The sequence below is a fragment of the Kitasatospora sp. NPDC048545 genome (genome assembly GCF_040651155.1).
In the GTDB taxonomy this organism is placed as follows: Bacteria; Actinomycetota; Actinomycetes; order Streptomycetales; family Streptomycetaceae; genus Kitasatospora.
In genome coordinates this window covers 1-57671 of the sequence record NZ_JBEZIQ010000006.1, presented here as the reverse complement: position 1 = coordinate 57671, position 57671 = coordinate 1, and the positions used below count along the sequence as shown (strand labels likewise).

Below are 57671 nucleotides of genomic sequence, written 5' to 3'. Positions count from 1 at the left end.
GCGGTCATCAGCTCCCCCCAGCTGCTGGAGCTCGCACCGCAGTTCGCCCAGGCGCTGGGGATCGAGGTCGAGGACCGCTGACCGGATCCCCCTCCGTCCCTCCCCGGCGTTTCCGTCCCGCGTTCAGCCCGGCGTCGCTCGGTGACCGCAGGACGAACAGTCCACCAAACCTGCTGCGCGCATCTGGTGGCCCGCTCCGCACCGGTGGAGACTTCTCCGCGATCGAGTGAGCCCCGACTTGTGTACACAACATCGCCAGCGAAGGGACGGGCCGGGCTGATGGCCGAGCTGAGTCGTAGGAAGTTCGTCACGCTGTCCGGGGCGGCCGCGGCCGGTCTCGCGGTGGCCGGCACCGGTGCCGCGGGCGCCGCCCCGGGCGCTCCCGCGGTGGCCTCCACCACCACGCTCCGGCAGACCGGCACCATCAACGACGTGCAGCACGTGGTGATCCTCATGCAGGAGAACCGCAGCTTCGACCACTACTTCGGGATGCTGCGCGGAGTGCGCGGCTTCGCCGACCGCAGCGCGATCCAGATCGCCGGCGGCTACAGCGTCTTCAACCAGCCCAACGGCCTGTTCAGCCGCCAGTACCCGTGGCAGTTCAGCCAGACCAAGCCGGCCGGCGGCGCCGACCCGGAGCGCCTCGCCCAGTGCAACGGCGACCTCAGCCACGGCTGGGGCGACCAGCACAGCGCGTGGAACAGCGGCAAGATGGACAACTGGGTCTCCGCCAAGGGCAACGTGCGCACGCTCGGCTTCCTCACCCGCCAGGACATCCCGTTCCACTACGCGCTGGCCGAGAACTGGACCATCTGCGACGCCTACCACTGCTCGGTGCTGAGCGCGACCGGCCCCAACCGCACCTACCACTGGTCCGGTCAGATCGACCCGTCCGGCGCCGCCGGCGGCCCGGCCTACGACGGCGGCGACGAGAAGGGCCTGCGCTGGCAGACCTTCGCCGAGGCCCTGGAGAACGCCGGGGTCAGCTGGAAGGTCTACCAGAACGCCGCCGACAACTACGGCGACAACGCCCTCGCCTACTTCAACCAGTTCTCCGGCGCTGCGGCGGGCAGCCCGCTGGCCGTCAAGGGCATGGGCTCGGTGCCCAAGGTCACCGGGAGGACCCCGGACGACATCGCCGCCGCGATCAAGGCCGACGTGCTGGCCGGCACCCTCCCGCAGGTCTCCTGGATCGTCCCCGACCAGGCCTCCTCCGAGCACCCGTACGCCACCCCGGCCGACGGCGCGCACTTCGTCCACATGGTGATCGACGCGCTCAACGCGGACCCGAACGTCTTCGACTCGTCCGTCCTGTTCATCAACTACGACGAGAACGACGGCTTCTTCGACCACGTGCCGCCGCCGGTCGCCCCGGCCGGCACTCCGGGCGAGTTCTACAACGGCACCAACATCGGCCTCGGCTTCCGCGTCCCGATGATCGCGGTCTCGCCCTGGACCCGCGGCGGCTGGGTCAACTCCGAGACCTTCGACCACACCTCGGTGCTGCGCTTCCTGGAGGTCTGGACGGCCGCCCTCGGCAGGCCCGCCACCAGCCCGAACATCAGCGACTGGCGCCGGCGCGTCTGCGGCGACCTCACCAGCGTGTTCGACTTCGCCAACCCGGTGTACGGCCTGCCGGCGCTGCCCGACACCTCGCAGACCATCGGCCTGTCCGCCTGCGGCCCGCTGCCCAACCCGGCCCCGGTGAACAACCAGCTGCCGCTGCAGGAGTCCGGCACCCGCCCGGCCCGCGCCCTGCCGTACCAGCCGAACGCCAACCTGGACCACCTGGAGTTCGGTTCGGGTGGGGTGATGAAGGTCTGGATCGCCATGGCCAACGGCGGCTCCAAGTCCTCGCACTTCGCCGCCTACGCCAACGCCTACCGCAGTGGTGGCCCCTGGCAGTACACCGTCGACCCGGGCGGCAGCACCAGCGACTTCTTCAACTGCGGCACCGGCTTCGGCGGCGGCCCGTACGACCTCGGCGTCGTCGGCCCCAACCGCTTCCTGCGCCGCTTCAAGGGCGACGCGACGAAGGCGGGCAAGAACGCCGCCGTCACCGCCTCGTACGCGGTGGAGGCCGGCACCGGCAAGCTGGCCCTCTGGTTCAAGCTGGCCAACAACGGCAGCACCCCGATGACCTTCACCATCGCCCCGAACAACTACCGGACCGACGGCCCCTGGACCTACCAGGTCCCGGCCGGCGGCAGCGTCAGCGACTACTTCAACGCGGTCGCCTACACCAACGGCTGGTACGACTTCACCGTCACGGTGGACGCCGACAGCAGCTGGTCGCAGCGGTTCACCGGCCACCTGGAGACCGGCACGCCCAGCGTCAGCGGCTGACGGTCGCCCCCACCGCGTGAGCCACGAGGGCCCCACCACCCGGCGGCGGGTAGTGGGGCCCCCGCGTCACTTGCGCCAGAAGAGGTGGTGCGTGACGCCGCTCGGGCTGGGCACGACCTCCCGGTGGAACCGGTCGAGCAACTCGTCGGGGGACTTCCAGAGCCGCAGCCCGGACCCGAGCTCCACCGGGGAGACCACCACGTGCAGGGTGTCGACGAGGTCGGCGTCGAGGAACTGCCGGATCGTGGTGACACCGCCGCCGAGTCGGACGTCCCTGCCCTGCGCCGCTGCCCGCGCCCGGTCCAGGACGGCGGCCGGGTCGCCGTCGACGAAGTGGAACGTGGTGTCGGAGAGCGTGATCGACGGACGCCCGTGGTGGGTCATGACGAGCACCGGAGTGCGGAACGGAGGCTCCGCGCCCCACCAGCCGCGCCACTCGTGGTCCTGCCAGGGTCCGCGCTGCGGCCCGAACTTGTTGCGGCCCATGATCTCGGCACCGATGTTGCGGGCGAAGTCCCGGGTGAAGTAGTCGTCGAGGCCCCGGCTGCCCCCGGGATCCGTCCGCATCGGCCAGCTCGCGGTGGCCCCGGCCCACGCGAACAGCCGCTCGGGGCCGTCGAGGCCGAACGGCCGCTCCAGGCTCTGGTGCTCACCGGCACCGATCCCGTCGGCCGAGACGTTGAAGTTCATCACTCTGAGCAGTTGGTCCACGGATTTCCTCGCCGGGTCTCGTCACGTCAGCGTGCGGCGGGGCGCCGCACGCGAGGACGTCGGAGCCGACCCGGCCGGATCGACATCGGCGGCGGGTCGTTTTTCTCCGGGACTGCGCGCGGGGGCCGGCGGGCGGGCCGTCAGGCGAACGGGCCCCGGGGGAACCAGGGGTCGTGGACCTCCCGGGGGCCGTACGGGGTCAGCAGGGTGAGGGTGTGCACCCCCGCCGCGTACTCGGCAAGCTGCACCGAGCCGTGCCGGGTCTCCAGTTCGGCCTGGACCGGGACCGGGAGCTTGGTGAGCGCCCGCCGCAACTGCAGCGCGTCGCGTCGGCTGACCGGCTGCGGCGAGCGCAGCACCAGCCGCAGCGGGCTGAGCGGCCCGGTCACCGGCACCCCGCTGCCCAGCTCGTACCCGAGGGCGCCGATCGGGCCCCAGGGCATCCGGTGGTCGGCCACCAGCCGACTGACCTCCGGCAGCAGGGCCAGCGCCGGGATCCCGGTGAGCCGTTCGGGGGCCAGCCGCCGGCGCCGCTCGGCCAGCTGCTCGGGCCGCAGCGTCCGGGCCACCGCCGCCCAGGGCGCCAGCGCGTCCAGCCGCTGCCCGGGGCGGGGGCCTCGCACGGTCACCGGGAACCAGAGTTCGGGCGCGGCCTCCGGGTCCCGGGTGCAGCGCTGCGGGTGCGGCAGGTCCGCCGGGCTGCCGACCACCGCCGGCGCCCGGCCGACCGTCACCCAGGGGTGCACCCGCAGCACGGCGCGCGCCCAGTCCGGCAGGTCGCCGCCCGCGAGCGGGCGCAGCGAACTGGGGCACTGCATCAGCAGCAGGTCGTGGGCGCCGGGCAGCCGCCCGTCCAGCGCGGCCAGCGGGCCGACCCGGCGGCGCGGTCCGTCGTGCGGGTCCTCGGTGGTGCGCCGGGCGTGGCTTGCGGGATGGACGACGGTCACAGCGGGCTCCAACGGTGGCGTCAGTTCGGCCGACGACTCCACCCTGCGCCCGCCGGGCACCGCCCGGCTACGGCCGTTGGGCGCGTCCACCAGGGACCAAGGGCTCAACCGGGCTCGAGGTGCGTCGGCCCGGTCACGGTGTGAGAGTGGGGGCAGCCCGGTATTCCGACATTCCCCTCCGGAGGAGGAGTCATGGGCATCTTCGACAGGTTGTTCCACCGGCCGCCGCACCACGAGGCCACCGGCGAGGACGCCGCCCAGCGGGCCGCGCTCGCCCACGACGAGGCCGTCGACGCGTTCGGTGACGACGTCGAGCGGAGCAGGGGCGCGCAGGAGCGGATGGACCAGGAGCGGCTCTCCCAGGAGGAGGCCGACCGGCGCGCCGCCGAGAACATGACGGCCGAGGGCGACCCCTGGGATTGACCCCTGGGGCCGAGGTCTGGGGCCGAGGTCTGGGGCCGAGGTCTGGGGCCGAGGTCTGGGGCCGAGGTCTGGGGCCGAGACCTGGGGCCGAGGTCTGGGGCCGAGACCTGGGGCTGAGGCCGCCCCGACCGGCGGGGCCGACACCGGCCCCGCCGGTCACCACTGCGCCGGTCACCGGTTCAGCCACCCCTGCCGGTAACTGCTCCCACAATGCCGCCGGTCACCGCGCCCGCGGTGGCAGCGGCGGGCGCCGCAGGTCCGGCCGGGGCGTGGACTCCGGCGGGGGTGCCGCGGCGGGCGCGTCCTCCAGCAGCTCCAGGGCGAGCTGGACGGCGGTGACCAGCTCGGGGTGGCGCCCCCGGGCCCAGTCGCCCGGGGTGCGCAGCACGTGTACGTCCGGTTCGACGCCCCGGTTCTCCACCGACCAGCCGAGGCCGCCGCCGAACCAGGAGGCGTTCTTCGGGACCGAGATCTGGGTGCCGTCACCGAGGGTGTGCCGCCCCGACATCCCGACCACCCCGCCCCACGTGCGGTTGCCGATCACCGGGCCGAGCCCGAGCAGCTTGATCGCCGCGATGATGACGTCGCCGTCCGAGCTGGTCGCCTCGTCCGCGAGGGCGACCAGCGGGCCGCGCAGCGCGTGCCGCGGCCAGCGGACCGGCTGGCGGTCCCGGGTGAAGTCCCAGGCCAGGACGTGCCGGGTGAGCTTCTCCAGCACCAGTTCGGAGACGTTGCCGCCGGCGTTTCCGCGGACGTCCAGGACCAGTGCGGGCTTGTCCAGTTCGCGTCGCAGGTCCCGGTTGAACTGCGCCCAGCCGGAGCCGCCGAGGTCCGGGATGTGCAGGTAACCGCACCGTCCGTCGCTGAACTCCCGGACGAGGGAACGGCGTCTGGTCACCCAGTCCTGGTAGCGGACGGGCCGTTCGTCGGTCAGCGGGGTGACCGTGATCCGCCGTACCGGGCCGTCCTCGCCGGTGCGCAGGGCCAGTTCCACGGTGGTGCCGCCGGTACCGGCGAGCAGCGGCAGCGGTCCGCGCACCGGGTCCACCGGCCGGCCCGCGATCGACAGCAGTTCGTCGCCCTCCCGGACGCCCTGGGCGGCCAGCGGGGCGCGGGCGCGCGGATCGGAGGACTCGCCGGGCAGCACCCGGCCGACCAGCCAGCGCCCCTCGGGGGAGCGGTGGGCGCTGGCGCCGAGCAGGCCGAGCGGCTGCTGGGCGAGCGAGGGCCCCTCGGCGCGCCGGGAGGTGGTGACGTAGGCGTGCGAGGTGCCCAGTTCGCCGAGGAGTTCGCGCAGCAGGTCGGCGAAGTCGTCGGGTGAGCAGACGCGTTCCAGCAGCGGTTCGTACTGGGCGACCAGGGCGGGCCAGTCCAGGCCGGACATCCGCTCGTCCCAGAACTGGTCGCGGACGATCCGGGCGGCCTCGTGGTAGGCCTGACGCCACTCGGCGTCCGGGTGCACGGTGTGGGTGATCCGGCGCAGGTCGACGCCGGTGCCGGCGGAGGGCGCGGAGACCGGGATCACCCGGAGCGTCCCGGCCGAGTAGACGACGACGGAGCCGCCGTCCCCGGAGACCGCGTAGCCGTCGAGCTTGTCCACCAGCGTGCTGCGGGTGCCCCGGGCGAGGTCGAAGTGCTCCAGTGAGGGGCGGCCCGAGGTGTCCTCCGGGCTGGCGAAGGTCTGCCCGAGGGTGCCGGAGATCGGCCAGCGCAGCCAGACCAGGCCGCCGCGCACCGCGTCGGTGGCCGAGTACTTGGAGGCGATCACCGGGAACTGCAGCAGCCGGTCGCCGATGCCCTCGGGTTCGACCCGGACGGTGCCGTCGCCGCCGCCGTCCCCGCGCGGGGCGCTGTCCTCGGCCTGCGCGGCGAACGGCGAGGGCGTGTCGGCGGTGAGCGGCACGAGGTACGGGCGGCAGCCGAGCGGGAAGGAGAGGTCGCCGGTGTGGACGTCGTGGACCGGGTCGAAGCCGCGCCAGGACAGGAAGGCCAGGTAGCGGCCGTCCCGGGTGAACACCGGCTGCTCGTCCTCGAACCGGCCGTCGGTGACCTCGGTGATCGGGGCGGGCGCCGCGGTGCGGGTGAGCCTGATCCGGCGCAGCGAGCGCCCGGCGACCGGCTGGGACCAGGCGATCCACCGCGAGTCGGGGGAGAACCGGGCGCTGGAGACCGGTCCGTACTCGGAGGAGGCCAGTTCGCGTACGGCGCCGTCGTCGGTGGCGACCAGCAGTAGCCGCCCGTCCGAGGAGGAGGCGGCGAGGCGGGTGCCGTCGGGGGAGACGGTGAGCTCCAGGACCCGGCCGAGCCGGCCGGCGGCGAGCACCCGGTGTCGGTGCCGGTCCCCGCCGCCGGAGCCCGGGGTCGCCTCGTGCCCGGGCAGCGGCATCACCTCGATCGCGTCGGCGCCCTCCGCATCGGTGATCCAGGCCGCCTCGCCGGTGTGCCCGAGCACGACCGGCAGCCGGGTCCGCACCCCGGGGGTGTCGGCCAGCGCGCGGGCCGGGCCGTCCTTGTGGGTGAGCCAGTACTGGCTGCCGCGCACGGTGATCACCCCGGCCCGGCCGGTCCGGTCGCAGGCGAGGTCCTTGACCTGGGACGCGGCGCCGACCTGGTAGGGGCGGCGGCCGGCCCGGGCGCCGCCGAGCGGGACGTCCAGCCGGTGCGGGGCGGGGGCGTCCAGGCCGTCCAGCAGCCACAGGTCGCCGGCGTGCTGGTAGACGATCCGGGTACCGTCGGTGGCGGCCTCGCGGGCGTAGTAGGTGGCGTGGTCGGTGTGCCGGCGTAGGTCGGTGCCGTCGGGGCGGCAGGAGTAGAGGTTGCCGATGCCCTCGTGGTCGGAGAGGAAGGCGACCCGTCCGCCGACCGGCATGGGGGAGGCGAGGTGCCCGGTGTGGTCGGGGAGGATCCGCTCGCCGTCCGCCCAGAGCCGGCCGACGGCGCCGCCCCGGTAGCGCTTCCAGGCGGCCGGTTCGTGCGGGGCGGCGCCAGTGAGCAGGACGGTCCGTTCGCGGCTCATCTGGGCGTCGCCGACCGGGCCCCAGGGCATCCGGCGGCCGGGGGAGCCGTCGGCGGGCAGGGCGTGCGCCCAGGTGTAGTGGCCGAAGGGCTCGTGGAAGGAGGTGACGGCGAGCACCTCGCCGTCCGGCAGCCAGCCACGCACCCGGGTGTCCTGGCTGCCCCAGAAGCTGAGCCGGCGGGCCTCGCCGCCGTCGACGGGGGCGGTCCACACCTCGGGGGTGAGGCTGAGCCAGCCGGTCCAGGCGAGGGTGGTGCCGTCGGGGGAGAAGCGGGGGTGGCTGACCCGGGTGCGGTCGCAGGTGACCCGCCAGGCCCGGCCGGTGACGGCGCCGGCGGTGTCCAGCGGGGCGATCCAGACGTCGTCCTCGGCGGTGAAGGTGAGCAGGCCGTGGTGCAGGTGGGGGTAGCGGAGGTAGCCGGGCGGGGTCACCCCTCCATCCTTCGACGGGGTGTCACACCCGGCAACCGGAGAAGGCCGGAACCGGTCTGGACCATTGACACCGTACGGCCGGATCCACTTCAGTGGTCTAGTCCAACTAGGGGTGCCAGGCCGGGCCGTTCCCCCCACTGGCGCGTGCTCCGGCGTGCCCTCGGACGTCCCCCACGACCGCGCCACCGCAGGAGCGCCCCCATGCGCAGATCCATGCCCCCACGCTCACCCGCCCGCCCCCGGGCCCGTCGCGCCGCGCTCGCCTCCGGCACCGCCTCCGCCGTCGCCGCGGCCACCCTGGCCGGCGTCACCCTGGGCCTGGCCCCCGCCGCCTCGGCCGGCGAGTTCCTGGTCAACGGAGGCTTCGAGTCCGGCTCGCTCGGCCCCTGGAGCTGCGGCGGCGGCACCGGCAGCGTCGTCACCGCCCCGGTGCACGGCGGCAGCCGCGCGCTCGCCGGCGCGGCCACGGCCGGCGACACCGCCCAGTGCGGCCAGACCGTCACCGTCGCCCCCGACACCACCTACACGCTCAGTGCGTACGTCAACGGCTCCTACGTCTACCTGGGCGTCGACGGCGGCGGCCCCAGCACCTGGACCCCCGGCACCGGCGGCTCGTACCAGAAGCTCAGCGTCAGCTTCACCACCGGCGCCACCCAGACCAGCGCCACCGTCTACACCCACGGCTGGTACGGCCAGGGCACCTACTACGCGGACGACGTCTCGCTGGACGGCCCGGGCGCGCCCAGCCCGACGCCGACGCCCACGCCGACGCAGACCCCCACCGGGACCGCCTCGCCGACCGCGACCCCGACCCCGACCGGCACACCGACCGGCACCCCCACCGCGACCCCGACCGGCACGCCCACGGGAACGCCCACCGGCACCCCGACCACCCCGCCCACCGGCAGCCACGCCCTGGTCGGCTACCTGCACGCCAGCTTCGCCAACGGTGCCGGCTACACCCGGATGGCCGACGTCCCGAACTCCTGGGACTTCATCGACCTGTCCTTCGGCGAGCCCACCTCCGTCACCTCCGGCGACATCCGCTTCAACCGCTGCCCGGCCACCGAGTGCCCGACCGTCGAGTCCGACGCCGACTTCAAGGCCGCGGTGGCGGCCAAGCGGGCCCAGGGCAAGAAGGTGCTGATCTCGATCGGCGGCCAGAACGGCCAGGTCCAGCTGACCACCGCCGCCGCCCGGGACACCTTCGTCAGCTCGGTCTCGGCGATCATCGACAGGTGGGGCCTGGACGGCCTGGACATCGACTTCGAGGGTCACTCGCTCTCCCTCGACACCGGCGACACCGACTTCAGGAACCCGACCACCCCGGTCGTCGTCAACCTGATCACCGCGCTGAAGACCCTCAAGGCCAAGTACGGCCCGGGCTTCGTGCTGACCATGGCACCGGAGACCTTCTTCGTCCAACTCGGCTACCAGTACTACGGATCCGGCCCCTGGGGCGGCCAGGACCCGCGGGCCGGGGCCTACCTGCCGGTCATCCACGCCCTGCGCGACGACCTCACCCTGCTGCACGTCCAGGACTACAACTCCGGCTCCGTCATGGGCCTGGACAACCAGTACCACTCGATGGGTGGCGCCGACTTCCACGTCGCGATGACCGACATGCTGCTCAAGGGCTTCCCGGTGGCGGGCAACGCGAACAACGTGTTCCCGGCGCTGCCGGCCTCCAAGGTCGCCATCGGCATGCCGGCCACCACAAACGCGGGCAACGGCTACGTCGCCCCGGCCGAAGTGGACAAGGCTCTGGACTGCCTCACCAGGCTCACCAACTGCGGGACGTACGTGCCGCGTTCGGGCGCCCAGCCGAACCTGCGCGGGCTGATGACCTGGTCGGTGAACTGGGACCGGTTCGGCGGCCAGGAGTTCTCCCGGAACTTCGACGGCTACTTCGGCCGCTGACCGACGCCAACGGGACCGTGCTCGGACCCGACGCGCTTGAACCTGACACCGGTGTGAGGTCCAAGCATGGTCCCCATGGCGACCACACGACTCCCGACCCCGGTACCCCGCAAGCCCTTCCCGCTCCCCTCCCTGCTTGCCCTGGCCACCGCCGTCTTCGTCACCGCGCTCACCGAGAACCTGCCCGCCGGGGTGCTACCCGGAATGGGCGAGTCCCTCGGCGTCAGCGAGTCGGCCGCCGGGCAGACCGTCACCGTCTACGCGATCGGCTCCGCCGCCACCGCGATCCCGCTCGCCGCGGCCACCGCCGGTTGGGGCCGCAAGCGACTGCTGCTCACCGCGATGGGCGGCTTCGCCGTGGCCAACACGGTGACCGCGGTGTCCGGCAGCTACCCGCTCACCCTCGCCGCCCGCTTCCTCGCGGGCGTCGCGGCCGGCCTCGCCTGGGCGCTGCTGGCCGGGTACGCCCGCCGGCTGGTGCCGGTCGAGCAGCAGGGCCGGGCGATGGCGGTCGCCATGGCGGGCGTGCCGGTGGCGCTGTCGCTCGGAGTGCCGGTCGGCACCTTCCTCGGCCGGATGTCCGCCTGGTGGGTGCCCTTCCTGGTCATGACGGCACTGGCGGTCGGCGTGGTCGGCTGGATCACGGCGCTGCTGCCCGAGGAGCCGGGCCGGCCCGACGGCGAGCGCGTGCCGGTCCGGCACGCGCTCGCCGTGCCCGGCGTGGTGCCGGTGCTCACGGTGACCGTGCTCTACGTGCTCGCCCACACCATCCTGTTCACCTACATCGCGCCCTTCCTCGACCGGGCCGGCCTCGGCGGCGCCACCGGCACCGTCCTGCTGGTCTTCGGCCTGGCCTCGATGGCGAGCATCTGGCTGACCGGCGCCCACATCCACCGCCGGCTGCGGCGGTTGACGATCGGCGGCGCACTGCTGGTCGCGGCGACGGCGGGCGTCCTCGCGCTGTGGTCGGACAGTGCGCCGCCGGTGTACGCGGCGGCGCTGCTCTGGGGCCTGGGCTGGGGCGGCGTCCCGACCCTGCTGCAGACCGCCCTCGGTGACGCGGGCGGCGAGCGGGCGGACGCCGCCCAGGCCGTGCTGGTGACCCTGTGGAACGTCGCGATGGCGGCCGGCGGGGTCGTCGGCGGACTCGTCCTGGACGGCCTCGGCACCGGCGCCCTGCCCTGGACGGTCCTCGCCCTGATGCTCCCCGTCCTCGCCGTGCTCGCCGCCGCCCGCCGCCACGCCTTCCCGCCGGCCCGGGGCTGAGGACGACCCCCTGGCGCAGCAGCAGGCAGTTCGACAGCGGTTCGGTCACCAGTCCGGGCGGGGGAGCGCACCGACCGCATGGGAAATGCCGGAAGGCCCCTCGCTCTCGCGAAGGGCCTTCCGGCTGTCTGTGCGCCGCCAGGGACTCGAACCCCGGACCCGCTGATTAAGAGTCAGCTGCTCTAACCAACTGAGCTAGCGGCGCCTGCTGACGTGGAGAACATTACCTGGTCAGCGGCCGAAACACACAATCGGCCCGGCGGGGGCCAGGGGCCCCGGGACGCCGTGCCCGGGGCCTCACATGGTCAGCACCACCTTGCCCCGGACGTGTCCGGTGCCGACCAGGCGATGGGCCTCCCCGGCCCGCTCCATCGGGAGGGCCTCGGCGATCTCCAGCCGCAGCCCGCCCGCCTCCCAGAGCCGGACCAGCTCGGTCAGCCGGGCGGCGGTGCGCTGCGTGCGCAGCAGCCGCACGCCCAGCCGTCCGGCGCCCTCGAAGTCGACGACGGTGCCGATCCGGTCCCGGTCGGCGACCAGCTCGACCGAGGCCTCCAGGGCGCCCCGGCCGGCGGCGTCGAAGGCGGCCGTCACCCCCTGTGGCGCCGCCACCCGGACCCGCTCGACCAGCCCCTCCCCGTACGCGACCGGGACCGCGCCCAGCTCGCGCAGGTACGCGTGGTTGCGCTCGCTCGCGGTGCCGACCACCGTGGCGCCCCGGGCCCGGGCGAGCTGGACGGCCACCGTGCCGACCCCGCCGGAGGCGCCGTGCACCAGCACGGTGTCGCCGGGGCCGACGCCGAGCAGGGTGAGCGCGGTGTGCGCGGTCTGGCCGGAGGCGGAGAGCGAGCCGGCCTGTTCCCAGGGCATCCCGGCGGGCTTGGCCACCAGCTGGGCGGCGTCCACCGTGACCAGTTCGGCGTGGCTGTCCAGCAGCCGGAAGCCCAGCACCTCGTCGCCGGCCCTCCAGCCGCCGCTGTCCGGCCCGACCCGGTCCACCACCCCGGCGAACTCGTTGCCGAGGACGAACGGCGGTTCGACCGTCAGTCCCGGCGGCCGGAACCCCTCCCGGATCGCCAGGTCGACCGGCTGCACCCCGGCCGCGTACACCCGCACCCGCACCTCGCCCGGGCCCGGCTGCGGATCGGGCACCTCGGTGACCCGCAGGACCTCCGGCCCGCCGGACCGCGTCACGGTGACCGCCTTCATGTCTGCTCCCACCCGTTCGACCGGCCGACGGCTCCCGTCGACCGGTACCGATCCTCGGCCCTGAAGTGCGCTTGAGGTCAAGGGGCCGTTCAGCGCGTCTTCACTGATGGGTGCATTGTCAGATTTATCCTGGGCGGCGCTCAGCCGTACGTCCGTCCGTCGAGAGGAATCTCCCCGTGGGCCAGCTGCCCCTGTTCTTCCTGGTGCTGCTCGCCTCCGTGGTCACCATGCCGCTCGGCCGCAGGACGGGCGTGCCGCAACCGGTCCTGATGACTCTGCTCGGCATCGTCATGGCGATCGTCCCTCAGATCCCGGACGTCACCATCGAGCCCGAGCTGATCCTCCCGCTGGTCCTGCCGCCGCTGATCTTCGCCGTCGCCCGGCGCTCCTCGGTGCGCTACTTCAAGGCCAACGCCCGCTCGATCCTGCTGCTGGCCATCGCCCTGGTGGTGGTCACCACCGTCGCGGTGGCCGGCACGGTGCACTGGCTGCTGCCCGCCCTGCCGCTCGCCGCCGCGATCGCGGTCGGCGCGCTGGTCTCCCCGCCCGACCCGGTCGCCGCCGTCGCGGTGGCCGGCAGCGTCGGCCTGCCCCGTCGGCTGGTGTCGATCCTGGAGAGCGAGGGCCTGTTCAACGACGTCACCGCGATCGTCATCTACTCGCTGGCCATCGAGGCCATGGTCAGTGGCGACTTCTCGGTCGGCGGCGCGGTGCTGCGCTTCGTCCTGTCCGCGGTGCTGGCCGTGGTCGTCGGCGTCGTCCTCGGCTGGGTCAACACCAAGCTCGCCGAACGCCTGGACGACCCGACCCAGCAGGTCGCGCTCAACCTGCTGGTGCCCTTCGCCGCCTACACCATCGCCGAGGAGATCCACGGCTCCGGCGTGCTCGCCGTCGTGGTCTGCGCGCTCTACCTCGCCGAGCGGGCCTCCGACGCCGACGCCGACGCCGTCGCCTACCGGCTGGTCGGCAACGCCTTCTGGGAGGTGGTCGAGATCCTGATCACCGGCGTCGCCTTCGGCCTGATCGGCCTGGAGCTGGCCACCGTGCTCAAGGAGGCCGGCCGCGGCTGGACCGGCTTCATCGGCGACGCCGCCGTGGTGATCGCCGTCGTGGTGGTGGTCCGGCTGCTCTGGCTGCTGCCGGCCGGCTGGGTGTCCCGGAAGCTGCGCAGCGGCGACGACGAGGACACCCCGTTCAGCTGGAAGGAGAGCGTGGTCCTCTGGTGGTCCGGCATGCGCGGCGTGGCCACCGTCGCGCTGGCGCTCGCCATCCCGCTCACCCTGCACTCCGGCGCGGACTTCCCCGAGCGCGGCCGACTGGTCTTCATCGCCTTCAGCGTGGTGCTCTTCACGCTCCTGGTACAGGGCCTGACCCTGCCCTGGGTGGCCAAGCGGCTCCGGCTGGACATCGACCAGGACAAGCACGAGCAGGCCGTCCGTCGGCTCTGGTGGCGGGCCGCCAAGGCCGGGCTCACGCGGCTCGGCGAGCTGGAGGAGCAGGACCGGCTGCCGGCCGAGGTCGCCGACCGCCTGCGGGACCGTCAGCACGACCGGCTGGCCCGGCTCTGCCCGGAGAACTACGCCGAGGAGGAGGCCGCCGAGGCCAAGCTGCGGCTGTCCCAGTGGCGGGCCGCCCGGGACGTCGAGCAGGAGATGATCGCCGCCTCCCGCCGCGAGATGCTCGTCGCCCGCAGCGAGCTCGGCGCCGACCCGGAACTGGTCGACCAGGTGCTGCGCGGGCTCGACCTGCGCTCGGAACGGAAGTGACGTCCTGTCCGCCGGTGGGCCGAATGTGCGCGACCGCCCCCGGGGTTGCATAGGCTGAACCCGGGCAGGCCGTCAACGGAGTCGGCGCACCACCAGTACCCGCACGACCTCGCACCGAGACCCTCACCCTCGGGGGCTCACGCCTGGCCCTGCCGGTTTCTGCACCCAGATGAATCGAGGACCCACCGATGTCGGAGACCCGCGCCGACTCCCGCACCCCGCTGGACCGCACCCCGCAGTGGGCCGCCCTGGCCAAGCACCGGACCGAACTGGGCGACACCCACCTGCGCGAGCTGTTCGCCGCCGACCCCGAGCGCGGCCGACGCCTCACCCTGCGGGTCGGCGACCTGCACGTGGACTACGCCAAGCACCTGGTGACCGACGAGACGCTGGAGCTGCTGCGCGCACTCGCCGCCGCCACCGGCGTCGCCGAGCTGCGGGACGCGATGTTCCGCGGCGAGAAGATCAACACCACCGAGCGCCGCGCGGTCCTGCACACCGCGCTGCGCGCCCCGCGCGGCGCCGTGGTCGAGGTCGACGGCGAGAACGTGGTGCCCGGCGTGCACGCCGTCCTCGACAAGATGGCCGCCTTCGCCGACAGGGTCCGCAGCGGCGCGTGGAAGGGCCACACCGGCAAGCCGATCCGGGCCGTCGTCAACATCGGCATCGGCGGCTCCGACCTCGGCCCCGCGATGGCCTACGAGGTGCTCCGCTCGTACACCGAGCGCGACCTCGTCGTCCGCTTCGTCTCCAACGTCGACGGCGCCGACCTGCACGAGGCGGTCCGCGACCTCGACCCGGCCGAGACGCTGTTCATCGTCGCCTCCAAGACCTTCACCACCATCGAGACCATCACCAACGCGGTCTCCGCCCGCGACTGGCTGCTCGACGGTCTGGGCGCCGGCACCGAGGCGGTCGCCAAGCACTTCGTCGCGCTGTCCACCAACGCCCGGGGCGTCCAGGACTTCGGCATCGACACCGCCAACATGTTCGAGTTCTGGGACTGGGTCGGCGGCCGCTACTCCTTCGACTCGGCCATCGGCCTCTCGCTGATGACCGCCATCGGCCCGGACGCCTTCCGCGAGATGCTGGACGGCTTCCACCTGGTCGACGAGCACTTCCGCACCGCCCCGGCGGAGGAGAACGTCCCGCTGCTCCTCGGCCTGCTGGGCGTCTGGTACGGCGCGTTCTTCGACGCCCAGGCGCACGCGGTGCTGCCGTACTCGCACTACCTGTCCAAGTTCACCGCCTACCTGCAGCAGCTGGACATGGAGTCCAACGGCAAGTCGGTGACCCGCGACGGCACCCCGGTGGACTGGCAGACCGGCCCGGTGGTCTGGGGCACCCCCGGCACCAACGGCCAGCACGCGTACTACCAGCTGCTGCACCAGGGCACCAAGGTGATCCCGGCCGACTTCATCGGCTTCGCGAAGCCGGTCGCCGACCTGCTCCCGGGCCTGGTCTCCCAGCACGACCTGCTGCTGGCGAACTTCTTCGCCCAGACCCAGGCGCTGGCCTTCGGCAAGACCCCGGAGGAGGTCGCGGCCGAGGGAGTGCCCGCCGAACTCGTCCCGCACAAGACCTTCAAGGGGAACCACCCGACCACCACCATCCTGGCCGGCGAGCTGACCCCGTCGGTGCTCGGCCAGCTGGTCGCCCTCTACGAGCACAAGGTGTTCGTCCAGGGCGCGATCTGGAACATCGACTCCTTCGACCAGTGGGGCGTCGAGCTGGGCAAGGTGCTCGCCAAGCGGATCGAGCCGGTGCTGCTCACCGGAGAGGGCGCCGAGCAGCTGGACAGCTCCACCGCCGAGCTGGTCGCCCGCTACCGCGAGCTGCGGGGCCGCTGAGCCCCGGCCGGGCCGTCCGCTCCGGCGGGCGGCCCGGCCGCGCTCCGCCCGCCGTTCGGAGCCGGCCCGCCGTTCGGACCCGGCCTGTCGTTCGGAGCCGGAAACGCCGGAAGGCCCTTCGCTCTCGCGAAGGGCCTTCCGGCTGTCTGTGCGCCGCCAGGGACTCGAACCCCGGACCCGCTGATTAAGAGTCAGCTGCTCTAACCAACTGAGCTAGCGGCGCCTGCTGACAGAGAAGACTCTAGCAGCGCCGCGCGGCCGAGCCAAAATCGAATACCGGTCGCCCCGCGTTCACCCTCCGGTCACGACGGCCGCCCCGGCGGGAACCGGCGCGCCGGGCTCCCGCGCCGCCCGCACGCAGGCCCACAGCACCACGGAGGCGCCGGGCAGCCAGGGCTCGCGGTCCTCCGGGGCGACGATCCACCGGCCGGCGCCCAGACCGGGGGAGTCCGGGCTGTTCAGCATCCGCTGCAGCGGCGGGACGGTCACCGTGTCGCCCTTGCCGTGGCACAGCAGCGGCGGCACGTCCCGGGCCCACTCCTCCCAGGCCAGCAGCCGGCGCAGCCGGGGCGCCGCACCCGGCTGGACGAACAGCAGGATCCGCCCCCGGTAGGCCGCGACCGGGCCGCAGCCCGGGCCGGAGGCCCACAGTTCGTCCAGCACCCGGCGGCCGAACAGGGCCGGCATGCTGATCACGTCGAAGGCGCGCCCGCAGGGCAGCACCGAGGGCGCCCACGGGCGGGTCTCCCAGAGGGCGCGCATGCTGCGCGGGTACTCGCTGGCGGAGGCGAGCCAGGCCTCCCCGGCCACGCTGACGTACTCCACCGACTGATGCGTCCAGATGTCCACGCACAGCAGCCTGCGCCGTGCGCGCTCGCGGCGCGGCGGAAAGGCCGGTTCGCCGGACAGGGCGGCGGGGAACGGCGTACCCTTCCCCGCCGCGCATATGCCAGTGGCCAGTGTTCGGGTACGACGCGTGCGGCGCTCAGTCCTCGTGGCGGCGCGGCTGGAGCAGGGTGCGCCCGTACTCGATCATCTTGGCGGCGTAGTCCGGGGTCCAGTCCGCCCGCAGGGCGACCTCGGTGTCCGACAGTGCGTCGAAGCGGCGCGGGTCGGCGAGCTGGGCGGCGGCGACCGCCTGGAAGTCCGTGGCCCGCTCGGCGGCGGCCCGGAAGGCCAGGGCCAGCTCGGTGGAGCGGCGCAGCAGCTCCGCCGGGTCGTCGATCGACTCCAGGTCGAAGAATCGTTCCGGCTCCGGGTCGGCCGACTGCGGCTCGAACAGCAGCTGCGCCGGACGCACGCGCCGGGTGGGCTCGGTCGACTCTGCAGGGGAGTCGGGCATGGACGGACACCTCCGGGGTCTCGGTGGGGCGGGCAGCTGCTCCGGGTTGCGCCGCCCGGGTCGTGGCCGTCGTCCATTGTCTCGCGGCGACGGCCGGTAACGGAACGGTGCGCGTGCGGGCGCTATTCCCCGGCGCGCGCCGGGGGTGTGCTGCGAGCGCCGCGCATCCGGATCGTGTGCGAATCGGTTGTCCCCGGTGCAACCAGTCACCCACACCCCAGGGAGATCCCATGCACGCGCGGATGATCCTGCCCGTCGGCGTCCTGCTGACCGCCGCCGCCCTCGGCGTGGCCGCGGCGGTACCGGCCGTCGCGGCCGAAACGGCCGTGGTGGTGCAGGGCGCGGTCAGCGCCCCGGGCAGCCCGTCGCAGGCCACCTGCCCGAGCGGCACCCACCTGACCGGCGGCGGCTACCAGCTGCCGGCCGGTACGCACGACACCGTCACCTACAACGGCCCGTCCCGGGACGCGACCAGTTGGTACGCGCAGGCCGACCACACGGCCGTCCAGGCCTTTGCGGTCTGCGAGACCGAGGACTGACCGGCACCCGGGCCGGTCGGTGCCGGGGTCCGATCGGGACCGGCACCGACCGGTACCGGTACCGGTCGGTGCCGGCCGGGACCGGGGCCGCACCCTTACCTCAGGCGGACCCGGTGGCCGCTCAGGTGGTGCAGCACCTGGTGGTTGGCCTCCCAGCCGTCCGGGAACGCCACCGGGACCCCCAACTGCACCGGCTCGGTGGCCGGGTGCTCGTCCAGCAGCTCGGCGATCCCGGCCCGGGCCACCACGATGCACGCGTGCCGGTGGCGGGAGGCGAGCACGCAGAGCCGGCCGGTCTCCAGGTGGAAGGCGGTCGCGTCCGGGCGGCCCGAAAGCGGGTGCAGAACCACCGTGACGTCGTACTCGCGGCCCTGCAGCCGGTTGGCGGTGTCCACCGTGACGGCCGGCCCGGCCGCCCCGTCCACCGGGACACCCACCTTGAGCAGGGCCGCGCGCACCGCCGCCGCCTGGTCGCGGTGGGCGGTGCCGACGGCGATCCGGTCCGCGGTGAGCGGGGCCTCGCCCTGCTCGGAGTGCGCCGTCAGCCCGCGCTCCAGCAGACGGCGCACCGTCGCCGCGACCGCCGCCACGGCCTGCGGGTCGGTCCGCACGGTGTGCCGGGCCGGCAGCTCCAGCAGCGCCCAGCCGTGCTCGGCGGCCCGGTCGATCGCCGCGTCCAGCGCCGAGCCGTCGGGGCGGACGGCGGCGGTCAGCCTGCGGTCGTCCGGGCCGGTGCCGGAACGGAACGGGGTGTACGGGTAGAAGGCCCGGGAGACCAGCGGCGCCGCACTGGCGGGCAGCCGCCAGGAGACCGGCAGCCGGTGCGGCTGGATCTGCGGGTTGTGCGCCAGCATCGTGACCACGGCACTGCCGGACGGGTCGTACGACAGGCCGGCCCACTGCTCGGTGCCGACCACGGTGAACGGGTCCAGCTGGCCGGGGTCGCCGACGAACAGCGCCCGCTCGAACAGCCGGGCCACCGCGAGCAGGGCGTCCGAACGCATCTGGTACGCCTCGTCGACGATCGCGTGCCGCCACGGCGCCTCCGCCCGCACCCACTGCCACTTGGCTGAGGTCGAGATCACCACGTCGTGCTCGACCAGGTCGGCGACCTTGTCCGAGGGCGTCACGTTGGCGTGCTTCAGCACCTCGGGGCCCGGACGGGTGTCCGCGGCGTGCAGCCGGCCGATCGTCAGGTCCGGCGCCTTCTCGGCCAGTCGGCCGACCAGATCGTCCACCTGGCCGTTGGTCTGGGCGACGATCATCAGCCGTTCGCCGGCCTCGACCAGCTCGCGGGCGGCCCGCACCACGAGCGTCGACTTCCCGGCGCCCGGCGGGGAATCCACCACCACGCCGCGCGGGGCACCGGCCGCCGGACGGACGGTCGCCGCCAGGATCCCGGCCACGGCGGCGTCGGCGGCCGCGCCCGGGGGTTGCTCGGGCACCGGGCGGGACGTCCCGCCCGGACCGGGGTTCGAGGTGGCCATCACTCCCACTCCTCGGAGACGGACGGGGCGGGGACGGACGCGGCGCCCGGCGGGCCACCGTGCGTCCACGGGGTGTCGTCCGGCTCCGGCAGCGGCGCGGACTGGCGGACAGTCAACTCGAACAGGGTGAAGGTGACCTGCTCGCCGGGCTCCGGCAGGCTGCCCGGCTCGGGCTCCTTCCGGCGGCCCATGCCGGACAGCACCCGCAGCGTGATCGTGCCGGCGGCGGCGTCGACCGCCACCACCTCGGCCTTCTGCGCGGACGGCCCTCCCCCGGCCTCCGTCCGGGCGGCCCCCCACACCCGGTGCGCCTCCCGGTCGAGGTCCGCGTGCGGGCGGTCGGAGGTGCGCAGGGTGACCAGCGGGCGGGGCTTCGCGGAGCGGCCCGAGGTGTCCCAGTCCGGCACCACCTCCGTCACCACACCGCTGAACGCCTCGCCGGACAGCCGGTGTTCGGCCATCGCCAGCGGGTCGTCCAGCGCCTCCTGGACGTCCAACCGGGCCTGCTCGCGCTCGCGCTGGGCGAGCTTGCGGGCGGCGGTGACCGCGTCGTCCTGCCGGGGCTGCGGCGGCTCACCGGCCACCACACGGTCCCGGTGGCCGGTGTAGGACCAGCGGTCGCCGGCCCAGCGCTCCTCCAGGTGACCGGCCGGCGGCAGGGCGCGCAGCAGATCCACGCCCTGCCAGACGTCCCGCCAGGTGGGCAGCAGGACGGCCGCCAGCACCTCCTCCAACTGCCCGACGCCCGCCCGCACGGCCGCCCGGGCCCGCTCGGCGGCGGCCTCGTCGCGCTCCTCGACGGCGTGCTGCAGGGCGCCCACGGCGGAGTCGTACCGGGTGATCGCCGGGGCGAGCACCACCTCGTCGAAACGGGGATCGGTGGCCGGACCGGCCGGCGGGTGCAGCAACTGCCCCCGTCCGTCCCGGGCGGACTCCGCCAGCTCGGCCGCCTCGGCACCGGTCAGGCCCGGAGGCGGGTTGTGCCAGGCCAGCCGGGCGGCCAAGTGCTGGTCCTCCAGGTGGCTCTGGCCGGTCGCCCAGTGCCGGGCCAGCAGACCGGTCATCGGCAGCAACAGGCTGGAGCCGGGTACCTGGGCGCGGTCGGTGAGGTGGGTCAGCCAGCGGCCCAGCAGCGGCACCCGGACCGGCGCCGGGTAGGGGCCCGGCTCCTCGTCCTCGACGGTGCGGCGGAAGCGGGTCGAGCGGCCGATCAACGCGAGGTGGCGCACCCCCGCGCCGTTCGGCACGATCAGCTGCGGGGCGTCCGCGCACAGCTCGCGGAACACCTGGGTCTTCTCGCCGGTCTCCGGGTCCTTCTCGGAACCCTCGATCTGCTCGACGTCGTCGGCGAAGGACTCCAGGTAGGGCAGCAGGTCCGCCGCCAGCTCGGCCAGGAAGTCGAACCGCAGGGTGCGGTTGAGCGGCTGAGGCACCAGATGCAGCCGGGGCGCGTCCCGGTCGGTGCCCAGCATCACCGCCAGCGGAGCACCCGCCTCACCGGCCGCCGTCAACGGGACCAGCACCATCGGACGGTCGGACAGGTGCCGGTGCCGGACCGTGGCCAACGGCTCGGCCCGGCCACTGCGGACGGCCTCCAGCCGGGCCAGGGTGGTCAGAAGACTCATGCGCCCGCCTCGCAGACCTCGGCGGGGGCATTCGCCCACGCGCGCCGCCTGTTGACTCGCTCGCTGCGCTCGCTCATGCGCCCGCCTCGCAGACCTCGGCGGGGGCATTCGCCCACGCGCACCGCCTGTTGATTCGCTCGCTGCGCTCGCTCATGCGCCCGCCCCGCAGACCTCGGCGGGGGCATTCGCCCACGCGCACCGCCTGTTGACTCGCTCGCTGCGCTCGCTCATGCGCCCGCCCCGCAGACGCGCAGGGCTTCCGCCCCCAGGGCTTCCGCGCGCAGGGCGGCCGCGTAGGCCAGGCGCTCGGCGGCGTCGTCGGTGCCGCCCGTGTCGTCGGCGCCGTCCGTGTCGTCGGCCTTGGTGCCGGCGGCGGCCAGTGCCTCGGCGACCGTTCGGATGCTGCCCAGCTCGCCCCGTACGCCCCGGCCGAGCTGCTCGACCCGGTCGCCGCAGCGGGCCCGGGCGCGGCAGTGGAAGCCGAGTTCGCAGGTCGAGAGGCAGTCCGGGCTGTACGCGGCGGGCACGGCCTCGACCGAGGCGGTCAGCTGCTCGGTGGAGCGTGCGGGCGCGCCCGCCTCGTCGGAGGCCAGGTCGAAGTCCGCGTCCGGCGGCAGCGCGTCCAGTAGCCGGCCGATGCCGGTCATCCGGCTCAGCTGGCGGCGGGTGGTGGCCAGCTCGCGGCGGACGTCGACGGCGACCGCGGTCGGCCGGTTGCCGAAGTCCTTCGGGCAGACCAGCAGCACGCTCGTCCGGGGGCTGCCGGGCAGCCGCTGCTCGGTGTACGGGTCGTCGGCCAGGGGTACGCCGGCGGCCGAGGCGGCTGCCTGCTGGAGCGCGAGCACGTACACGGCGGCCTGGCGGGCGGCGGCGCCGACCTTGGCCGGATCCGCGCTGCCGTCGAGCACCGGGAAGGACTTGATCTCGACCACCGTGCACCGGCCGCCGTGCACCACGAGCGCGTCCGGTTCCAGGTAGGCGGTGCTGCCGGCCACGTCCAGGCGCAGCAGCGGGTGGTCGAGCAGTGTCCAGGCCTCCGGGTCGGCGGCGGCCCGGGCCAGCGCCTGGGCCGTCCGGTCGGCGCGGACGGCCGGGCCGGAGCGCTGCAGCAGGTCCGGCACCTCCAGCGGGGCGTGGCCGTCCACCGGGACGTCGAGGTGGCGGCGGAGCGGTTCCAGCAGCGCAGCGTAGTCGTCCGCCTTCAGCCGGGACTCGAAGATCACGCCGCGGGCGATCGCGAAGGGGGACTGGCCGAAGGGGGCCGGGCGGCCGAGCCGGGCGGCCAGCGCCGTTTTGTCGATCCCGGCCGCGTCGAGCACCGCGCGGCGGTGGCAGCCCGGATTCGCGGCCAGGGCGGCGAGGGCGCGGGCGGTCAGACTGCGCTGCGGGGCCGGTCCGCGCAGCTCGGCGAGCCGCTGGGCGAGCGGCTCAGCGGACCCGCGGGGCGGGACGTTCGTCGAGACGTTCATGGTGCGGCCCAGTGTCGCATCCGGGTCCGACAACGCGGTACGGACCGGCCGTTCACGGCAGGAACCACCGCGAGACGGCCGTCCGCACCGGCCCGCGATCGTGGCCGCCGTCCGGGTGGGGGATCATGGAACCCGGTGCTCAAGGGTGAGACCGACCGTTGCCGCCGCCCCGTTGCGAGGAGCCCCCCATGCCCGCCCGAATCGTGCTCGTCCGCCACGGCGAGACCGAGTGGTCCGCCACCGGCCGTCACACCGGCCGCACCGACATCCCGCTGACCGAGGAGGGCCGCGCGATGGCCCGGGCCCTCGGCGCCCGCCTCGCCGCGGCCCCGTGGAACGGGCTGCCGGACGCGCTCGTCTACACCAGCCCGCTCGGCCGCGCCGAGGAGACCTGCGCGCTGGCCGGCTTCGGCGACCGCGCGGTGGAGCGTCCGGAGCTGATGGAGTGGGACTACGGCCGCTACGAGGGCCGCACCGGCGCGGACATCCGGGCCACCGACCACCCCGGCTGGCTGATCTGGCGGGACGGCGTGCCCGGCGGCGAGAAGCTGTCCGAGGTGGCCGCCCGGGTCGACGCCCTCCTCGCCGGCCTCCACCAGGAGCACGGCGTCCCGGATCCCGACACCACGGTGATGCACTGCGCCGACCAGGACGTCGTCCTGTTCGCGCACGGCCACCTGCTGCGCATCCTGGCCGCCCGCTGGCTGGGCCTGCCGCCCGAGTTCGCCCAGCGGTTCAAGCTCGGCACGGCGGCGCTGTGCGTGCTGTCCTGGGAGTACGGCGCCCCGGCGGTGGAGATCTGGAACGACCTCTCCCACCTGGACGGGCTGACCGCCGGGCACTGACGCGCCCGGCGCGCCCGGCGTGGCAGGCTCCGCCCGGGCGTGCCCGGGCGGTCCGGCTAGGCGGCTGCCGCCCGGTCGTACTCGGCCAGGAACCGGCGCACCTCGGGCACCGCGGCGTGCGGGCGCAGCCGTCCCGCGGTGTCCGCCAGCATGCTCCGGATCCGGGCCGAGCGGACGTCGCCGAACAGGGCCACGGCGGACGAGCCGTGGTGCGCCGCCCCCGCCAGGTCCCCCCGGCCCAGCCGGTCGTGGGCCAGTTCGGCGGTGTACAGCACCCGGTTGCGGACGAAGTGCGGTTCCTGCAGCGCTATGGCCAGCCCGGCCTGCTCGCTGGCCCGGTCCCAGTCGCCGAGCGCGGACCAGCACTGCGACTGGAGACCGGCGACCTCGGCCTCGCCGAAGAAGGACATCCACTCCGGATCGGCCTCGGAGGGCCCGCGGTCGAACAGCGCGTACGCCCGGCCGAGCGCGCGTTCGCAGGCGGTGCGGTCCTGCAGCAGGGCCCAGGCGCCGGCCTCGCGCATGGCCAGCAGGGCGAGCAGCCGGTGGGAGTCGAGTTCCCGGGCGGCGACCTGTCCGGCCTGGGCGGCGCGCAGCGCTTCGCGCGGGCGTCCGGCGTCGCGGGCGAGGAAGGCGCTGTTGCAGAAGACGTGTGCCTCCAGCGCGGAGTCCCCCGCCATCCGGGCGGTGGCCAGGGCCTCGGCGTAGAACGAGCGGGCGTCCGAGAGCCGGTTCGAGTCGTGCGCCAACCAGCCCACCGAGATGGCGAGTTCGCCGGCTCCGGCCTGCAGCCGGCGTTCCGTGTCGGCGCTGTACTCGCCCTCGTTGAGCAGCGCGTACGCGGTGCGCAGCGACTGCCCGGCGAGTTCGTACAGGGCGTCGGCGCCGTGCGCGTCGTCGGCCAGCCGGATGTCCCGGACGGCCTGTTCGACGCCGAGCACCTCGGCGGCCCCGACCCGGCGCAGCGGCGGCACCGGCCCGGGCCGGCCGGGCACCAGGGGCTCGGCCGAGAGCAGTGACGGTGCGGTGAACTCCGCACCGGGAAAGGCGCCCGGGCCGGTGCGGACACCGGAGGCGCCGGCGGCACCGGCCTGGCGACCGGCGGCCGCGGCCGGCCGGTCGATGCCGATCACGCTGGCCAGCGCGGTGGTGCCGCCGGCCAGGAACGTACGGCGACGCACGTCGTCGTTCTCCTCGTCGAGATAGGGCGATCCATCGGGCCCCCTGGGCACCGCGCCGGGACTCGGCCACGGGGGGCCCTCCGGAGCGGCTGGATTCGCGTACGGCGAGGCAGCGTACGGGAGTTGAGTGGAGAGTGGTGAGCGCGGGGCGGGCAGGGGCGGGAACGGTGGGTGGAGCGGAGGCAGCCCGGCGGGCCCGCCGCCGCCGTCCGCCGGACGGCGGCGGACGGCGGTGCGGGGGGCGAAGCCGAGGTCGCTGAGCGTGCGGTCCGGCCACATGTGCCGGAAGACCCGCTCGTAGGCGTAGTTGGGGCAGCGGATCTCACCGGACTCGACCCGTCCGACGTAGCGGGCGTCGCAGGAGACGTGCTCGCCGATCTCGCGGGCGGCCCGGCGCACCGCCACGGCGAACTCGCCGGGAGAGCGGTCGCCGCGCAGCGCGCGCATCACGGGGTTGGGGGACGGTCGGTTCGGCTCGGCCGGTGGGGTGGCTGCCATGGCGCCGAGAGTACTCGGAGTCACCGTGCGGACACGTGGGGTTTGCGGGAGATCTGCTGACAATACCGGCCAAAGCGGGCCATGTTGCGGGATATCTGCCATGAAATGCCATGCCTTGCTGTAAGGCGCCCCGTGGCCCGGGATGCGTTCGCCGCGTTGTCCTGATACGTGGAAGCCCAGGCCGTCGCCCCGGCACGTCCCAGCCCGGTGGCCCCTCCGGGCGGCTGCGCTTCCGGATCCGACGAGGTACAGGAGGGCCCGTGATGGCCACCGGACTGCCACAGCACCGACCCGTCGCCGGGGGCGTGCTCGCCGGCGCAGCCCCCGCCCTGCTGCCCGACCCCGCCGACGACCGGATCCCCGGCCGGGGTCCGGTCGAGGGCGGCCGAGCCCCCTGCGGCGGCCCCCGGCGCGAGCGCGCCGTCCCCGACGAGGGCACCCCCGTCACCGGCTGCGACACCGTGACGGTCGCCCTGCGGCACGGCCTGGAAGCCGTCGACATCCTCAGACTGCGCCGCGCCTGCGGGGCCGTGCTGCAGAGCCGCAACGGCAGCACCGTCTCCTTCCTCGTCCCGGCCGGCACCTGGGAGACCTGGCACCTGCCCGGCAGCTCCTGTACGGCGGGCGCCCTCATCCCCGCTGCCACCGACCCGCGCTGGGTGATCCCGCCCGCCGGCTCCGGCTGCACCGCGCGCCCCACCGACGCCTGGGTCCTCCGCTCCGCCCTCTGCGAGGCCGCCTGCACGCTCACGGCAGGCGGCCTCGGCCCGTTCTGACGGGCGTGCCGTGCGGATCCCGCCGGGCTCGCGAGCACCACTCGCCCCACCGGCCGGATCCCCCCAGCACGCCCACCGGCGCGGTCCGGGCAGACCCGCCGGGACCGCCGCTCCTGCGGCGGCTCCCCTCTCGCCTGCGGCGGCTGTGCCCGCTCGCCTGCGGCGGCTGTGCCCGCTCGCCTGCGGCGGCTGTGCCCGCTCGCCTGCGGCGGCTGTGCCCGCTCGCCTGCGGCGATAATGGCCACCATGGGACGAAGCAGCAGAGCCGTGCGCGGCAGCGGGACGGAGGCCGCCACCGGCGTGGGCGGGCGCACCCACGCGCAGGGGCCGCTCACCCGCCCCGTCGGCTCCGGCCTGGCCGAGCTGCGGCCCGACCGCGATCGCCCGGCCGCCTGGTCGCTGCTGATCGACGGCGCCCCGCAGTCCATGGTCGACCTCGCCGACCCCGCCCACCTCGGTTTCGAGTACCAGCGTCGGCTCGGCCACCTGATCGACCTGGTGGCCCCGCCGGGTCGGCCGCTCACCGTCCTGCACCTGGGCGGCGGCGCCCTCACGCTGGCCCGTTACGTCGCCGCCACCCGGCCGCGCTCCCGTCAGCAGGTCGCCGAGATCGACACCGCGCTCACCGAACTCGTCCGCGCCGAGCTGCCGTTGGACAAGGGCTGGCAGATCAAGGTGCGTGGCGGGGACGCCCGCAGCGTGCTGGAGCGCACCCCCGAGGGCACCGTCGACCTGGTCATCACCGACGTCTTCTCGGGCGCGCGCACCCCGGCCCACTGCACCACCGTCGAGTTCACCACGCTCGCCGCCCGCGCCCTCGCCCCCGGCGGCTGGTACGCCGCGAACATCGCCGACGGCGGCGCCCTGCCCTTCGCCCGTTCCCAGGTCGCCACCCTCGGCGCGGTCTTCCCCGAACTCTGCCTGATCGTGGACCCCGCCGTGCTGCGCGGCAAGCGCTTCGGCAACCTCGTCCTGGCCGCCGCCCACGCGCCGCTCCCGGTGGCCGACCTGACCCGCCGCGCCGCCTCCGATCCCGCCCACGCCCGTGTCGAACACGGCCGTGCCCTCACGGACTTCGCCGCCGGCGCCGCCCCGGCCACGGACGCGACGGCCGCCCCGTCCCCGGAGCCACCGCCGGGGGTCTTCCGCTGACGGACCGCCGCCGACGGTGGTGCGTCCGCCGTCGGGCGCCGGTGACGGGCGCCTTCGTACGCGCCCTCCGCCGGAGAGCCGTCGGCCGGCGACCGGCCCGCCGCCGGCAACGGCCTTGGCCCGCACCGCCGTCGACCCCGAAGGGGCCCGTGCGGATCGGCCCGGTCGACCGGGAGGTGCCGACCTCCGGGCGCCGGGCATGCTCTTCGTCGACCCCGGGCCGGTCGGCCGCGCATCGGTCGGCCGCGGCACCGACCGGGCGCAGGTCACCCCGATCCGCGACCGGCGTCGGTGCTCGGCCTGCGCCGGGTCGCCGTCGACCGGGAGCCGAACGGCGAGCCGTTCCGGCCGGTCGTGGGCGGCACCCGGGCCGGCGGTGTCCCGTCCGGGCCGGTGCCGGGGCGTGAACTCCCGCCGACGGCGCCGGAGCCGGTCGTCGGGGCGTGGGCCGGGGCTGCGGGTTCAGTGCCCGCGCGGCAGTCCGCGGTGTTTGCACATGGCCGCGCCGGTGAGCAGGAGTCCGGCGGCGATGGGGGCGAGGACGGCGGTCGCGGTGGCGGAGCCGTCGCCCACGGCCGTCACGGTGTCGGCGACGGCGATGGCGAGCGTGTCCGGGGTCCCCGCGTCGTCCGGCCCGGCGGGGGTGGTCGTGCGGTCCCGGCTTGTGGGGGTTCCGACCGGGACGGTCTCGGACGCGTCCAGGACCGGGGGAGTCCCCGCGGCCTCGCGCTGCCGCGGGACGGTGGGGCGGGCGGTGTCGGCGTGCAGCCGGTCGGTGGAGGGCGGCCCGGTGGGGCCGCCTTCGCGGGAGGCCGGGTTCTCGGCAGGGCGGTCCTGGGCGGGGGCGGTGTCGAGCAGTCCGGAGGCGATCGCGAAGGCGTCGGGGACGGCCGCCCGCTGGCCGGGCAGGGGGAGCCCGCCGGACCGGATCCGTTCCCGCAACGTGCCGCCGGCCGCCCCGGTGCCGGTGCCGCCGCCGGTCGGGTCCCCGGCGGTCCGGGGGGAGCGCCCCGGCGCCTCGGCCGCCGACTGCCCCGGTCCGACGGGGCGTTCGGCCGACGGCGCGTCGAGTGCGGGCGCGTCGAGTGTGGGGCCGGCGAGGGCCGGGCCGCCGAGCGACGGTGTGCCGTGCGGGGCGCCGCGGACGGCGGGCCGGGCCGGTTCGGTCAGTGGGTCGGCGGACGCCGCGTACGCGCCGGCGGCGCCGAAGCCCCAGAGTTGGGCGAGCAACGCGCCGGCGGCCGCGGCGGTGCGGGGGCGGGGCAGCCACCGGGCGATCCCGTGCCGGGCGCCGGCGACGCCGCGGTGGGCGGGTTGCCTGGGCTCGGTCATGTGATTGGCTCGCACGTGAGTCGAGAACGAGCGGACGGGTGGTGAGGTCACGCCCGCCGTCACGGACAGTCATCGCGCGGTTCGGCCCCGGGCGGTGTTCCCGGGGCCACCGGCCGCGCGGCGGTCAGGAGTTGGGGCGCAGGGTCCAAGTGACCGTCATCACGCCGGTGACGGCGCCGTCGGCGCGGGTGATCTCGACGGTGACCGGGAACTCCGGGCGGCCGCCGGCGTCCAGCTCGGCGACGACCTCGGCGGCCGGGCGGCCGAGGACGGCGGTGGCGGTGACCTCGCCCATGGCGAGCTTCTTGTACGCGATCTCGGCGTTGACGGCCAGCGGCACGGCCCGGGACAGCTGGTCGCCGAAGGCGGCGAGCACGATGCAGCCGCTGGCGGACTCGGCGAGCGTGAACATCGCGCCGGCGTGCGGGCCGCCGACGTGGTTGTGGTACGCGGGCTGGTCGGGCAGCCGGAGCACGGCGCGCTCCGGGGTGGTCTCCAGGTACTCGAGCTTCAGGGTGTGCGCCATCGGCACGGTGGAGTCGAGCATCTGGCCGATCGTAGGTGTGGTCATGGCGACGATGTTACTAGCCGGTAGCTTCCGGCGGCAGGGGTCGCCCGGAAAAGTCGGCCCCGGGTCCGGCCGGGGGAGGCGGAGTTGAGGAGTGTGAACGTGAGGGAACGCGAAAACGCCCGAGGGGCCGACCTCTTGAAGAGATCGGCCCCTCGGGCTCTGGGGTGAGTGACGGGACTCGAACCCGCGGCCACCTGGACCACAACCAGGTGCTCTACCAACTGAGCTACACCCACCATCTGTCCGGTCCGTTCCCGCTTCCGCGTTCCCGTTCCGACAGGAAGAACTCTACAGGATCCGAGAGGGTGCTCGCGCCAGGGTTCCGCCCCGGTGGACGAGGGCACCCCGCGGACCCCGCGGCGGGGTCCCGCCGGGTGGTTCCGGGGTCAGTCGGTCGACGCCTGGTACTTCCCGGCGATGGCGCGCGCGGTGTCGGCGTCCGGGCCGGGCTGCGGGACGAACACGGCCTCGCGGTAGTACCGCAGTTCGTCGATGCTCTCCCGGATGTCCGCGAGCGCCCGGTGGTTGCCGCCCTTCGGCGGGCTGTTGTAGTACGCCTTCGGGTACCAGCGGCGGGCCAGCTCCTTGATCGAGGAGACGTCCACGATCCGGTAGTGGAGGTGCTTCTCCAGGGCCGGCATGTCCCGGGCCAGGAAGCCGCGGTCGGTGGCCACCGAGTTGCCGCACAGCGGCGTCTTCCCGGCCTCCGGCACGTGCTCGCGCACGTACGCGAGCACCCGCTCCTCCGCCTCGGCCAGGGTCACACCCTGCTCCAGCTCCTCCAGCAGGCCGGAGGCGGTGTGCATCGCGCGCACCACCTCGGGCATGTGCTCCAGCGCCTCGGCCGGCGGCCGGATGATGACGTCCACGCCCTCGCCGAGGATGTTCAGCTCGGAGTCCGTCACCAGCACCGCGACCTCGACCAGGGCGTCCCGGTCGAGGTCGAGGCCGGTCATTTCACAGTCGATCCATACCAAACGGTCATTCACACAAGTCACCCTACGGCGCGATCACGCGCCGCGGGGACCGGTGGGGCCGAGCGGGGTGCCGGAGCACAGGACTCGGCCTGGTGCTCCTCCGCCCCGCCGTGACCGCCGCGGCCGTCCGGGTGCTCGCCCTCCCGGCCGGCGCGGACCGCGTGCCCGTCCCGTCCGGCACGGGCCTCGCGGCCCGCCCGGGGGCCGTCGGCCGCCGGCCGACCGCCCTGGGAGCGGACCTGCGGAGCCCGGGCCTGGCGGCCGCGGAGCTCGCCCGACCCCGGCGCCGGCTGCCCCGTGGGGGCCGGCACCCGTCCGGTGGCCCCGCCGTGGCCGCGCCCGGCCGCACCGGGCTCGTCCGCGGGCCGCTCGACCGCGCTCCGGTGCCCCTGGCCCTGGCCGCGCGCCCCCGGCTGGGGCAGGCCGTCCTCGGCCGCCGCGTGCTCGGCGGTGCGCGGCGGACGTCCCGCCCCCGCACCCGGCCCGGCCTGCGGCGGCACCACCGGCGGCCGCAGCGGACCGCGTCCCGCCGCACCCTGCTGCCCGGGGTGCGGCTGCGGTGACGCCTGCTGGTGCGGGTACGGCTGGCCGGCCCGGGCATGGAAGCCCTGGGCGGCCGGCGTCCCGACCTGCCCCGGGCCGAACCCGACCGGCTGGCCGTGCAGCGGCTGCCCGTGCGGACCGACCGGCAGCGGCGCTCCCGGTCCGCCCGGGAACGGCTGCGCCGGCTGTCCGCCGTGCGCCCCGCCGAACAGCGCGCCGCCCGCGGCCGCGCCGGCCGCCGCGTGCGACAGCGCGCCGGGCAGCCGGAGGTCGCCGCCGTGCGCACCGGCCGCCGTGGGCTGCTGCCCGGGGCGGCGTGCCCGGTAGCTCGTCCGGTACGCGGCCGGGGAGACCCCGAGCTGGCGTCGGAAGTGCCCGCGCAGCGCCACCGGCGAGCGGAACCCGCACCGGCGCGCGACGTCGTCCACCGACAGCTCCGAGGTCTCCAGCAGCCGCTGCGCCTGGAGCACCCGCTGGGTGATCAGCCACTGCAGCGGCGCACTGCCGGTGAGCGTGCGGAACCGCCGGTCGAAGGTGCGCCGGCTCATGTAGGCGCGAGCCGCCAGCACCTCGACGTCGAACTGCTGGTTGAGGTTCTCCAGCGCCCAGGTGACCACCTCGGCCAACGGGTCGTTGCCGATCTCCTCCGGTAAAGACTGATCGATGTACTGGGCCTGTCCTCCGCCGCCGCGACGGCTGGGCACCACCAGGCGGCGGGCCAGCGCGTTGGCGGCCTCGGCGCCGTGGTCGCTGCGCACCACGTGCAGGCACAGGTCGATGCCGGCGGCGGTGCCCGCCGAGGTGAGCACGTCGCCGTCGTCCACGAACAGCTCGCGCGGGTCGACGTGCACCCGCGGGTAGCGCTTGGCCAGCGTCGGCGCGTACATCCAGTGGGTGGTCGCCGGGCGGCCGTCGAGCAGGCCGGCGGCGGCCAGGACGAAGGCGCCGGTGCAGAGGCCGATGATCCGCGCGCCCTCGTGGTGGGCCTTGCGCAGGGCGGTGATCGCCTCGACCGGCGGGGGCTGGGAGATCGAGCGCCAGGCCGGTACGACGATCGTGCCGGCCCGGGCGAGGGCCTCCAGGCCGTACGGGGCGGAGAGGGTCAGGCCGCCGGTGGTGGCCAGCGGGCCCTCCTCGCCGGCGCAGACCAGCAGGCGGTAGCGGGGCACCCCGGCGTCCTGGCGGTCCACGCCGAAGACCGAGAGCGGGATGGAGCTCTCGAAGATCGGGGCGCCGCCGAAGATCAGCACCGCGACGGTCTCCCGGCGGCGCCGGCCGGACAGCTTGCGCGGGGCGGCCGCCGACATCGAGGCCGGGGAGCCGTTCGCGCCAGGGCCGCCGTGGGCCAGCGGGCCGTGGCCGGGCGCGGTGCCGAGCGCGAGTCCGCCGAGCGGGCCGCCCGCGGCCCCGGGGCCGCCGTTGTGGCCCGGGGCGCCGCCCGGGTAGGCGGGGTGGCCGGAGTAGCCGGGATAGCCGGGGTACTCGCCGCCGTAGGCCGGGGCGTGGCTGACGAGGCCTCGACTGACGGGCTGTCCGCCGACCGGCTGTCCGCCGGAGTTCTGCCCTCCGGCGTGTCCCCCGGCCGGCGACTGGCCTCCGTACGGCGCCGCCGCGCCGTGCTCGGCGGCGGTCGGGACCGCGCCCGGGCCGCCGACGGGGAGGTGCGCTGCGGGGTGCGAGGAGTGCGGGGCGGCGCCCGTGGTGCGGGAGGTGGCGGCGATCGCGGAGGTGCCAGTGCTTCTCGCGGCCCGACCCGCGGTGCCGGCCACCGCCTGGCCGCTGTCAGGACCCGCGTCGCTCCTGCTCACCCTGCTCAAGGCGCTCAAGCCCCCTCGGTGGTGTGGTGTGGGTGGTGCGGCACTGCTGGCCAAGATCGAAATCTATCGGGTGGACCATTGCCGTTGTGACAAGTTCACCATCCGACGCTATGTCGACATGGCAATTTGGCGTGATGCATTCGATCACGAAGCGTGGCACCCGTCGACCCTTCTGGGAAGAGGGCCGGGGCAACGGTGGCTGGTTGTCGCGGGGCCGCTCCTGGGGCGTCCGGGCCCCGTGCGCCCGATCGGCGGGTCTGGGCTGCGGATTTGCCCAAGCGGGAGGGATCGGCGCGAAATTGACCGAAAATCGGCGGTGCACGGGAGGGCGCACAGGTGCGGGTCGTGCGCCTCCCAGGCTTCATCCGGCCAAGCCTGGTGCGGCGGAACCGCTATCCGGACCGCCGGGTTACGGTCCTGCCGTGAACACCGACAGCCGGCTCGAACGGGCCAACGACAACGCCGCCGCATTCTGGCTCGCCCAAGCCCGCGCGCACGGCTGGCGCTCCCGTGTCCTCCCGGGCCTGACGGCGGTCCGCTGCGCCCGTACGCCGGACGATGCGCACCGCATCGTGCTGACCCGCCCCTACACCGAACCGGAAGCGGTGGAGCGGGAGTTGGCGGACCTGCTGGCCGACTGGTCGACCGTGCACTTCACGCTGGAGGACCCGTACGGCGGGCTCGACCTCACCCGCTTCGGGGCCGCCCGGATGCCGCTCATGCCGGTGATGGTCCGCGACCCCGGCCCGGTCGAGGGCGCGACGGCCGCCCTGCCAGCGGTCTCGCAGGCGCACGGGGGCGGGGTCCTGACGGTCGATGAGGCCGTGGACGGCGACAGCTTCGCGCTGGTCGAACGGGCGATCGTGGAGGGCTTCCCGCTGCCCGCCCGCCGGCCCTGGGTGCGCGGCGACGCGCTCCCGGAGCGGCTGCTGGGCGAGCCCGGGTGGCGAGCGTGGCTCGGCCGCGACGACGGCGCCGTGGCGGGCACCTGCCTCACCTACGACGACGGGCGGGCCACCGGCGTGTACTGGGTCGCCACCCTGCCCGACCGGCGCGGCCGCGGGGTGGCCGGGGCCGTCCTGCGGACCGCCCTGGTCCACACGCACCCGGACCGCCCGGCCACCCTGGTCGCCACCTCGCTCGGCGAACCGCTCTACCGCAAGCTCGGATTCGTCGAACGGGCCCGTACCTGCTGGTGGAGCCGCACCCCGGCGCAGGGCTGACCGGCGCCGGCCGGGCGGTACGACCGCTGCGCGGTGGCCTCCCGGCCGCGTTCGGGGCGCCCTCCAGCGGCGGTCCGGCCGGGGTCCGGTTGTGGTCCGGCCGCCTGCCGGTCGGCGGGGCGCTACCCGGCGACGGCCGTGACCACGGCCGCCGTGACCACCGTGGTCGTGACCGTCGCCGCCGGGGCTCAGGACGCGACCGGTGCGGTGGCCGGTGGGGCGAGGGCCACCGCGACCGACGCGGCCAGGGGCGCGCTGGCGAAGACCGTACGGGCGGTGGGCGCGGTCCCGTCGGCCGCCGGGCGAAGGGGAGCCGGACGTCCGACCGGGAGGGTTGCCCGGCCGTCCGCACCCGGGTCCGACGAGGCACCCGCCCGCGCGCCGGAGACCGCTCCCGGGCCGGTGCGGCCGTCGGCGATCACGGCAAACCCGCCGGATCGGTTTCGGACACCGGACCCGGCGCCGACGACCGACGCCCCGCCCGTCCCGGCGTTCGCGGGAACGGGCGCACTCGGACCCGCCGGGGCGGCCGTCGTCGATCGTGCGCCGGGCCGTGCGCCGAACTGCGCCGTCGCCTGCACCGGTGTCCCGGTGGAGCCGCGCCGGGCCGGGCCGCCGGCGCGGACCCCCGGCCGGGGCGCGGGCGCGTTGCGGGCGGCGAGCACCTGGCCGACGGCCTCCGGCAGCCCGGCCGCCTTCAGCGTCGGCCGGTAGCCGTTCTCCGCCCACGGCCTGCCGTGGTGCAGCCAGACGCTGCGGAGCCCGGTCAGTTCGGCCCCGGCGATGTCGGCGGGCGCGTGGTCCCCGATCATCCAGGTGTGCTCGGCCCAGTTCCCGGTCGGTGCGACGCCGCACCGCTGGGCGGCCAGCTCGAAGATCAGCGGGTCCGGCTTGACGCAGTCGGCCTCCTCCGAGATGACCCAGCCGTCGACCAGCGGCCCCAGCCCGGTCCGCCGGATCTTCTCCAGCTGCGGCCGGGTGCCCCCGTTGCTGACGATCCCGAGCGTCCACCCGGCCTCCCGCGCGGCGCGCAGCGCCTCGATGTGGCGGGGCGGGCAGTGGATGTGGGAGTTGATGCCGCGTCGGTAGTGGGCGAGCAGGAAGTCGGCGGAGACGTCCAGGCCGTAGCGGCGCCGGACCGCGGACAGTACGGTGCTGCGCGGCACGTAGCCGCCGCCGTCGAGGGTGACGAACCAGTCGAGGTCGCCGGGCGGGAGGTCGTGCTCGGACAGGAAGTCCTGCGCCCAGGCCCGGAAGGCGGCGTCCCGGGGGAGCAGCGTGTTGTCGAGGTCGAACAGGAGCAGGGGCATGCCGAGCATGGTGCCAGCGCCTGCGCCTATGCACGTGGCAAATGCCAGACCGCGTCGCGAAGCCGTACGAAGTGGCTGGATCAGGCTCCGACAGCTGACGTACGGGTCCCGCGCGGACCGGGTGCGGGTGGGGCGCGGGCAGGCCGGCGGGGCCGTGCGGGACCTGCGGGGCGTGACGGTTCGCGACGTGTCGCAACGGATCGTCGCCGATCAATGACAGTCCGGTCACGGTGTCCCGGGGGCCTGTTGCGCCGCCCGGTCCGCTCAGTCAAGCTCCAGAGAACCTCCTTTCCGGAGGGGGCGCGATCGTCTGCGGACAGGGCGCACTGCCACGGCGGGCGCATCCTCCTTTCGCGGGAACAACGTCGCTCCGGGGCTTCGCCGCTGGGCTGGGCCCCCTGCCCGTCGTACTCTGAAAGGAACAGGTCACATACGGTGCTGCGCGGCGCAGACCGACGTCATCCCGTGGGCGGGCCTGCTGCCCGGGCAGCGTTGTCCTCTTCTGTCGGCCCCTCTCCCTCGAAGAGCCGTGAGCCATGGCTGGTTTTGAGCCTCCCCGACCGGTTGGACCGGACACGCCCCGCGGTGCGGGCGCAGCGACCGGGGGAGAAGTCGATCGCACGGACCCCGGCCCCCGGGGCCTCACCCGCGCCCTGCGGGGCTTCGGCCGCCGCGGCGACCTCGCCCGCCGTGACCGCCCGGGGCCCCGCCCGCGGCGCGGTGATTCCCCGGCCGACCCTGCGGGGCCTCCGGTGACGGGCCGGCTCGGCCCGGGCGCCGAGCGTCCGGAGGCGGCCCCGGGCGCGGCCGGTGCGTTCGACGGGCACTTCGAGCCGTCGGCGCAGGACACCCCCGCGCCGTCCCTCGACCCGACGTTCCAGCACGGTGTGGTGGTCGGGTTCGACGGCTCGCTGTCGAGCGAGCGCGCCCTCGCCTACGCGGTCGGCATGGCGCGCCGGTCGCAGTGCGGCCTGGTGATCGTGCACGTCGCCAACCGGCTGCCCGCCACGGTCTGGGCGGGCTGCGAGCCGCCCGTCTTCGTCGACCTCCCGGACCACCGGACCGAGGTCCTCGGCCTGGAGCTCGCCTGTGCGGACTTCCTCGCCGGGGTGCCGTGGATCCTGGTCGAGCGCGGCGGCGACATCTGCCACGAGATCGAGGAGGTCGGCCGCGAGTACGCCGCCGACGCGATCGTCGTCGGTACGACGCACGGCCTGCTCGGCAAGCTCTTCGGATCGGTCTCCGGACGGCTGGCGCGGCGGGCCAACCGCCCGGTGATCGTGATCCCCTGACGGTCCGTCCGGACGCCCTCCCGCGCGGCCTCCTCCGTCGTGGCCCGTTCTCGCGGTTCGTTCCTCCCGGCCCACTCCTCGACCCGGCGGGTTCGGCTCAGGACGCGACCGGCGCGGTCGTGACGGTCACGAACGTGCCGTCACGACCGCGCCGGTGAGGGCCGGTCGGTCACCACCGGTCGGTCACGAGGTGACGCCGAGCTCCCGGGCGATGAGCATGCGCTGGACCTCGGACGTGCCCTCCCCGATCTCCAGGATCTTGCTGTCGCGCCAGAAGCGGGCGACCGGGAACTCGTTCATGAAGCCGTACCCGCCGTGGATCTGGGTCGCCTCGCGGGCGTTGTCGACGGCGGCCTCGGACGAGTACAGCTTCGCGATCGCGGCCTCCTTCTTGAACGGTTCGCCGTGCAGCATCCGGGAAGCGGCGTCCCGCCAGGCCAGGCGGGAGGTGTGGGCCCGCAGCTCCATGTCGGCGAGCTTGAACTGGACGGCCTGGTTGGCGCCGATCGGCCGGCCGAAGGCCCGGCGCTCGCCGGCGTACTTGACGGACTCGTCGACGCAGCCCTGGGCCAGGCCGGTGGCCAGGGCCGCGATCGCGATGCGGCCCTCGTCGAGGATCCGCAGGAACTGGGCGTAGCCCCGGCCGCGCTCGCCCAGCAGGTTGGCCGCGGGAACGCGGCAGTCGGTGAAGGACAGTTCGCGGGTGTCGGACGCGTTCCACCCGACCTTCGAGTACTTCTTCGAGACCTGGAACCCCGGGGTCCCGGTGGGCACGATGATGGACGAGATCTCCCGCGTGGACGAGCGGAATTCGCCCTCTTCACTCGAACGAGCGATCGGTTCGGTGAGTGCGGTGACGGTGACCAGACCGGTGATGTCGGTGCCGGAGTTGGTGATGAAGCACTTGGTGCCGTTGATGACCCACTCGTCGGTGGTCTCGTCGTACCGCGCGGTGGTGCGGGTGGCCCCGGCGTCCGAGCCGCCCTCCGGCTCCGTGAGGCCGAAGGCGCCGAGGAGTTCGCCCGAGGTCAGCCGGGGCAGCCACTCGCGCTTCTGCTCCTCCGTCCCGAAGCGGTAGATCGGCATCGCGCCGAGCGAGACGGCGGCCTCCAGCGTGATCGCCACCGAGGAGTCGACGCGGGCGAGCTCCTCCAGGACGAGGCCGAGGGCGAAGTAGTCGCCGCCCATGCCGCCGTACTCCTCGGAGAAGGGCAGGCCGAAGAGCCCCATCCGGCCCATCTCGCGGACGATCTCGTAGGGGAACTCCTCGCGCTCGTAGAGGTCGCCGATCTTCGGCGCCACCACGTCCCGGGCGAACTCGGCGACGGTGCGCCGCAGTTCCTCGTACTCGCTGCTGAGTCGGTGGTCGAACATGGTGATCCTCCTGGTGCCCGGCCGAGTGGTCGCGGGCGGTGAGCGGGACGACCGGCGTCCGTCTGGCGGTCGGGCGGTCGCGCGATGTGGTTGGGGGCGGACGTGGTGCGTGGCGCCGGCCGGACCCGCGCGGAGCGCGGCCGGCGCCGGAGCGGGGCCGGTCAGCCCCGGGCGGCGCCGAGCAGCGCCTGGACGGTGCGGGAGGGGCTCGGGCGGCCGAGGCGCTCGGCCATCCAGCCGCTGGTGGCGACCAGGGCGCGCAGGTCCACGCCGGTGCGGATGCCGAGCCCGTGCAGCATCCAGACCAGGTCCTCGGTGGCGAGGTTGCCGGTGGCGCTCTTCGCGTACGGGCAGCCGCCCAGGCCGCCCGCCGAGGCGTCCACCGTGGTGACGCCCTCGCGCAGCGCCGCCAGGGTGTTGCTGAGCGCCTGGCCGTAGGTGTCGTGGAAGTGCACGGCGAGCCGCTCGGCCGGCACCCCGGCCCGGGCGAAGCCGGTCAGCAGGGCGCCCACCTGGCCCGGGGTGGCCACGCCGATGGTGTCGCCGAGGCTCAGTTCCGAGCAGCCCATCTCCAGCAGCTGAACGCCGTACCGGACCACCTGCGGGACGGGGACGGGCCCCTCCCACGGGTCGCCGAAGCACATCGAGAGGTAGCCGCGGACGGTGGCCCCGGCCTCGGTGGCCCGCGTCACGACCGGGCGGAACATCGCCATGGCCTCGTCCGCCGAACGGTTGAGGTTGCGGCGGGCGAAGGTCTCGGTGGCGCTGGCGAACACCGCGATGTGGTCGGCGCGGTGGGCGAGCGCGCGGTCCAGGCCGCGCTCGTTGGGCACCAGGACCGGCAGCCGCAGGCCGGGGTGACGGGCCGGCAGGTCGGCGAGCCGGGGCATCAGGTCCTCGGCGTCGGCCAGCTGCGGTACCCATTTCGGGTGAACGAAGCTGGTGGCCTCCACGGTGCGCAGGCCGGCGGCGGCGAGCCGGGCGATGAACTCGGCCTTCACCTCGACGGGCACCAGGGTGCCCTCGTTCTGCAGGCCGTCGCGCGGTCCGACCTCGTGGATCCGGACCTCCTCGGGCAGGCCGGGGGCGCGGACCGGGTCGGGCAGGCCCAGGTCGAGGGCGTCGGGCTCGTGCGCGGGGGCGGTCACGACCGCACCTCCGCAGGTTCGGCGGCGGCACCGTCGGCGGCGGCCTCCTCGGCCGGGGTGACCACGACGAGCAGGTCCTCCATCGCGACGGTGGCGCCGGCGGTGGCCCGCAGTTCGGCCACCACGCCGTCGTGCGGTGCGGCGATCACGTGTTCCATCTTCATGGCCTCCAGCACGAGCAGGGGCTGGCCCTTGCGGACCGTCTCGCCCGCCGTGGTCTTGACGACGGTGACGGTGCCGGGCATCGGGGCGGTCAGGGCGCCGTGGTGCGCGCCGGCCCCGCCGGCCCGTTCGACGGCCGGGTCGTAGGCGTGCAGCGGCCAGGCGTCGCCCTCGATGCCGAGCCAGGTCACCGGGCCGGCGGCGAGCCCGGGGCCGGCGTCGGTGGCCAGCGAGAACGTGGTCTGCAGGCCGTCGACGGTCAGGTGCAGCCGGTCGCCGGCCAGGGCGGCGCGGGCGCGGTGCACCGGCCCGTCGCCGAGCCGGAGTTCGACCTCGCGGACGAGCCCGGCGGGATTGTCGGTGGCGTCGGCTACGTTGCCGGAAGTGATCGGGCGGACGCGCACCGCGACGGGATCCTGGCCGGGCGCGCGGAGTCGGTGCGTGGTCCAGGCGGGCGTGCCGCTCAGGCGCCAGCCGGAGGGGAGGGAGAACGGGTCGGTCCAGCTGCCGGGGCCGGCGGCCGGGGTGAGTTCCAGGTGCCGTGCCAGCGCGGCCGCGTAGTAAAGGAGGTGGGCGGGCGCCGCGGTCCCGCCCGGGGCGGTCGCGTTGACGGGGGAGTACGGCGCGGTGAGCAGGGCCGGCTGCTGCTGGGCGGTCTGCTCCACCAGGCCGGTGTCCAGGCGTCCGGCGGCGACCTCGGGGTGTGCGAGGAGCCGGCGCAGGAAGCCGGTGTTGGTGGTGACGCCCAGGATGCGGGTGTCGGCCAGCGCGGCGCGGAGCCGGCGCAGCGCGGTCGCTCGGTCGGGCCCGTACGCGATGACCTTGGCGAGCATGGGGTCGTAGGCGCTGGTGACGACGGTTCCGGGGGCGACCCCGGAGTCGACGCGGATGCCCTCGCCCCGGGGCTCGTCCAGGGTGAGGATGCGGCCGCCGGTGGGCAGGAAGTCCCGTTCCGGGTCCTCGGCGCAGATGCGGGCCTCGATGGCGTGGCCCAGGAAGGAGACGTCGGACTGGGTGAAGGCGAGCGGTTCGCCGGCGGCGACGCGCAGCTGCCACTCGACCAGGTCGAGCCGGGCCGAGTCGGCGCCGACGGCGACGGCCAGCTCGGTGACGGGGTGTTCCACCTGGAGACGGGTGTTCATCTCCATGAAGAAGAAGTCGCGCACACCCTCGGAGGCGGAGACGGGCGCGTCCGGGTCGATGCCGGGGACGATGAACTCCACGGTGCCGGCCCCGGTGTAGCCGCAGGACTCCGCGGCGCGGACGGCTGCGGCGCCCATCGCATCGCGGGTCTCGGCATTGAGGAGAACGGAGGGAGCCTCTTCGATCAGCTTCTGGTGGCGGCGCTGCAGGCTGCACTCGCGCTCGCCGAGGTGGACCGTGGTGCCGTGGGCGTCGGCCAGCACCTGCACCTCGATGTGGCGCGGCCGGTCGATCCAGCGCTCCAGCAACAGGGTGTCGTCGCCGAAGGCGGTGCGGGCGACCCGGCGGGCGGCGGCGATCTCGGTGGGCAGGTCGGCCCGGTCCCGTACGAGGCGCATGCCCTTGCCGCCGCCACCGGCGGACGGCTTGAGCAGCACGGGGTAGCCGATCTCGTCGGCGGCGGCGACGAGATCGTCGTCGGTCGGCGCGGTGGCCTGGCTGCCGGGGACCACCGGGACGCCGGCGGCCCGGACGGCCTCCTTGGCGTTGATCTTGTCGCCCATCAGCTCGACCGCGCCGGGGGGCGGCCCGATGAAGACGAGGCCCGCGTCGGCGCAGGCGCGGGCGAAGCCGGCGTTCTCGGCGAGGAAGCCGTAGCCGGGGTGGACGGCCTGGGCGCCGGTGCGGCGGGCGGCGGCCAGGATCTGGTCGGTCCGCAGGTAGGTCTCGGCCGCCGAGCTGTCGCTGCGGTCGGCAGGGCCGAGCCGGACCGCGACGTCCGCCTCGCGGACGTGCGGAGCGTCGGCGTCCGCGTCGCTGAACACGGCGACCGAGCGGACGCCGAGCCGCCGCAGGGTGCGGATCACCCGGAGGGCGATCTCGCCGCGGTTGGCGACCAGAACTGTGTCGAACATGGGAGGCGTTCCTCCGGGTCGAGGGGAGCCGTACGAAGGAGGTGGCGGTGGGCGGTCGGGCGCCGGTCCGGAGTCGGACCGGCGCCACGGACGTCACACCCGGGAACGGTCGTCACACCCGGAAGGGAAGGGGGTCACGAACGCTGGGGTGTCCCGCCGGGGGTCACATGCGGAAGACGCCGTACGGGGCGGGCGGTGCCAGCGGGGCGTTGGCGCAGGCGGTGAGCGCGAGGCCGACGGCGGTGCGGGTGTCCATCGGGTCGATCACGCCGTCGTCCCAGAGCCGGGCGGAGGCGTAGTAGGCGTTGCCCTGGCGCTCGTACTGCTCGCGGACGGGGCGCTTGAACTCCTCCTCCGCCTCGGTGGGCCACTGCTCGCCGTGCGCCTCCAGCTGGTCGCGGCGGACGGTGGCGAGGACGGAGGCCGCCTGCTCGCCGCCCATCACGGAGATCTTGGCGCCCGGCCACATCCACAGGAAGCGCGGCGAGTAGGCCCGGCCGCACATCGAGTAGTTGCCGGCTCCGTACGAGCCGCCGATCACCACGGTCAGCTTCGGGACGCGGGTGCAGGCGACGGCGTTGACCATCTTGGCGCCGTGCTTGGCGATGCCGCCCGCCTCGTACTGCCGGCCGACCATGAAGCCGGTGATGTTCTGCAGGAAGAGGAGGGGGATGCCGCGCTGGTCGCACAGCTCGATGAAGTGGGCGCCCTTGACGGCCGACTCGGAGAACAGCACGCCGTTGTTGGCGACGATGCCGACCGGGTGGCCGTGGATCCGGGCGAAGCCGGTGACCAGGGTCGCGCCGTACTCGGCCTTGAACTCGGCGAAGCGGCTGCCGTCCACCAGGCGGGCGATCACCTCGCGCACGTCGTAGGGCGTGCGCGGGTCGACCGGGACGGCCCCGTACAGGCTCGCCGGGTCCACGGCCGGCGGCTCGACCGGAGCGAGCGGCCAGGGCTTCTCCGCCCGCGGGCCGAGCCCGGCGACGATCGTGCGGACGATGGAGAGGGCGTGCGCGTCGTCCTCGGCCAGGTGGTCCGTCACGCCCGAGGTGCGGGAGTGCAGGTCTCCGCCGCCCAGCTCCTCGGCGGTGACCACCTCGCCGGTGGCGGCCTTCACCAGCGGCGGCCCGCCCAGGAAGATCGTGCCCTGGTTGCGGACGATGACGGCCTGGTCGCTCATCGCCGGGACGTACGCGCCGCCGGCCGTGCAGGAGCCGAGCACGGCCGCGATCTGCGGGATGCCCGCGGCGGAGAGCCTGGCCTGGTTGTAGAAGATCCGGCCGAAGTGGTCGCGGTCCGGGAAGACCTCGTCCTGCATCGGCAGGAAGGCGCCGCCGGAGTCCACCAGGTAGACGCAGGGCAGCCGGTTCTCCAGCGCGACCTCTTGGGCGCGCAGGTGCTTCTTCACCGTCATCGGGTAGTAGGTGCCGCCCTTGACGGTGGCGTCGTTGGCGACCACCACCACCTCGCGCCCGGCGACCCGGCCGATGCCGGCGATCACCCCGGCCGCGGGCGCCGCGCCGTCGTACATCCCGTCGGCGGCCAGCGGGGCCAGCTCCAGGAAGGGCGAGGCCGGGTCGAGCAGGGTGTCCACCCGGTCGCGGGGGAGGAGTTTGCCGCGCGCGGTGTGCCGGGCGCGGGCCTTGGCACCGCCGCCCAGGGCAGCCGCGTCGAGCTTCGCGCGCAGCTCGGCGACCAGGGCCAGGTGCGCGTCGGTGTTGGCGCGGTAGGCCGCGGAGCCCGGGTCGACGGAGGTGCCGAGCCGGGGAGCCGGTGCGGCGGCTCCGGGCGGTACGGCGGTCGGCGCCGCCGACGTGCCGTTCGCTGCACTGATCTGGAGGCCGGTGGGTACGCCGGCGGTTGAGACGACCATTTCCAAGAGCTCCCTTGCCCTCGGCACCAGGCGGGCGCCGGAAGTGGTGCGCCCATGGAATCCCACGTTAATTAACGTTAACTTACGCCGCCCAGGTTAACGACGGATAACCCGACTGTCTACGATGGACGGCATGCCGAACGTCCCCGCAGCCTCCGCGCTCCCACGCCGCGACCAGATCCGCCGGGAGGCCGCGCGCCTGTTCGCCGCCCGGGGCTTCCTGGGTGTGGGCGTGGACGAGATCGGCAAGGCCGTCGGGATCAGCGGCCCCGGCCTGTACCGGCATTTCGCCGGCAAGGACGCGATGCTCGCTGACCTGCTGATCGGCATCAGCGAGCGCCTGCTGGAGGAGGGGCGCCGCCGGGCGGGCGGCGGCGACGGTCCGGCCGCCGCGCTGGACGCGCTGATCGGCGGCCACGTCGAATTCGCCCTGGACGACCGCGACCTGATCACCCTGCACGACCGTGAGCTGCTGAACCTCAAGGAGGAGGACCGCCGCACCGTCCGCCGCCTCCAGCGCGGCTACGTCGAACTCTGGGTGGACGTGGTCCGGCAGGCCTACCCGCCACTGGCCGACCCCGCCGCCGAGCCGGTGGCGCGGGCCGCCGTGCACGCCGTCTTCGGCCTGATCAACTCCACCCCGCACAGCCTCGGCTCGAACCCCGGCCAGGGCGAGCGTTCCGCCCAGGGCGAGCGTTCCGGTCTTCAGCGGGACGGCATGGCCGCCCTGCTGCACACTCTCGCCCACGGCGCGTTCGCCGCTGCCGCCGACGCGGCGGTCGCGAGCCCGGGGTCCGTGGGTTCGTCGATCGCGGGTTCCGCGGCCGTGGGCTCCGCGGCCGTGGGCTCCGCGACCGTGACCGACTGAGTCCGGCCGGGCCCCGCACGTCCCGTCCTTCCCGCGCCCTTCCCGCCCTTCCCGTCCGCCCTTCCCGCCCGCCGGGCCGCGGGCCTGTTCCGCGCACTCCGTGCCGGCGGCCTAGGCCCAAAGGAGGGCGCCTGCCCGTCCCCGGCCGCTGGGCGTTCGGCGGATCGTCGGCGACGCTGGAGGCACACGGCGCTCGACCGGGGCGACGGGGCCGACGGGGCCGCGCGGATGTTCGAGCGGGAATCTCCGCAGGCCGCGGGATGTTGCCCAGTCCGCCGGACCGGACGATCCGGGCCGCGCCGGCCCGCCCCGAACCCACCCGGGTCGGAAACGCCGTGGCGGCCACTCGACGAAATGGTTAGCATCCCTAAATATGCCTGAGACTCACGGATCCACGGTGGAGCAATCCCCGAGCGGCCCACCGGCCCCCGGCCCGACGATGCCGGAGGTCTCCGCCAACGAGCCCGCCGCCGGGGCGGACGCCACCGACGCGCGCACCGAGCCCGCCGGCTGGCTGCGCCGCCTGGTCGGGTACAGCTGGCGGTCCCGCCGCAGCCTGCTGCTCGCCTTCGGGGCCTCGCTGCTCGGCATGGCCGTCACCGCTCTGGTGCCGCTGGTCACCAAGCTGATCATCGACGACGTCATCGTCGCCCACACCCGTTCGCTGGCCCCCTGGGCGGTGGTGCTGCTGCTGGCCGCCGTGGTGGTCTTCGGGTGCACCCAGGTCCGCCGCTACTACGGCGGCCGGCTCGCCCTCGACGTCCAGCACGACCTGCGCAGTGACCTGTTCCGCTCGCTCGGCCGACTCGACGGCCACCGCCAGGACCGGCTGGACACCGGCCAGGTGGTCGGGCGTGCGACCTCCGACCTCCAGCTGGTCAACGGCCTGCTCTCGATGGTGCCGATGATGACCGGTTACCTGCTGATGTTCGTCATGTCGCTGGTCGTGATGGTCTGGCTGTCCCCGCCGCTCACCCTGGTCGCCCTGGTCATGGCGCCCGCCCTGTGGTGGGTCTCCGCGTTCAGCCGCAAGCGCCTGTTCCCCGCCACCTGGGCCGCCCAGCAGGAGGCGGCCGCCGTCGCGGGCGTGGTGGACGGCGCGATCGGCGGCGTCCGGGTGGTCAAGGGCTTCGGCCAGGAGGCCCAGGAGCTGGACAAGCTGGAGCAGGCCTCCCACAACCTGTTCGCGGCCCGGCTGCGTTCGATCCGGCTCAACGCGCGCTACAACCCGGCGATGCAGGCCGTTCCGGCCCTCGCCCAGGTCGCCGTCCTGGCCTTCGGCGGCTGGCTGGCGGTGGAGGGCCAGGTTTCGCTCGGGACCTTCGTCGCCTTCTCGACCTACGTCGCGCAGATGACCGGCCCGGTGCGGATGCTGACCATGATCATCACAGTCGGCCAGCAGGCCCGGGCGGGCGTGGAACGCGTCCTGCAGCTGATCGACGAGCGCCCGCTGGTCCAGGAGCGCCCGGACGCGCTGACCCTGGACTTCACGCGGGGCGCCACCGCGCCGGACGGCCCCCGGCAGGACACCACCCTCGGGGGCGCCGCCCCGCACGACACCGCCGTCGGCCCCCGGAACCCCGACGTCGCCCTGGAGTTCGACCAGGTCGAGTTCCGCTACGACCCCGAGCACCCCGTCCCCGTCCTGCACGGCCTCAGCCTGCGGCTGGCCCCCGGCGAGACCCTCGCCGTGGTCGGCGCCTCCGGCTCCGGCAAGTCGACGGTGGCCCAGCTGGTGCCGCGCTTCTACGACCCGGCCGCCGGCAGCGTCCGGCTCTACGGCCACGACCTGCGCGACCTCACCCTGGACTCGGTCCGCGCCACCGTCGGCATCGTCCCCGAGGAGAGCTTCCTCTTCTCCGAGTCGGTCCGCACCAACATCGCCTACGGCCGTCCGGACGCCACGGACGAGCAGGTCGTCGCCGCCGCGCGCGCCGCCCAGGCCGACGAGTTCGTCCGCGCGCTCCCGGACGGGTACGAGACCAAGGTCGGCGAGCAGGGCCTGACCCTCTCCGGCGGCCAGCGCCAGCGGATCGCCCTGGCCCGGGCGATCCTCACCGACCCCCGGATCCTGCTGCTGGACGACGCCACCTCGGCGGTGGACCCGCAGGTCGAGGCGGAGATCCACGACGCGCTGCGCTCGGTGATGACCGGTCGCACCACGCTGCTGATCGCCCACCGGCGCTCGACCCTCCAGCTCGCCGACCGGATCGCCGTCCTGGACCACGGCCGGCTGCTGGACATCGGGACGCACGAGGAACTCGACGCCCGATGTCCCCGGTACCGGGCCCTGATCACCGACCCCGAGGCGGGCCGCACCGCCGAGCCCGCCTCCTCCGCGACACCGACCGGCACTCCGGTCGCGGCGCCCGCCGCAGCCCCGGCCGAACCGCAGGCCTCCCCGGCCACCGGGCAGACAGCCACCCCGGACCCGAACGCCCCCGGCCTCCCCGGCCCCGCCCTGGCCACCCCGGCCCTGGCCAAGGCCGCCCGCACCGCCGACGCCGACCTGCTCGCCCAGGTCGCGTCCCTGCCGCCCGCCACCGACACCCCGGCCGTCCCGCGCGCCGAGGCCGAGGCCGGTGACCCCGACTTCGCCCTGAGCCGCCTGCTGCGCCCCTTCCGGGTCCCGCTGCTGATCGCCCTCCTGCTGGTCGCCCTGGACGCGGCGGCCGGCCTGGTCCTGCCGGTGCTGATCCGGCACGGCATCGACGAGGGCGTCCGCAAGGGCCTGATGTCCGGCGTCGCGGTGGCCGCGCTCACCGCGCTGGTCGTGGTGCTGCTGGACTGGGTGGTGCAGGGCGCCGAGAACCGGATCAGCGGACGCACCGGCGAGCGGGTCCTCTACACGCTCCGGCTCAAGATCTTCGCCCACCTCAACCGGCTCGGCCTGGACTACTACGAGCGCGAGCTGACCGGGCGGATCATGACCCGGATGACCACCGACCTGGACTCGTTGACGTCCTTCCTGCAGACCGGCATGGTCACCGCCGTGGTCAGCCTGCTGACCTTCGCCGGGATCTTCGCGGCCCTGCTGATCATCGACGCCGGCCTGGCCCTGGTGGTCTTCGCCGTGCTGCCGCTGCTGGTGATCGCGACCCTGGTGTTCCGCAGGAAGTCCAAGGACCAGTACGAGCGCTCCCGCGACCTGATCAGCACCGTCAACGCCGACCTGCAGGAGAACGTGGCCGGCATGCGGATCGTCCAGGCCTTCCGCCGCCTGGACACCAACACCGACCGCTTCGTGGCCCGCGGCGTCGCCTACCGCGAGGCCCGGGTCCGCGCGCAGCTGTACATCTCGCTGTACTTCCCGTTCGTCCAGTTCCTCTCCAGCGTGGCCGCCGCGCTGGTGCTGATCGTCGGCGCCGCCCGGGTCGACGCCGGGACGCTGACGGTCGGCGCGCTGGTCGCCTACCTGCTCTACATCGACCTGTTCTTCGCGCCGGTCAACCAGCTGTCCCAGGTCTTCGACGGCTACCAGCAGGCCTCGGTGGGCCTCGGCCGGATCCGCGAGCTGCTGCGCACCCCGACCACGACGGCCGCGGCGGCCGACCCGGTCCCGGTGCCCGAGGGGCTGCGCGGCGAGATCGACTTCGAGGGGGTCGGCTTCGCCTACAACGGTGGCGCGGACGGCGCCCCGACCGTGCTGACCGACGTGAACCTGCACATCCCGGCCGGGCAGACGGTGGCGCTGGTCGGCGAGACCGGCGCCGGGAAGTCGACGCTGGTGAAGCTGGTCGCCCGGTTCTACGACGCGACCGAGGGCACCGTCCGGGTGGACGGGGTCGACCTCACCCGCTACGACCTGGCGCAGTACCGCCACCGCCTGGGCGTGGTGCCGCAGGAGGCCTACCTGTTCGCGGGCACGGTCCGCGAGGCGATCGCGTACGGGCGGCCGGGCGCCTCGGCGGCGGAGGTGGAGGCGGCGGCCCGGGCGGTCGGCGCGCACGACATGATCGTCCGGCTGTCGGGCGGCTACGACCACGAGGTGGCCGGCCGTGGCCGCAACCTCTCGGCGGGCCAGCGTCAGCTGATCGCCCTGGCCCGGGCCGAACTGGTCGACCCGGACGTGCTGCTGCTCGACGAGGCCACCGCGGCGCTCGACCTGGCCACCGAGGCGGCGGTCAACCACGCCGCGGACCGGCTCAGCGGCGGTCGCACCACCCTGGTCATCGCCCACCGCCTGACCACCGCCGAACGCGCCGACCGGGTGATCGTGCTGGACCACGGCCGGGTGGTCGAGGACGGCACTCACACCGAACTGCTCGCCCGGGGCGGCACGTACGCCCGGCTCTGGCAGGCGTTCATCGCGGACGGCCACCCGGCGGCCGAGACCGTTCCCGCCGGGTAGCGGGCAGCCGACCCGTCCCGGCGGGCAGCCGACCCGTCCCGGCGGGCAGCCGCGCCGTCCCGGCGGGCAGCCGCGCCGTCCCGGCGGGCAGCCGCGCCGGGTGGGCGGCCCGACCGCGAGCCCCGCACCGCTTCCGGAGGCGCCCCGTTCGGAAGTTGCCCGGCGGCCCGTCCCGCGACGGCCGTCAGACGGCGATGAGCGAGGTCAGCAGCCCCGACGGGTCGATCCCGTGCGGCAGCTCGCTCACCTGTCCGTCGCCCACCTCGACCACCCGCCAGCCGGAGCCGTCGGCCCGGCTGGCGAGGTCGGTGGTGACGAAGCGGCAGCCGAGCGCCCGGACCAGCGCCCGGACCTCGGTGAGGTCGGGCTCGACGCTCTGGTGCGGGGCGTCCGGGTGCGGTCCGACCAGGACCGGCCGGCCGTCCAGCCACCACACCCGGGCCTCCACGGCCCGCCCGCCCGCACCCGGCCCGTCGTTCCCGGTGCCCTCTGCGCTGCCACGGTTGCCCTCCACACCGCCGTCGACGCGTTCGAACTCCTCGAACCGCCGCAGCACCACCCCGCCGGCCAGGAACTCGCCCTGCAGCTCGACGAACCGCTCCACCACCCGTCCGACGGCCGCCAGGTCGGCCAACTCGGCTACGTAGCAGGCCTCGTGCCACTCGTGCTTGCGTGACTTCACGTAGTCCTTGACGATCGCCGGACCGCTCCCGCCGAGCCGGGCCGCGGCCGCCGCCAGTTCCTCCGGCCCGGGCGCCACCGGTCCGTCGGACGGGATCCACACGCTGTCCGGGGTCGCCCCCTCGAACACGCCGTACCAGCCCGGCAGTTCGTGCGCCGCCGCGTAACCGGGCGCGCTGGTGAGCAGGTTGCCGCCGCGCGCGGTGAGCGCGACGGCGAAGTCCGCGTAGCGGGCGGAGGGGAGCATCCAGCCCCGGTACCAGAGCGGGCCGCTGTCCTGCGGCACCCACCGGACCGCCTCCCCGGCCCGTCCGGCGAGCAGCGCGTCGTGGTCGACCAGGTGGTGTTCCCCGCCCGACTCCCGCAGCAGCCGGGCCTCCCAGGCGAAGTGCGGATCGGGCCGACGCGGGTTGAGGGGATCGGCGGGGAGGATGATCGCGGGTACGGACATGGCCGTCAGGGTACGGCGGGTGGGCGGGCGGACAGGTCCGGCGCCCGCGCCGGGCGGCGCGGAACGCCCGGTCGCCGGACCGGACGGACGAATCCGCTCGACGCCCCCGACGGCCGCTGCGAGAGTGATCCGATGCGAAATCCGATGCGCGGTCTGCTGAGCCCCCGCAAACGCGTGCCCCGCCAGGCCGCCCGTACGGTGGTCCTGGACGGGGATGGCTCGGTGTTCCTGTTCCGTTCGAAGAACGACGAGGTCGGCGTCCACTGGACCCCGCCCGGCGGAGGCCTGGAGGCGGGCGAGTCCCCGTGGGAGGGCGCGCGGCGCGAACTGTGGGAGGAGACCGGCTGGACCGACCTCGAACCCGGCCCGCTGCTCTGCACCTGGGAACACGACTTCACCTGGCACGGCACCCCGGTCCGCCAGCACGAGCACGTCTACCTCACCGGCGGACCGCACCGCGGCCCGGTCGGCGACGTCAGCGCCGTGCACGCCGTCGACCGGATCCTCGACTGGCGCTGGTGGACCCCGGCCGACCTCGCCGACGAGAACGCCGACGCGCTCTGGCCGCCCCGGCTTCCGGAACTGCTGGACGCCGTCCGCTCCGGCTGGGCAGCGGACGGGAACCCTCCCGTGCCCGTCGACCTCGGGTACGTCCCGAACGCCCCGGTGGTCCGCTGACCTCCGGCGGCGGGCACCGGCCCGGGCCCGAGACGTGCCCGCCGACCGTCCCGAGACGGGACGAGCCCGGGCCGGGCCGGGCCGGGCAGAGCCTAGGGCCGCCCGCCGCGTCGACCCCGTGCGGCCGGGCAGGGCTCCCAGCCGTGCAGTTCCAGCTCCCGGTCGTGCAGCGCGCCGGGGTTCATCAACACCGTCAGCCTGGTGCCGGCGAGCTGCTCGATGCCGAGCCCGGTCGCGGAGAGCAGCTGCTCGGTCGACACCGAGACGGCGATGGCGGGGCGCCAGGAGGGCAACACCACCAGGCTGGTGCCGCGACCGACCCGGATCGGTTCGGCCACCACCCGGACCGGCATCCGCTCCCCGGGCCGGCCGACGGCCTCGGGCTGGCCGGGGCTGCCGCCGATCAGGATGCCGAGCGGCGGTTCGGCGTGCGGGGCATCGGCGGGTGGGGCGCCGGTGCCCGGGGCGGTCGCGTCCCCGGCGCCGAACGGCGCCCGGTCCGCCACCGTGCCCGCCGCTTCGGCGGGTTGACCCGTCCACGGGGAGGCCGCACGCAGGGGCGCCCCGGCCGGGCCGGTCGCGGCCGTCTCCCGTGCGGTCGCCCCCTGCCTGTCCGGGGCGGTCAGCGGGTGCATCCGCCGCAGCCGGCGCGAGGGCGACGGCCGCCGGTACGCCGGGGGCCACAGGTCATCGCGCGCCGGACGCTGCGCCGACGCGGCGACACCGTCCTGCGGCCCCGACGGCTGCGCGGAGACCGACGGGAACCGGACGAACCCGACCTCTCCCGTGGTCCCGAGCTCGCCCCGGGCCCGGATCTCCGGCTCCGCGCCGTCCACTGCTCCGGTCGCGGTCGCGGTCGCGGTCGCGGTCGCGGTCTCGGGGTCGTGAACCGGGGCGGCCGCGGGCGTGGGCGTGGGCGCGGCGGTCCGGTCTCCGGTCGCCTCGCCGAGCAGCACCCGAACCTCGGCGACCGGTCGACGGCACGCCGCCGCCAGCTCGGCGATCGAACGGCCCTGGGCGCGTGCGGCCCGCAGCCGCTCGGCGAACGCCGAGCGCAGGCGTGCCGCGCTCGGATCGCCGTCCGTGGACGTGGGGGCTGTCGTGGTGGCCGTCGCCGGAACGGCGGGCACGTACGCGTCGTCCCGGCTGCGCGGCCGGGGCACCGAGTCGAGGCGGTAGGCGGAGCCCTGACGGACCGCCCCCTCGGAGGGTCCGGCGGTGACTGCGCCGCCCTCGGTGACGGTCGCGATCGAGCACGTCGGACCGGTTGCGGCGGCCGCTCCGGGCACGGCGGCCGGGGGTGAGGACCCGGCGTCGTCCCCGGGCGGGCCGGGCAGGGACGGGTCGGTTGCGGTGGGGTGGAGCGAGGTCATCGGCGGGCCCTTCGGGGGACGGTCCCGACGATCCTCCCGCACGGCGCGACCAGCTCCAAGCGCCGGACCCGGCGGTGGGCGAGAGAGGCCCGCGGAGATCACCGGGAGACCGTCCGCGGACCACTGCGGGACCGCCGAAGCGTCGCGGCCCGTCTTCCGCCCCCTGCCGGCGGCGCCCGGTCAGTTCGCGGGTGCGACGAACCCCTTGAGGTCGGAGAGCACCGCGTTCGCCGCCATGACGCCGAGCCCGAGGAACCAGGTCTCGTCCGAAACCGGCCGGGCCTGACCGGACTTGACCGCTCCGAGGGTCTTCCAGAGCGCCCCGCCCAGCACCGCGTCCTGGTTGGTCGAGCTGGGGCTGCCGTACACGCCGTAGAAGATCCAGTCGGCCTCGGCCTTGTCGATCTGCTCCGGGCTGACCTCCACCGCGAGCTCCTTGACCTGTTCGATCGTGGGCTGCGGCAGCGGTACGTCGGTGAGGATGGTGCCGATGAAGGAGAGTTCGGCGTAGAGCCGGGTGCGGTCCGGCATGAAGCGCAGCGGCGTGATGGTGGGCCGCTTGTCGCCGAGCCCGGCGCCGATCGCGGTGGCCGCCGCCCGGTACGCGTCGAGCTGCGCCCGGGCCTCGGCCTCCAGGCCGAACGGGCTCGCGTTGAGCAGGAAGTTCTCCTTCCAGGGGTAGCCGGGGCGCAGGGAGAAGACGGTCGGCGCGATCTTGGACAGCTGCGCGTACTGGTCCTGGGCGCGCAGCCGGCTGCCGAGGATCAGGTCCGGCTTGAGCGCCGCGATCGCCTCCAGGTTGAGGCTGTTGATGGTGCCGACGGCGGCCGGGGTGCCGGCCTTGTCCTTGAGGTAGGAGGGCATGGATTCGGAACCGTCGGTGTGGACGACGCCGACCGGCTGGATGCCGAGCGAGACGACGTTGTCGAGTTCGCCGGTGTCCAGCACCACGACCCGGGTGGGCCTCGCCGGGATGACGGTCTCGCCCATCGCGTGCCTGACGGTGCGCGGGTAGACGCCGGGGGCGGCGTCGGTGCCGAAGGCCTTCATCTTCTCGATCACCGTGGCGTAGTCGTCGCCGCCCTGCTTGACCGACTTCTGGTCGGGCGTGGACCCGCCACTCGCAGCCGATCCGCCGGAGCTGCCCGATCCGCCCGATCCGCCCGCTCCGCCCGCTCCGCCGCAGGCGGTGAGCAGGCCGCCGAGGCCGAGCACCGCTCCGCCGGCGATCCCGGCAGTGAGGAACCTGCGACGGCTGGGGGTGCGGGGGGCGAGGGCCAGGTCGTCGGGGGTGGGGGCCACGCGACGCTCCTTCACGGTCGAGTCGGATCGAAGTTAGGTGAGGCAAACCTATCTTGACGTCGACCGAGTGCTCCCGTCGGGGGAGGCCCGGAGGGGACCCGGGGGCCCAGGGGGGCTCAGGGGGGCTCGGGGGGGCTCGGGGGAAAGCAAAGGTCATCGACAGTGCATAAAATCACCAAGAGTTGGTCTATTCAACATTCCGTGTCCGCACTTAGAGTGCGCTGGTGTTTGATCAGCAGCTCTCAGAGCACACGAGCAGCGGCCGGGCAATGGCGCCCGGAGCTCCGCAGGGTGCCCCGGTCAGTGGCACCAGTGGTGGAGTCCCCGCCCCGGGGACGGCTGGGGGAGCGGGGGACAAGGGCCTACGGGGCGGTTCCGTGGGCCTGCTGGGCAGTGCGGTGCTGGGCGTCTCGACCGTCGCCCCGGTCTACTGCCTGACCGCGACGCTCGGCCCGACCGTCACCGCGGTCGGCGTCCGGATGCCCGCGGTGTTCCTGGCGGGCTTCCTGCCGATGCTGCTCGTCGCGTTCGCCTACAAGGAACTGAACAAGGACTTCCCGGACTGCGGAACGTCCTTCACCTGGACGGTCAAGGCCTTCGGCCCCCGGGTCGGCTGGATCGCCGGCTGGGGACTGACCGTCGCGACCATCATCGTGCTCTCCAACCTGGCCGGGGTGGCGACCGACTTCCTCTACCTGATGCTCGGCGAGATGACCGGCAGCGACCGGGTCGCCGGCCTCGACGGGAACCAGGCCGTCCACCTGCTGACCGTGGTCCTGCTGATCGCCGGCGCCACCGCGATGAGCTACCGGGGGATGACCGCCACCAAGTGGTTCCAGTACGGCCTGGTGGGACTCCAGCTGGCCGTGCTGCTGCTCTTCTCGGGGATCGCCGTCGGCAAGGCCACCGCCGGCGACCTGCCCGACTCGATCGGCTTCTCCTTCTCCTGGCTCGACCCGTTCCAGGTCGGCTCGTTCAGCGCGTTCACGGCCGGGCTGTCGCTGTCGATCTTCATGTACTGGGGCTGGGACACCTGCCTGACCATGAACGAGGAGACCCTCGGCAGTGCCAAGACCCCTGGCCGCGCCGCGATGGTCACCATGGTCGCCCTGGTCGGCTCGTACCTGCTGGTCGCGATCGCCGCCCAGATGTTCGCGGGCGTCGGCACCACCGGCAGCGGCCTCGGCAACCCGGGGACCGCCGACAACGTCTTCGCCGCGCTCGCCCGCCCGGTGCTCGGATCGCCATGGAGCATCCTGCTCTTCCTGGCCGTGGTGGCCAGCGCGGCCGCCAGCCTGCAGACCACCTTCATCCCGGTGGCCCGGACCCTGCTCGCGATGAGCGCCTACCGCGCCGTGCCGCCGCGCTTCGGCGCCGTCCACCCGCGCTTCCGCACCCCCGGCTACGCCACCGTCGCGGCTGGCGTCGCCACCGCCGTCTTCTACGTCGGCATGAGCCTGATCAGCGAGAACGTCGTCCAGGACACCATCCTGGCGCTCGGTCTGATGATCTGCTTCTACTACGCGCTGACCGCCTTCGCCTGCGTCTGGTACTTCCGCCACTCGCTGCGCACCGGCCTGCGCGACCTGGTGCTCAAGGGCATCGCCCCGTTCCTGGGCGGCGTGCTGCTCAGCGGGGTCTTCCTGCAGACCCTCACCGACGCCTGGGCCCCCGACTACGGCAGCGGCGCCGTCCTCGGCATCGGCTCGGTGTTCGTCATCGGCGTCGGCATCCTGCTGCTCGGCGCCGTGCTGATGACCTGCTACGCCCTGGTGCGGCCGGAGTTCTTCCGGGGCGAGACGCTGCGCAAGGAAACCCCCGCGCTGGTGGCGGACTGACGCTACGCTTGGGCCCATGAAGCGCTTCGTGGGCCTGAACTGGTGGCCGTCCTAGGACGGCCACCAGCACTCGCCTGACCAGGGCCGTCCGGGATGGATGGCCCTGTTGTGTTTCCCGCTCCCGCGGGACGGGCCCCTCGCCCGGACGGCCGCCACCACCGCCGTACCGAGGAGAAACCCGTGACCGCCGAGACCGTCGCCACCGCCACCGACCTTGCTGCCGCTGCCACCACCGGCCCCGCGTCCGCCACCACCGGCCCAGCGTCCGCGCCCGACCTCATCGACGACCCGACCGCCCACCGCGTCCTCACCGGGGACCGCCCCACCGGCCCGCTCCACCTCGGCCACTACTTCGGGACCCTGCGCAACCGCGTCCGGCTGCAGGACCAGGGCGTCGGGATGTTCGTCGTGGTCGCCGACTACCAGGTCATCACCGACCGCGACATCGCCGACCGGCTCGCCGAGCACACCGAGGGCCTCGTCCTCGACTACCTCGCGGCCGGTCTCGACCCCGAACGGGCCACGATCTTCGCGCACAGCGCCGTCCCCGCCCTCAACCAACTGCTGCTGCCCCTCCTCAGCCTGGTCAGCGTCGCCGAGCTGAACCGCAACCCCACCGTCAAGGACGAGATCGCGCACTCCCGCCAGTCCGCCGTCAACGGGCTGATGTTCACCTACCCCGTCCACCAGGCCGCCGACATCCTCTTCTGCAAGGCCGACCTCGTCCCCGTCGGCCAGGACCAGCTGCCCCACCTCGAAGTCGCCCGCACCGTCGCCCGACGCTTCAACGAGCGCTACCCGCACGCCGACGGCAGCGCCGTCTTCCCCCGCCCGCAGGCGCTGCTGTCCGACGCTCCCATGCTGCTCGGCACCGACGGCGGCAAGATGAGCAAGAGCCGAGGCAACGCCATCGCCCTCGGCGCCGGCGAGGACGAGACCGCGCAGATCATCCGCGGCGCCAGGACGGACGCCGACCGCCACATCGACTACGACCCGGTCCGCCGCCCCGACGTGGCCAACCTCGTCCTGCTCGCCGCGCTCTGCCAGGACCGCGCCCCCGAAGCCGTCGCCGAGGAGATCGGTGCCGGCGGGGCCGCCGCGCTCAAGCGCGTCGTCATCGACTCCGTCAACGAGCACCTCCGCCCGTTGCGCGCCCGCCGTGCCGAACTCGCCGCCGACCGCGGCCACCTGCGGCAGGTCCTGCGCGACGGCGCCGAGCGCGCCAACGCCGTCGCCGACGCCACCCTGACGGAGGTGAGGGACGTGATGGGCGCCGTGATCTGAGGAGCACTCACCCCGGCGAGGCCCCGCCGGACCGGGCCGGACCGCACGCAGACCCCGCCCCGCCCCGGAGACATCGGCCGGTTGACACGGGGCATATCGTCACCGGGCGGCCGCGACCACACCGCGGCCGCCCGCACCCCGCTCCCGCGCCCGAAAGGCGGCCCGGCCCATGGACCAGCACCCGACCACACCCGGCCATGGGCTGACCCGCCCGCCGCACCTGCGCCCCGGCGACCACATCGCCGTCGTCGCCACCAGCGGCCCGATCGAACCCGAACGCCTCACCGCCGGCTGCGCGATCCTCCGCTCCTGGGGCTTGCGCGTCACCGTCGCCCCGCATGTCCTCGACACCCACCCCGCCCTCGGCTACCTCGCCGGCACCGACGCCGACCGCGCCGCCGACCTCCAGTACGCCTGGCTCGACCCCACCGTCGACGCCGTCATCTGCGCCCGCGGCGGCTACGGCGTGCACCGCATGGTCGACCTGATCGACTGGACGGCGATGCGCGCCGCCGCACCCAAACCCTTCATCGGCTTCAGCGACGTCAGCTCCCTGCACGAGGCCTTCGCCCAGCGCCTCGGCCTCGCCACGTTGTACGGGCCGCTGGCCGCCGGGGCCTCCTTCATCTCCGACGGGCCCACCGCCGAGCACCTGCGCCGCACCCTCTTCGACCCCGCCGCCACCACGGTCCTCACGTCGCCCACCGCCGCCCCACTCGTCGGCGGCCGGGCGCGCGGCATCACCGCCGGAGGATGCACCCACGTCCTCGCCGCGGAGCGCGGCACTCCCGCCGCCCGGCCCTCGTTCGCGGGCAGCATCCTGGTGCTCGAAGACGTGAACGAACACCCCTACCAGCTCGACCGCCTCCTCACCCAGTTCCTGCGCTCCGGCGCCCTCGACGGCGTGGCCGGCATCGCCCTCGGCTCCTGGGAGGGCTGTGGACGGCCCGACCGGGTCCGCGAGGTGATGCTCGACCGGCTCGGCGGGCTCGGCATACCGGTGCTCTGGGAGCTGGGCTTCGGACACTGCCCGTCCACCCTCACCGTCCCGCTGGGCGTCCCCGCCGTGCTCGACGCCGACGCCGGCACGCTCACCCTCGACCTGCCCGCACTGGCCGAACGGCCCCACTGAGCGAACGGCCCCACTGAGCGAAGGGCTGCTCCGGCCGTCGGGTGACCGAAGGCCCCGCTTCGCGAACCCCCGGTGAGTAGGGTGCGGCCATGAACGAGGACCGTCTCACCGCCCTAGCCCTCGGCTTCCTCCGCGGCCCGGGCAGCAACGCCCGTACGATCCTCGGACTTGCCGGCCCGCCCGGCGCCGGCAAGTCCACCCTGGCCCGCCGCCTGGTCGCCGAGGTCGAGCGCGCCGAAGGACCCGGCACCGCCGCCTACGTTCCGCTCGACGGCTTCCACCTCTCCGGAGCCCAGCTCGACCGCCTCGGCCTGACCCACCGCAAGGGCGCCCCGGCCACCTTCGACGCCCACGGCTACGTCGCCCTGCTGCGCCGCATCGCCGCCGACCGCTTCCAGGACATCTACGTCCCGGACTTCGACCGCACCCTGGACGAACCGGTCGCCGCCCGACACGTGGTCCGCCCGCACACCCGCCTCGTCCTCACCGAGGGCAACTACCTCGCCTCCTCCGACACCCCCTGGCCGGACGCTCGCCGACTGCTGCGCGAACTCTGGTACGTCCACACCGACGACGCCGTCCGCGAGGAGCGCCTACTCGGCCGCCACCGCGACGGCGGCCGTGACGAAGCCACCGCCCGCCACTGGGTCACCGGCAACGACCACCCCAACGGCGAGTACGTGAAGCCGGGCCGGGCCGTCTGCACCCGGACCGTTCCCGGGGCCGGTTTGCCTCCGGCACCGGACAGGGGTAGTGTTTCCTAGTCGCTCGACAGGGAGCACCGGACACGCATCAGCGCGGACGGTCCCGGGGCGGCCAATCCTCTGAAACGCCACTTCCCAGGTTCGGGCTGGGTTGCGTTCGCATTTCTGCGTCGCGGCTCGGTTCCTGTTTGGCGTGTTCGTTTTATCGGATTGCGGCGGATTCGCTTTTCGGAGTACGGATCGGCTAGAGTTTGAAACGTCGGACAGGGCGTCAAGCCCCGGAAGACACCGGCGAGTTGGATGAACGAAGCCCCGGAAACGGAGCGGAAAACATCTGATAAGCTGGAAACACGAAAGAACGAAGCCCGGAGGGCCTGCTGGAAGGCAGTCCGAAGGAAGCGTCCGTTCCTTGAGAACTCAACAGCGTGCCAAAAGTCAACGCCAGATATGTTGACATCCCCGGCCTCAGGATTTCCTGGGGTTGGAGATTCCTTTTGAAACAAACACTAGCGAGGACGCAGTGCGCGGGA

At 74.5% G+C, this 57671-nt stretch carries 40 protein-coding genes, 3 tRNA genes and 2 pseudogenes (1 of these 45 running past the window's edge); 20 read left to right on the top strand and 25 right to left on the bottom strand.

What is annotated here, in order from left to right:
• Positions 1 to 81: the final stretch of a pentapeptide repeat-containing protein gene (locus AB0D10_RS08270; protein ID WP_360253204.1), read on the top strand. It extends 579 nt beyond the left edge of the window; 81 of the gene's 660 nt are visible here — the last part of the coding sequence; its start codon lies beyond the left edge, outside the window; it ends in the stop codon at positions 79 to 81.
• Between the two features lie 198 nt (positions 82 to 279).
• Complete coding sequence (locus AB0D10_RS08265) at positions 280 to 2346, top strand: phosphocholine-specific phospholipase C (protein ID WP_360253202.1); 2067 nt, start codon at positions 280 to 282, stop codon at positions 2344 to 2346.
• 66 nt (positions 2347 to 2412) lie between these two features.
• Here the strand turns inward: AB0D10_RS08265 and AB0D10_RS08260 are convergent, their stop codons facing one another.
• Positions 2413 to 3057 (bottom strand): dihydrofolate reductase family protein, encoded by a 645-nt coding sequence (locus tag AB0D10_RS08260; protein WP_360253200.1) that lies wholly within the window; start codon positions 3055 to 3057, stop codon positions 2413 to 2415.
• A 140-nt stretch (positions 3058 to 3197) separates the two neighbouring features.
• Positions 3198 to 4004 carry a phosphoribosyl-dephospho-CoA transferase MdcG domain-containing protein gene (locus tag AB0D10_RS08255; RefSeq protein WP_360253198.1) on the bottom strand — a complete coding sequence of 269 codons (807 nt, stop codon included), beginning with the start codon at positions 4002 to 4004 and terminating at the stop codon, positions 3198 to 3200.
• Between the two features lie 192 nt (positions 4005 to 4196).
• Between AB0D10_RS08255 and AB0D10_RS08250 the strand changes: the two genes are divergently transcribed.
• Positions 4197 to 4427 carry a hypothetical protein gene (locus AB0D10_RS08250; RefSeq protein ID WP_360253196.1) on the top strand — a complete coding sequence of 77 codons (231 nt, stop codon included), beginning with the start codon at positions 4197 to 4199 and terminating at the stop codon, positions 4425 to 4427.
• Positions 4428 to 4647: 220 nt separating this feature from the next.
• Here AB0D10_RS08250 and AB0D10_RS08245 read toward each other — a convergent pair whose 3' ends face one another.
• Positions 4648 to 7875 (bottom strand): S41 family peptidase, encoded by a 3228-nt coding sequence (locus tag AB0D10_RS08245; protein WP_360253194.1) that lies wholly within the window; start codon positions 7873 to 7875, stop codon positions 4648 to 4650.
• A 201-nt stretch (positions 7876 to 8076) separates the two neighbouring features.
• On the opposite strand from AB0D10_RS08245, the gene AB0D10_RS08240 reads away from it, so the two are divergent.
• Positions 8077 to 9795 carry a glycosyl hydrolase family 18 protein gene (locus AB0D10_RS08240; RefSeq protein ID WP_360253193.1) on the top strand — a complete coding sequence of 573 codons (1719 nt, stop codon included), beginning with the start codon at positions 8077 to 8079 and terminating at the stop codon, positions 9793 to 9795.
• Positions 9796 to 9870: 75 nt separating this feature from the next.
• A complete protein-coding gene (locus tag AB0D10_RS08235) occupies positions 9871 to 11061 on the top strand; it encodes an MFS transporter (RefSeq protein ID WP_360253192.1) in 1191 nt (396 codons plus the stop codon).
• Positions 11062 to 11192: 131 nt separating this feature from the next.
• Here the strand turns inward: AB0D10_RS08235 and AB0D10_RS08230 are convergent.
• Together AB0D10_RS08230 and AB0D10_RS08225 are read right to left on the bottom strand one after the other, a co-directional pair.
• Positions 11193 to 11266: transfer RNA gene (locus AB0D10_RS08230), tRNA-Lys, on the bottom strand.
• A gap of 92 nt (positions 11267 to 11358) precedes the next feature.
• Positions 11359 to 12267 carry an NADP-dependent oxidoreductase gene (locus AB0D10_RS08225; RefSeq protein WP_360253191.1) on the bottom strand — a complete coding sequence of 303 codons (909 nt, stop codon included), beginning with the start codon at positions 12265 to 12267 and terminating at the stop codon, positions 11359 to 11361.
• Between the two features lie 176 nt (positions 12268 to 12443).
• On the opposite strand from AB0D10_RS08225, the gene AB0D10_RS08220 reads away from it, so the two are divergent.
• Both AB0D10_RS08220 and pgi read left to right on the top strand, forming a co-directional pair.
• Entirely contained in the window at positions 12444 to 14033 is a 1590-nt protein-coding gene (locus AB0D10_RS08220; RefSeq protein WP_360253189.1) for a Na+/H+ antiporter, read from the top strand.
• Between the two features lie 188 nt (positions 14034 to 14221).
• Complete coding sequence (gene pgi / locus AB0D10_RS08215) at positions 14222 to 15883, top strand: glucose-6-phosphate isomerase (RefSeq protein ID WP_360253187.1); 1662 nt, start codon at positions 14222 to 14224, stop codon at positions 15881 to 15883.
• A 149-nt stretch (positions 15884 to 16032) separates the two neighbouring features.
• Here the strand turns inward: pgi and AB0D10_RS08210 are convergent.
• The 3 genes from AB0D10_RS08210 to AB0D10_RS08200 form a co-directional block, all read right to left on the bottom strand.
• Positions 16033 to 16106, bottom strand: a tRNA-Lys gene (locus AB0D10_RS08210).
• 68 nt (positions 16107 to 16174) lie between these two features.
• Positions 16175 to 16732, bottom strand: a complete 558-nt coding sequence (locus AB0D10_RS08205; protein WP_360253185.1) for a bifunctional DNA primase/polymerase — start codon at positions 16730 to 16732, stop codon at positions 16175 to 16177.
• 136 nt (positions 16733 to 16868) lie between these two features.
• Entirely contained in the window at positions 16869 to 17225 is a 357-nt protein-coding gene (locus AB0D10_RS08200) for a hypothetical protein (protein ID WP_360253183.1), read from the bottom strand.
• A gap of 230 nt (positions 17226 to 17455) precedes the next feature.
• Here AB0D10_RS08200 and AB0D10_RS08195 point away from each other — a divergent pair, with 230 nt between their 5' ends.
• Positions 17456 to 17764 carry a hypothetical protein gene (locus AB0D10_RS08195; protein ID WP_360253181.1) on the top strand — a complete coding sequence of 103 codons (309 nt, stop codon included), beginning with the start codon at positions 17456 to 17458 and terminating at the stop codon, positions 17762 to 17764.
• Between the two features lie 95 nt (positions 17765 to 17859).
• Here the strand turns inward: AB0D10_RS08195 and AB0D10_RS08190 are convergent, their stop codons facing one another.
• From AB0D10_RS08190 to AB0D10_RS08180, 3 genes are all read right to left on the bottom strand, one after another.
• Complete coding sequence (locus tag AB0D10_RS08190) at positions 17860 to 19251, bottom strand: AAA family ATPase (protein ID WP_360253179.1); 1392 nt, start codon at positions 19249 to 19251, stop codon at positions 17860 to 17862.
• A complete protein-coding gene (locus tag AB0D10_RS08185; protein ID WP_360253177.1) occupies positions 19251 to 20876 on the bottom strand; it encodes a hypothetical protein in 1626 nt (541 codons plus the stop codon). The genes AB0D10_RS08190 and AB0D10_RS08185 overlap by 1 nt, the downstream gene beginning before the upstream one ends.
• A gap of 227 nt (positions 20877 to 21103) precedes the next feature.
• Entirely contained in the window at positions 21104 to 22345 is a 1242-nt protein-coding gene (locus AB0D10_RS08180; protein WP_360253175.1) for a hypothetical protein, read from the bottom strand.
• A 188-nt stretch (positions 22346 to 22533) separates the two neighbouring features.
• Here AB0D10_RS08180 and AB0D10_RS08175 point away from each other — a divergent pair, with 188 nt between their 5' ends.
• Positions 22534 to 23190: a histidine phosphatase family protein gene (locus AB0D10_RS08175; RefSeq protein ID WP_360253173.1), complete on the top strand. Its 657-nt coding sequence runs from the start codon at positions 22534 to 22536 to the stop codon at positions 23188 to 23190.
• 56 nt (positions 23191 to 23246) lie between these two features.
• On the opposite strand, the gene AB0D10_RS08170 is transcribed toward AB0D10_RS08175, so the two are convergent.
• On the bottom strand, positions 23247 to 24869 hold the full coding sequence (locus tag AB0D10_RS08170) for a tetratricopeptide repeat protein (RefSeq protein ID WP_360253171.1): 1623 nt from the start codon (positions 24867 to 24869) through the stop codon (positions 23247 to 23249).
• 263 nt (positions 24870 to 25132) lie between these two features.
• Here AB0D10_RS08170 and AB0D10_RS08165 point away from each other — a divergent pair, with 263 nt between their 5' ends.
• Positions 25133 to 25645, top strand: a complete 513-nt coding sequence (locus AB0D10_RS08165; RefSeq protein ID WP_360253169.1) for a hypothetical protein — start codon at positions 25133 to 25135, stop codon at positions 25643 to 25645.
• Between the two features lie 246 nt (positions 25646 to 25891).
• A complete protein-coding gene (locus tag AB0D10_RS08160; protein ID WP_360253167.1) occupies positions 25892 to 26797 on the top strand; it encodes a fused MFS/spermidine synthase in 906 nt (301 codons plus the stop codon).
• 462 nt (positions 26798 to 27259) lie between these two features.
• Here the strand turns inward: AB0D10_RS08160 and AB0D10_RS08155 are convergent, their stop codons facing one another.
• From AB0D10_RS08155 to AB0D10_RS08135, 5 genes and pseudogenes are all read right to left on the bottom strand, one after another.
• Positions 27260 to 28129: a hypothetical protein gene (locus AB0D10_RS08155; RefSeq protein ID WP_360253165.1), complete on the bottom strand. Its 870-nt coding sequence runs from the start codon at positions 28127 to 28129 to the stop codon at positions 27260 to 27262.
• A 124-nt stretch (positions 28130 to 28253) separates the two neighbouring features.
• Positions 28254 to 28700: a DUF4442 domain-containing protein gene (locus tag AB0D10_RS08150; RefSeq protein WP_189919419.1), complete on the bottom strand. Its 447-nt coding sequence runs from the start codon at positions 28698 to 28700 to the stop codon at positions 28254 to 28256.
• 160 nt (positions 28701 to 28860) lie between these two features.
• Positions 28861 to 28936, bottom strand: a tRNA-His gene (locus AB0D10_RS08145).
• A gap of 150 nt (positions 28937 to 29086) precedes the next feature.
• The gene (gene orn, locus AB0D10_RS08140; protein ID WP_360253163.1) at positions 29087 to 29689 is read right to left on the bottom strand and encodes an oligoribonuclease; all 603 of its coding nucleotides are present in this window, start codon (positions 29687 to 29689) and stop codon (positions 29087 to 29089) included.
• An 839-nt stretch (positions 29690 to 30528) separates the two neighbouring features.
• A pseudogene (locus tag AB0D10_RS08135) lies at positions 30529 to 31527 on the bottom strand (helix-turn-helix domain-containing protein); the annotation flags it as partial.
• A 932-nt stretch (positions 31528 to 32459) separates the two neighbouring features.
• On the opposite strand from AB0D10_RS08135, the gene AB0D10_RS08130 reads away from it, so the two are divergent.
• The gene (locus tag AB0D10_RS08130) at positions 32460 to 33260 is read left to right on the top strand and encodes a GNAT family N-acetyltransferase (protein ID WP_360253161.1); all 801 of its coding nucleotides are present in this window, start codon (positions 32460 to 32462) and stop codon (positions 33258 to 33260) included.
• A 188-nt stretch (positions 33261 to 33448) separates the two neighbouring features.
• Here AB0D10_RS08130 and AB0D10_RS08125 read toward each other — a convergent pair whose 3' ends face one another.
• Entirely contained in the window at positions 33449 to 34570 is a 1122-nt protein-coding gene (locus AB0D10_RS08125) for an HAD-IA family hydrolase (RefSeq protein WP_360253159.1), read from the bottom strand.
• Between the two features lie 857 nt (positions 34571 to 35427).
• On the opposite strand from AB0D10_RS08125, the pseudogene AB0D10_RS08120 reads away from it, so the two are divergent.
• Positions 35428 to 35862, top strand: a pseudogene (locus AB0D10_RS08120) (universal stress protein); the annotation flags it as partial.
• 183 nt (positions 35863 to 36045) lie between these two features.
• Here AB0D10_RS08120 and AB0D10_RS08115 read toward each other — a convergent pair.
• The 4 genes from AB0D10_RS08115 to AB0D10_RS08100 form a co-directional block, all read right to left on the bottom strand.
• Positions 36046 to 37236: an acyl-CoA dehydrogenase family protein gene (locus AB0D10_RS08115; protein WP_360253157.1), complete on the bottom strand. Its 1191-nt coding sequence runs from the start codon at positions 37234 to 37236 to the stop codon at positions 36046 to 36048.
• Between the two features lie 161 nt (positions 37237 to 37397).
• Positions 37398 to 38348 carry a hydroxymethylglutaryl-CoA lyase gene (locus AB0D10_RS08110; RefSeq protein ID WP_360253531.1) on the bottom strand — a complete coding sequence of 317 codons (951 nt, stop codon included), beginning with the start codon at positions 38346 to 38348 and terminating at the stop codon, positions 37398 to 37400.
• A gap of 32 nt (positions 38349 to 38380) precedes the next feature.
• Positions 38381 to 40603 carry a biotin carboxylase N-terminal domain-containing protein gene (locus tag AB0D10_RS08105; RefSeq protein ID WP_360253155.1) on the bottom strand — a complete coding sequence of 741 codons (2223 nt, stop codon included), beginning with the start codon at positions 40601 to 40603 and terminating at the stop codon, positions 38381 to 38383.
• A gap of 163 nt (positions 40604 to 40766) precedes the next feature.
• Positions 40767 to 42479, bottom strand: coding sequence for a carboxyl transferase domain-containing protein (locus tag AB0D10_RS08100; RefSeq protein WP_360253153.1), 1713 nt, complete (start codon positions 42477 to 42479; stop codon positions 40767 to 40769).
• 133 nt (positions 42480 to 42612) lie between these two features.
• Between AB0D10_RS08100 and AB0D10_RS08095 the strand changes: the two genes are divergently transcribed.
• Entirely contained in the window at positions 42613 to 43347 is a 735-nt protein-coding gene (locus AB0D10_RS08095; protein WP_360253151.1) for a TetR/AcrR family transcriptional regulator, read from the top strand.
• Positions 43348 to 43786: 439 nt separating this feature from the next.
• Entirely contained in the window at positions 43787 to 47698 is a 3912-nt protein-coding gene (locus tag AB0D10_RS08090) for an ABC transporter ATP-binding protein (RefSeq protein ID WP_360253529.1), read from the top strand.
• A 184-nt stretch (positions 47699 to 47882) separates the two neighbouring features.
• On the opposite strand, the gene AB0D10_RS08085 is transcribed toward AB0D10_RS08090, so the two are convergent.
• The gene (locus AB0D10_RS08085) at positions 47883 to 48830 is read right to left on the bottom strand and encodes an ATP-grasp domain-containing protein (RefSeq protein WP_360253149.1); all 948 of its coding nucleotides are present in this window, start codon (positions 48828 to 48830) and stop codon (positions 47883 to 47885) included.
• Between the two features lie 132 nt (positions 48831 to 48962).
• On the opposite strand from AB0D10_RS08085, the gene AB0D10_RS08080 reads away from it, so the two are divergent.
• Positions 48963 to 49508 carry an NUDIX domain-containing protein gene (locus AB0D10_RS08080; RefSeq protein WP_360253147.1) on the top strand — a complete coding sequence of 182 codons (546 nt, stop codon included), beginning with the start codon at positions 48963 to 48965 and terminating at the stop codon, positions 49506 to 49508.
• A 92-nt stretch (positions 49509 to 49600) separates the two neighbouring features.
• Here AB0D10_RS08080 and AB0D10_RS08075 read toward each other — a convergent pair whose 3' ends face one another.
• Positions 49601 to 50881: a hypothetical protein gene (locus AB0D10_RS08075; RefSeq protein ID WP_360253145.1), complete on the bottom strand. Its 1281-nt coding sequence runs from the start codon at positions 50879 to 50881 to the stop codon at positions 49601 to 49603.
• A 180-nt stretch (positions 50882 to 51061) separates the two neighbouring features.
• Positions 51062 to 52183: an iron-siderophore ABC transporter substrate-binding protein gene (locus tag AB0D10_RS08070; RefSeq protein ID WP_360253143.1), complete on the bottom strand. Its 1122-nt coding sequence runs from the start codon at positions 52181 to 52183 to the stop codon at positions 51062 to 51064.
• 269 nt (positions 52184 to 52452) lie between these two features.
• On the opposite strand from AB0D10_RS08070, the gene AB0D10_RS08065 reads away from it, so the two are divergent.
• The 4 genes from AB0D10_RS08065 (at position 52453) to AB0D10_RS08050 (ending at position 57201) form a co-directional block, all read left to right on the top strand.
• Positions 52453 to 54021 (top strand): APC family permease, encoded by a 1569-nt coding sequence (locus AB0D10_RS08065; RefSeq protein ID WP_360253527.1) that lies wholly within the window; start codon positions 52453 to 52455, stop codon positions 54019 to 54021.
• A 279-nt stretch (positions 54022 to 54300) separates the two neighbouring features.
• Positions 54301 to 55305 (top strand): tryptophan--tRNA ligase, encoded by a 1005-nt coding sequence (gene trpS / locus AB0D10_RS08060; protein ID WP_360253525.1) that lies wholly within the window; start codon positions 54301 to 54303, stop codon positions 55303 to 55305.
• Positions 55306 to 55474: 169 nt separating this feature from the next.
• Positions 55475 to 56437, top strand: coding sequence for an LD-carboxypeptidase (locus tag AB0D10_RS08055; RefSeq protein ID WP_360253141.1), 963 nt, complete (start codon positions 55475 to 55477; stop codon positions 56435 to 56437).
• An 89-nt stretch (positions 56438 to 56526) separates the two neighbouring features.
• Positions 56527 to 57201 (top strand): nucleoside/nucleotide kinase family protein, encoded by a 675-nt coding sequence (locus AB0D10_RS08050; protein WP_360253139.1) that lies wholly within the window; start codon positions 56527 to 56529, stop codon positions 57199 to 57201.
• Positions 57202 to 57671: the final 470 nt, after the last annotated feature.

Excerpts from the sequence above, each read along its gene's own strand:
- AB0D10_RS08265 (WP_360253202.1), top strand. The coding sequence starts at position 280 with ATGGCCGAGCTGAGTCGTAGGAAGTTCGTCACGCTGTCCGGGGCGGCC.
- AB0D10_RS08250 (WP_360253196.1), top strand. The coding sequence starts at position 4,197 with ATGGGCATCTTCGACAGGTTGTTCCACCGGCCGCCGCACCACGAGGCC.
- AB0D10_RS08240 (WP_360253193.1), top strand. The coding sequence starts at position 8,077 with ATGCGCAGATCCATGCCCCCACGCTCACCCGCCCGCCCCCGGGCCCGT.
- AB0D10_RS08235 (WP_360253192.1), top strand. The coding sequence starts at position 9,871 with ATGGCGACCACACGACTCCCGACCCCGGTACCCCGCAAGCCCTTCCCG.
- AB0D10_RS08225 (WP_360253191.1), bottom strand. The coding sequence starts at position 12,267 with ATGAAGGCGGTCACCGTGACGCGGTCCGGCGGGCCGGAGGTCCTGCGG.
- pgi (WP_360253187.1), top strand. The coding sequence starts at position 14,222 with ATGTCGGAGACCCGCGCCGACTCCCGCACCCCGCTGGACCGCACCCCG.
- AB0D10_RS08200 (WP_360253183.1), bottom strand. The coding sequence starts at position 17,225 with ATGCCCGACTCCCCTGCAGAGTCGACCGAGCCCACCCGGCGCGTGCGT.
- AB0D10_RS08195 (WP_360253181.1), top strand. The coding sequence starts at position 17,456 with ATGCACGCGCGGATGATCCTGCCCGTCGGCGTCCTGCTGACCGCCGCC.
- AB0D10_RS08190 (WP_360253179.1), bottom strand. The coding sequence starts at position 19,251 with ATGGCCACCTCGAACCCCGGTCCGGGCGGGACGTCCCGCCCGGTGCCC.
- AB0D10_RS08185 (WP_360253177.1), bottom strand. The coding sequence starts at position 20,876 with ATGAGTCTTCTGACCACCCTGGCCCGGCTGGAGGCCGTCCGCAGTGGC.
- AB0D10_RS08180 (WP_360253175.1), bottom strand. The coding sequence starts at position 22,345 with ATGAACGTCTCGACGAACGTCCCGCCCCGCGGGTCCGCTGAGCCGCTC.
- AB0D10_RS08175 (WP_360253173.1), top strand. The coding sequence starts at position 22,534 with ATGCCCGCCCGAATCGTGCTCGTCCGCCACGGCGAGACCGAGTGGTCC.
- AB0D10_RS08170 (WP_360253171.1), bottom strand. The coding sequence starts at position 24,869 with ATGGCAGCCACCCCACCGGCCGAGCCGAACCGACCGTCCCCCAACCCC.
- AB0D10_RS08165 (WP_360253169.1), top strand. The coding sequence starts at position 25,133 with ATGGCCACCGGACTGCCACAGCACCGACCCGTCGCCGGGGGCGTGCTC.
- AB0D10_RS08160 (WP_360253167.1), top strand. The coding sequence starts at position 25,892 with ATGGGACGAAGCAGCAGAGCCGTGCGCGGCAGCGGGACGGAGGCCGCC.
- AB0D10_RS08155 (WP_360253165.1), bottom strand. The coding sequence starts at position 28,129 with ATGACCGAGCCCAGGCAACCCGCCCACCGCGGCGTCGCCGGCGCCCGG.
- AB0D10_RS08150 (WP_189919419.1), bottom strand. The coding sequence starts at position 28,700 with ATGACCACACCTACGATCGGCCAGATGCTCGACTCCACCGTGCCGATG.
- AB0D10_RS08125 (WP_360253159.1), bottom strand. The coding sequence starts at position 34,570 with ATGCCCCTGCTCCTGTTCGACCTCGACAACACGCTGCTCCCCCGGGAC.
- AB0D10_RS08115 (WP_360253157.1), bottom strand. The coding sequence starts at position 37,236 with ATGTTCGACCACCGACTCAGCAGCGAGTACGAGGAACTGCGGCGCACC.
- AB0D10_RS08105 (WP_360253155.1), bottom strand. The coding sequence starts at position 40,603 with ATGTTCGACACAGTTCTGGTCGCCAACCGCGGCGAGATCGCCCTCCGG.
- AB0D10_RS08100 (WP_360253153.1), bottom strand. The coding sequence starts at position 42,479 with ATGGTCGTCTCAACCGCCGGCGTACCCACCGGCCTCCAGATCAGTGCA.
- AB0D10_RS08095 (WP_360253151.1), top strand. The coding sequence starts at position 42,613 with ATGCCGAACGTCCCCGCAGCCTCCGCGCTCCCACGCCGCGACCAGATC.
- AB0D10_RS08090 (WP_360253529.1), top strand. The coding sequence starts at position 43,787 with ATGCCGGAGGTCTCCGCCAACGAGCCCGCCGCCGGGGCGGACGCCACC.
- AB0D10_RS08085 (WP_360253149.1), bottom strand. The coding sequence starts at position 48,830 with ATGTCCGTACCCGCGATCATCCTCCCCGCCGATCCCCTCAACCCGCGT.
- AB0D10_RS08080 (WP_360253147.1), top strand. The coding sequence starts at position 48,963 with ATGCGAAATCCGATGCGCGGTCTGCTGAGCCCCCGCAAACGCGTGCCC.
- AB0D10_RS08075 (WP_360253145.1), bottom strand. The coding sequence starts at position 50,881 with ATGACCTCGCTCCACCCCACCGCAACCGACCCGTCCCTGCCCGGCCCG.
- AB0D10_RS08065 (WP_360253527.1), top strand. The coding sequence starts at position 52,453 with ATGGCGCCCGGAGCTCCGCAGGGTGCCCCGGTCAGTGGCACCAGTGGT.
- AB0D10_RS08055 (WP_360253141.1), top strand. The coding sequence starts at position 55,475 with ATGGACCAGCACCCGACCACACCCGGCCATGGGCTGACCCGCCCGCCG.
- AB0D10_RS08050 (WP_360253139.1), top strand. The coding sequence starts at position 56,527 with ATGAACGAGGACCGTCTCACCGCCCTAGCCCTCGGCTTCCTCCGCGGC.